Below are 47,451 nucleotides of genomic sequence, written 5' to 3'. Positions count from 1 at the left end.
GGGCGCCCCCGCGGCGGCCCCCGCGCCTGGCGCGGGGGGGGACCCGGCGGGCGGGCGGGCCCCGGGGCTCTGGGGGGGGCCCGGTGGAGCGCGGCCGGCCCCCCGGCCTCGATCCACCGGGCAGACCCTAAGCGCTTGCTCACCCTCGTTGTATGGTGGTCCGTGCTGACGGGGACCGAGAAGGAGTGTGGGATGAGCGCGGCGGAGGAGACGCCCGGGGGCGAGGACGTGCCCTGGGGCGAGGTCACGCCCGAGGCGGCGCGGCGGCTGCTGGTGGCCGCCGTCGAGGCGTTCGCCGAGCGCGGCTACCACGCCACCACCACCCGGGACATCGCCGGCCGCGCCGGGATGAGCCCGGCCGCGCTCTACATCCACTACAAGACCAAGGAAGAGCTGCTCCACCGGATCAGCCGGATCGGCCACGACAAGGCCCTGGAGATCCTCCGGGCCGCCGGCGGCGGCGGGGGCACGGCGGCCGAGCGGCTCGCCGACGCCGTCCGCTCCTTCGTGCGCTGGCACGCCGAGCGCCACACCACCGCCCGCGTCGTCCAGTACGAGCTGGACGCCCTCGGCCCCGAGCACCGCGCCGAGATCGTGGAGCTGCGCCGCGAGTCCGACGCGGCCGTGCGCCGGATCATCGACGAGGGCGTGGCGGCCGGGGAGTTCGACGTCCCCGACGTGCCCGGCACCACGGTCGCCGTGCTGTCCCTCTGCATCGACGTCTCGCGCTGGTTCAACACCCAGGGCCGCCGGACGCCCGACGAGGTCGGCGCGCTCTACGCCGACCTCGTCCTCAGGATGGTCGGCGCTCAGAAGTAGTAGCGGGAGACCGACTCGGCCACGCAGACCGGCTTCTCGGAGCCCTCGCGCTCCACGGTCACCGCCGCCGTCACCTGCACGCCGCCCGCGACCTCCTCGACCTTCGCCAGGACGGCCGTGGCGCGCAGCCGCGAGCCGACCGGCACGGGGGCCGGGAAGCGCACCTTCTCCGTGCCGTAGTTGATGCCCATCCTCACGCCCTCGACCGCCATGACCTGCGGGACGAACACCGGCAGCAGCGACAGCGTCAGATAGCCGTGCGCGATGGTGGTGCCGAACGGCCCGGCGGCGGCGCGCTCCGGGTCGACGTGGATCCACTGGTGGTCGCCGGTGGCCTCCGCGAAGAGGTCGATCCGCTTCTGGTCGACCTTCAGCCAGTCGCTGGGCCCCAGCTGCTCGCCGACTCCCGCGCGCAGCTCCTCGGCGGAGGTGAAGATCCTCGGCTCGGCCATGTCCCTGCTCCCTCTCGTCACGCCCTTCCCGGGCGCCCCGCACGCTCCGGTCGCGCTGTCCAAGCGCTTGCTCAGCATTGTGGTGCGGGCGGACCGCTGTCAACGCCCGGCCGGACGCCGGGACGGTTCCCGTAGGGTCGCGGGGTGCCGCAGATTCCAGAGAAGATCCACGAGCTCACCGTCGGCCAGCTCTCCGCCCGCAGCGGGGCCGCCGTCTCCGCCCTGCACTTCTACGAGGCCAAGGGGCTCATCAGCAGCCGCCGCACCGGCGGGAACCAGCGCCGCTACGGCCGCGACACCCTCCGCAGGGTCGCCTTCGTCCGGGCCGCGCAGCGGGTCGGGATCCCCCTGGCCACCATCCGCGAGGCGCTCGCCCGGCTCCCCGAGGAGCGCACGCCCACCAACGAGGACTGGGCCCGCCTCTCGGCGGCCTGGCGCACCGAGCTCGACGAGCGCATCCGGCAGCTCGGCCGCCTCCGCGACCACCTGACGGACTGCATCGGCTGCGGCTGCCTCTCCCTGGAGACCTGCGTCCTGTCCAACCCCGACGACGCCTTCGGCGAGCGGATGGCGGGCTCCCGCCTGCTCCCGGTGCGCCGCCCGGCCCCGGAGGACGACGGGGCGTAGGGGGCCGTACGACGGGTGCGTCCACCGCGCGAAGCCGCCCGGGTGCGGAAGCGCCCGCCCCGCGCGGGAACGGGTCGGCCCGGACGCGTGTACGGGGCGCCGCGGGGCCCTTCCGGCCCCGGCGCCCCGGACGGGTCACGCTGCCGACGCCAGCCGCCGGCTCCCGTCGGACCGGGCCCGGGCCAGGGCGCCCGAGGTCAGCACCGCGCGCGGGACGCCCACGCCGCAGTCGGCGCACACCGGCCCGTGCCACGGCTCGTACCGGTCGCCGGGGGCCGCCCACGCGATCCTGGGCCCCGCGCACACCGGGCACGCCTCGCCCGGGCCGCGCTCCAGGGCCGTGATCAGCCGCCGCAGCACCTCCGGCAGCGGGTCCGACGGATGCAGCCCGGGATCGCCGCACCGGACCACGCCGTTGCCGCCCCAGACCCGCCGGTGCCAGTCGTCGAGCGCGCCGAGCCGGCGCAGTCCCTCGTGCTTCTCGCGCCGCCGCCGGGCGGCGAACTCCTCCTCGTACGCGAGCCACACGGCCCGCGCCTCCTCCAGCTCGTCGAGCGCCGCCACGAGCCGTCCCGGGTCGAGCTCCCGGTCCTCCGGTCCGAACCTGTGCCTGCGGCACAGATGGTCCCAGGTCGCGCGGTGCCCGTACGGGGCGAACCGCTCCAGGCACTTGCGCAGGGAGTACCTGCGCAGCGCCGTGTCGCACCCCGGATCGCGCACCTGTCTCGCGAGACTCCGGAAACCGGCCATCTCCCGCCACCTCCGTCGCTGGTCCTTCCGCGGTATCAGAGGGACGAACGGGAAGCCGTCTGTGTTCCATCGAAATGCGGATGGCAGCCATCAGCGGGACGGAAGGGGCCCGTGGGACGGGGCGGAACCACCGCGTCCGGCGGGCTCGCGGAACGTTCCGTTCAGCGCCGGCGGCCCGTCCCCGACGCCGACACCACCACCCGGGCCAGCTCCGGACGGCAGAGGTCGTCGTGCGAGCGGACCACCTCCGCCGTGTCCACGTTCACGCACCCCGCCCCCGGCACCCCCGTGCGCAGGACCGCCGCCAGGCTCCGCGCCACCGTCCCCGGCACCGCCCGCGCCCCGTCGTGCCCGATCGCCCCCCGGCGCGGATCGTCCGCACCGATGGGGCCCGGATCGTCCGCGAGCCGCGACGCCATCGGGTACAGCACCCCGAGCGCCGCGTCGTGCCGCGAGTGGCAGACCACCAGCGGCCCCCTGATCCGCAGTTCGAGGCCCCGCAGCGCCCCGGCCCGTTCGGGCGCGTGCGGCAGCCGCGCCGCGAACGCGTAGTGCGAGAAGGAGCCCTGGAGGAGGGTCACGGAGGCGACCGGCCGCGTCCCGGCGGGCAGCCCCCGCAGCGCGTACGCCACGAGCCGGGCGCCCGCGCCGTGCCCGACGAGGTGGACGCGGAGCCCGGGGGCGGCGCGGGCCACCTCGCCGAGCAGCGGTCCGAGCCCGTGCTCCCCGACGTGCCCGGCCCGCCGCCCGAGGACGTGGTGCGCGGTCTGCCGCAGCGCCTCCCGGGCCCCCCGCCGGTACCGTTCCGGACCCTCCGGGAGATCCGGGTCCAGGGCGTCGGCGAACCGGCCGCACACCTCCACCGGGTCCGCGACCAGGAACGCCGGCACCGGCCCCCCGGCGTCCGCCACGTCCGCCAACTCCCGCAGCAGCGCGCCGAACTCCGCGAACTCCGCCTCCCGCGCCGGTCCCGAGGCGAGGAGGCCGGTGAGCCGCTCCAGGACCGGCTCCTTCTCCGGGAGGACGGTCGCGAGGGCCCGGTGGTCGCGGCCCGGCTCGCCCGTGAACACCGCCGAGGGCCAGACCACCCCCGCGTACCCCGCCTCGACCCCCGGGGCGAGCAGCCCGGGGAAGGGGGCGAAGAAGTCCGAGCAGAGCCGGGTCGCGCCGGACGGGGAACCGTTTCGCCCGTGCGCGAGGAGGAACAGGTCCGAGACCCCCTGCCGGGCCAGCGCGGCGAGCGCCGGCGCCTGCCCCGGCGGACCGTCGCCGTCCTGGTCGAAACAGATCTCCCGGTACGGCTCCACACTCATCCCGGCCACGGCACGACCGTCCCTCCGCTTCGAGGGGGCCGCGGCACCGAGTGCGCCCCGTGCGCGGGCGGCGGCTCCACGGGCAGCATGCCCGCGCACGGCCCCGTCCAGACCCGCGGCGGGGGGTCAGCGCAGCCGGGCCGCCGAGATCCGGGGGAAGTGGATCAGCAGGTCGTACGAGGCGGAGAGCCGGCCGGGCGCGACGTCGCCCTCCCAGGGGTACGCGGTGCCGATGTTCCGTTCCGGCCGGGGCGTCCCGAGCCAGGCGCGCGCCGCCGGGGTCGTCCGCCGCAGGTCCAGGTAGAACGGTTCGGGGGCGACCCGGTCCAGGGTGTGCGCGCCGCTGTCCGGACCGAGCGGGCCGACGGTGAAGACCCGCAGCGGCTCGCCCGGCGCCCCGGTGTCGTGCGCGTGGAAGGACCCCCGCCCGAAGGAGGCGCCCACGCTCACGTAGTCCCGGCCGAGCGCGTCCCGCAGGAAGGCGCCCTGGAGCCGCGGGTACTGCTCCGGGCGGGACGTCACGTACCCCACGTGCCCGTTGTGCGCGGAGAGCAGCATCCGGTGTCCGGTCCTGCGCTGCCACCACACGGTGTTCTCCGCCATGACCCGGTCGCGGTACAGCATCGCCGCCGCGACCCCCTCGGGCGTCGCGAAGTCGTGGGCGTACTCGGTGCCGACCTGGGCGATCGCGCGCGCGTGCTGCACGGCCCAGGCGTGTGCCTCCCGGGCCCCGGCGCCCCCGCCGGGCCGCTGCCGCTCCAGGAGGGCGAGGGCCCGGTCCACGTCGCCGGCCATCCGCCGCCGCTCGGCGAGCGGCCGGTCCAGGTACCCCTTCATCCACTCCTCGACCCCGCCGGCCGGCCGCGACTCCCGGTACAGCTCCCGGAAGCGGGGGAGGAGCGCCGGACGGGTGCGGGAGACGTACGCGGTGACGGCGTCGAAGAGGTTCGGGCCCGCGTATCCGAGGTCGTTGCCCACGAAGCGGACCTGACGGTCGGGGTGGAGGCGGTTGTGCTCCCGCATCCAGCGGAACAGGTCGAGGTACTCCCCGGTGTTCCAGAGGCGGTACGACTCCTGGAACTCGTCCCGCATGATCGCCTCGATGTCGCCCCGGCCGGTGCGCACCCACGCGTCGATCAGGAGCCCCGTGGACCAGCTGGCCTCCAGGGCGAAGGCGGTGAACCCCTTCTCCTCCACCAGGTGTTCGAAGATCCGGTGCTTGGCGGTGAAGAACTCCGCCGAGCTGTGGGTGGCCTCGCCGACGCCGACGACCGTGGCGGAGCCGACCATCCGGTCGAGCGGCCGCAGATCGGCCAGGGGGCGCGCGGAACGGGCGAGTTCGCGCGCCGGGTCGGTGACGGACGCCGGAGCGGTGGTGCCCGGGGGAGCCGCGCCCGCCGGGGCCGGGGCGAGGCCGCCGAGGCAGACGGCGAGCAGCAGCCCGGCGACGGAAAGGCGGCGCCGTAAGGAGGACTTCGGGAAGGTGACGGTACGCATGGGACCAGCGTGGTCGGCGGCGCGCCGCCGGGACATCCCGCCCGCCCCCTTCCCGGCCTCCCGCCCGCCCCCTCGGGACACGGGGGACACCCCCCTTCCCGGGGCGGCCCTCAGCGGTACAGCAGGTACTCCTTCCGCACCGCCCGGAAGGCCTTCAGGTCCGCCTGCCACGCCCCGACGACCTCGTCCGTGTCCGCGCCCGCGTCGATCAGGGTCCGCACCCGGGTCGAGCCGGTCAGCTTGTCGATCCAGTGGTCCGGCCGCCAGGCGAAGCCGGGCCACGAGCCGCGGGCGGTGACCAGGAGCCCGATCCCGGTCCGCACCGGGTCGAAGGACTCCCGGTCGTGGACGTGCAGCTGCACCCCGCCCACCGTCCTCCCCTGGAACTTGGAGAAGGTCGGCGCGAAGTAGGCCTCGCGGAAGCGGACCCCCGGCAGGCCGAGCGCGTTCGCCGCCTCCGCCCACCGGCGGTCGATCCCCTCGGCGCCGAGGAGTTCGAAGGGGCGGGTGGTGCCCCGGCCCTCGGAGAGGTTCGTGCCCTCGAAGAGGCAGGTGCCGGAGTAGACGAGCGCGGTCTCCGGCGTCGGCATGTTCGGGCTCGGCGGCACCCACGGCAGCCCCGTGGAGTCGAAGAAGTCCGTCCGCCGCCACCCCGTCATCCGCACGGTCTCCAGGGCGACGGGCGCCGCCAGGAACTCGCCGTTGAAGAGCAGCGCCAGCTCGGCCACCGTCATGCCGTGCGCCTGCGCGATCGGCTCGCGCCCGACGAAGGTGGCGAACGCCCGGTCCAGGACGGGCCCGAGCGCCGCGCGCCCGGTCACCGGGTTCGGCCGGTCCAGGACCACGAACCGCTTCCCGGCGCGGGCGGCGGCCTCCATGCAGTCGTACAGCGTCCAGATGTAGGTGTAGAAGCGCGCGCCGGCGTCCTGGACGTCGAAGACGACCGTGTCCACGCCCGAGGCGGTGAAGACGTCCGCGAGCGGCTGCCCGCTCTTCAGGTACGTGTCGTAGACGGGCAGTCCGGTCGCCGGGTCGTCGTACCGGCCCTCCGAGCCGCCCGCCTGGGCGGTGCCCCGGAAGCCGTGCTCGGGGCCGAAGACGGCGGTCAGGTCCACCCGCTCGTCGGCGTGCATCACGTCCACGAGGTGGCGGGCGTCCGGGGTCACGCCGGTCGGGTTGGTGACGACGCCGACCCGCTGCCCGGCGAGCGGTGCGTACCCGTCCGCCGCGAGCCGCTCGAAGCCGGTCCGCACCCGGCGCCGCCCGGTCTCCCGCCCCGGAGCCCCCGTCTCCCGGTCCGGCGTCCCGGCGGCGGCGGGGTGCGCGGTCGCCGCCACCGCCCCCAGGGCGCCTCCGGCGGCCAGCAGACTCCGTCGCGACAGACCCATGCGCGCACCTCCTCGATCGCGGCCCCGGCCGGGGCGCATGACATGGGCACGCACGCTAGCGCTCCCGACCGCCCGGGGGAACGAGGCGTGCGGAGGGGTCCTCCTTCCGCCGCCCCTTCCCTCTCCGCATACCGACCGGTTAGTCTGCCGGGGTCGTCGTCCCGGGGAGACCGGACGGACCGGAGAGTCGCGGAGAGGTGGGGCCAGACATGGGCGCGGACACGGGCACGGGCACGGGTGCCGGTACGAGTGCGGACGCGCGCGTCGGCGCGGGCGCCGGGGCGGACCTCCGGGGCGCCGGGGTCGTCGTCACCGGAGCGGGCGGCGGCATCGGCGCCGCCCTCGCCCGCCGCTTCGCCGCCGAGGGCGCCCGCGTCGTCGTCAACGACCTCGACGCCGACCGCACCGGGGCGGTCGCCGCCGAGATCGGCGGCGTCGCCGTCCCCGGCGACGCCTCCGCCGTCGTCGACGAGGCCCGCGCGGCCCTCGGCGGCACCGTCGACGTCTGGTGCGCCAACGCCGGCCTCTCCTCGCCCGGCGACGCCTTCGCCGACGAGGACGTCTGGGCCGCCGCCTGGGACGTCAACGTCATGGCCCACGTCCGCGCGGCCCGCGCCCTGCTCCCGGAGTGGCTGGAGCGCGGCAGCGGCCGTTTCGTCTCCACCGTCTCCGCCGCCGGACTCCTCACCATGATCGGCGCGGCGCCGTACAGCGTCTCCAAGCACGGCGCGTACGCCTTCGCCGAGTGGCTCTCCCTCACCTACCGGCACCGGGGCCTCTCCGTCCACGCCATCTGCCCGCAGGGCGTCCGCACGGACATGCTGACCGCCGCCGGGAGCGCGGGCGAGCTGGTCCTCGCCCCCACCGCCATCGAGCCCGAGGACGTCGCGGACGCCCTGATCGACGCCGTCGCGGCCGACCGCTTCCTCGTGCTGCCCCACCCCGAGGTCGCCGGCTACTACCGCAACCGGGCCACCGACCCCGAGCGCTGGCTCGGCACCATGAACCACGTCCAGCGGACCTGGGAGACGGGCGCCGGTCGGCCGTAGTACCCGGCGGATGGGAAGATCTGTCCGGCGGGAACTCGTTCCCCTGACCGAAAACGATCACGAAGAAGCACGAAGGAAGGCGGCGGAGCATGGCCAGGACGACGGACGGGAGCGGCACCCCCGTCCCCCAGAGGCTCCTCGCCGCCGCCACCCGGCTCTTCGCGGAGCGGGGCTACGACCGCACCTCCGTCCAGGAGATCGTCGAGGCCGCCGGGGTCACCAAGGGCGCCCTCTACCACTACTTCGGCTCCAAGGAGGACCTCCTCCAGGAGGTCTACTCCCGGGTCCTGCGCCTCCAGCAGGAGCGGCTCGACGCCTTCGCCGACGCCGACGCGCCCGTGGAGGAGCGGCTGCGCGACGCCGCCGCCGACGTCGTCGTCACCACCATCGAGAACCTCGACGACGCCTCGATCTTCTTCCGTTCCATGCACCACCTGAGCCCGGAGAAGAACAAGCGGGTGCGGGCCGAGCGCCGCCGCTACCACGAGCGGTTCCGGGCCCTGATCGAGGAGGGCCAGAAGGCCGGGGTGTTCTCCTCCGCGACCCCCGCCGACCTGGTGGTCGACTACCACTTCGGCTCCGTGCACCACCTGTCCACCTGGTACCGCCCGGACGGCCCCCTCAGCCCCCAGCAGGTCGCCGGCCACCTCGCCGACCTGCTGCTCCGGGCCCTGCGCCCCTGACCGCGCCCCCTCCCGGGGGCGCGGCCGGCCGGACGGGTCCTACAGGTACTTCTTCAGCTCCCGGCGCGCGAGCGACCGCTGGTGCACCTCGTCCGGCCCGTCCGCCAGCTTCAGCGTCCGCGCCGCCGCCCACAGCTCGGCCAGCGGGAAGTCCTGCGACACCCCGCCCGCGCCGTGCGCCTGCACCGCCTTGTCGATGATGTCGACGACCGCGCGCGGGGTCGCGATCTTGATGGCCTGGATCTCGGTGTGCGCGCCCCGGTTGCCGACGGTGTCCATCAGCCAGGCCGTCTTGAGGACCAGCAGCCGCAGCTGCTCGATGGTCACCCGGGCGTCCGCGATCCAGTTCTGCACGACGCCCTGCTGGGCGAGCGCCTTGCCGAAGGCGGTGCGGGAGACCGCGCGCCGGCACATCAGTTCCACGGCCCGCTCCGCCATGCCGATCAGCCGCATGCAGTGGTGGATGCGGCCGGGGCCGAGCCGGGCCTGCGCGATGGCGAAGCCGCCGCCCTCCTCGCCGACCAGGTTCGCGGCCGGGACGCGCACGCCGTCGAAGACCACCTCGGCGTGGCCGCCGTGGTAGTGGTCCTCGTACCCGTACACCCGCATCGCGCGCCGCACCTCGACGCCCGGGGTGTCGCGCGGCACGAGGACCATCGACTGCTGGCGGCGCGGGTCGGTGCCGTCGGGGTCGGTCTTGCCCATGACGATGAAGACCGCGCAGTCGGGGTTCATCGCCCCCGAGATGTACCACTTGCGCCCGTCGATCACGTACGAGTCGCCGTCCCGCCGGATCCGGGTCTCGATGTTGGTGGCGTCGGAGGAGGCGACGTCGGGTTCGGTCATCGCGAACGCCGAGCGGATCTCGCCCGAGAGGAGCGGCTCCAGCCACTGCTTCCTCTGCGCCTCGTCGCCGAACTCGGCGAGCAGCTCCATGTTCCCGGTGTCCGGGGCCGCGCAGTTGAGGGCGGTCGGGGCGAGCTGCGGGCTGCGGCCGGTGATCTCGGCGAGCGGCGCGTACTGGAGGTTCGTCAGCCCCGCCCCGTACTCCACGTCCGGAAGGAAAAGGTTCCACAGGCCCTGCCGCTTGGCCTCGGCCTTCAGCTCCTCGACCACCGCCGGGGTGTCCCACGGGGAGGCGAGCAGGGCCCGCTGCTCCTCGGCGACGGCCTCGGCGGGGTACACGTGCCCGTCCATGAAGGCGAGGAGCTTCGCGCGGAGCTCCTCGGTGCGCGCGTCGTAGGCGAAGTCCATGGGGTCAGCCCTCCTGAAGGGTGGTCAGGCCGTGCTCGATGAAGACGGGGACGAGTTCGCCGATGCGGTCGAAGCCGGCGCCGACCGTCTGGCCGAGGGTGTAGCGGTAGTGGATGCCCTCCAGGATCACGGCGAGCTTGAACCAGGCGAAGGCCGTGTACCAGGAGAGGGCGGAGGTGTCGCGGCCCGAGCGGGCCGCGTAGCGCTCGACCAGCTCGGCGGCGCTCGGGTGCCCGGCGGCCGTGGCGGTCGTGGAGATCGGTGAGCCCGGCAGGTCGAGCGGGGTGCTGTACATGACGAGGAGGCCGAGGTCGGTGAGCGGGTCGCCGAGCGTCGACATCTCCCAGTCGAGGACGGCCCGGATCCGGTCGTCGGGGCCGACGAGGACGTTGTCGAGCCGGTAGTCGCCGTGGATCACGGTGGGCGGCGGAGAGGCGGGCAGCGCCCGGCCGAGGGCGGCGTGCAGCTCGTCGATCCCGGCCAGCTCCCGGCCGCGCGAGGCGTCGAGCTGCTTGCCCCAGCGGCGCAGCTGCCGGTCGAGGAAGCCGTCCGGCCGCCCGAAGTCGCCGAGCCCGACCGCTTCGGGGTCCACGGCGTGCAGGTCGACGAGGGTGTCGACCAGACCGAGGACGGCGGCGCGGGTGCGTTCGGGACCCAGCGGGGCGAGCTGGCGGGCCGAGCGGTACGGCGTCCCCTCGACGAACTCCATGACGTAGAACGGCGCGCCGAGCACCGACTCGTCCTCGCAGAACAGCACCGTCCCGGGGACGGGCACCTCCGTCGCGCGCAGGGCACTGATCACGCGGTGCTCGCGCCGCATGTCGTGGGCGGTGGCCAGGACGTGGCCGAGCGGGGGCCGGCGGACGACCCACCGGCCGGCGTCGGTGCCGTCGGTCACCGCGTACGTCAGGTTCGAGCGCCCGCCCTCGATCAGCCGGGCTTCGAGGGGGCCGCCCACCAGGCCGGGCCGCTCGCGGTCGAGGAGACCGCGCAGCCGCTCGGGGTCGAGACCTGGCGGGGGCACCTCCCGCGTCGTGGACTGCGGGTCAGGGGCGGAGCTCATCGGGGGTACCTCCGGATCGGCTGCGGTCGGCCCTCATGATGACCGACCAGTCGGTATGTCGTCCAGAGGGGCGTCCGCCACACTCCGCGCGCGCTCGCCGGAGACGTTGGGAACGTGGGGAGACGCGGGGGACGCCGGAGACGCCCGAGATGCCGGAGGGCACGGAGGGCACGGAGGGCACGGAGGGCGCGGAGGGCGCGGAGGGCGCGGAGGGCGCGGAGGGCACAAGACACAGAGGACGCGTAAGGCATGGAGGGCACGGAGGGCGCGGAAGGTGCGTAAGGCGCCGAAGGCGCGGAGGGCGTGCGCCGAAGGGCGGCCGTCCCCCGGCGCGCGCCCTCCGGCGGCTCAGGCGTGGCAGGCCACCGGCATCCCGCCGTTCATCGCCGCCATGTCGCCGAGGACCACCGCCAGGTCGAGCGGGCTCCCCTCCGGCAGCCCCTCCAGCTCCGCGTACGCCCGGTGCACGTTGGCCACCAGGCGCTCGCTCTCCCGCCACGCGGCGAACTCGCCGAGCTCCGCCCGCCGCGCCGTCTCCAGCGGCGCGTCCCCCTTCGCGTACCCCTCGGCGGCCAGCTCCCGCACCCACAGCAGGTACCGCTCCGTCGCGTCGTACGCGGAGGGGTCGGTGACCCGCCCGTGTCCCGGCACCACCGTCGGCGCGTCGAGCGCGCGCAGCAGGGCGAGCGCGCGCAGCGAACCGGCGAGCGACCCCATCGGCAGGAACGGCGTCCCGCCCTGGAAGACCAGGTCGCCCGTGAAGACCACCCCCTGCTCGGGCAGGTGCACGATCGAGTCGCCCGTGGTGTGCGCGGTGCCCGGGTGGAGCACCCGCACCTCGGTCCCGCCGACGTGCAGCGTCAGGCGGTCGGTGTACGTGACGGACGGCGGCAGGATGTCGACCCGCCCGAAGTCGGTCCGCGGCCAGATCAGATGGAGCTGGTGTCCGGCCGCGAGCTGCTCGGTCCGGCAGTTCTCGTGGCCCACGATCCGCGCCTCGGGGACGAACACCCCGTTCCCGTAGGTGTGGTCCCCGTGGTGGTGGGTGGAGACGACGGTGCGCGGCAGCGGAAGGCCCTCGGCGAGGACCGCCTCGCGCAGCAGCAGGGCCCGCCGTTCGGTGGCGGCGGTGTCGACGAGCAGGGACTCGTCCGCGTCGCCGAGGAAGCCGGCGTTGTTCAGGCACCAGCCGCCGTCGGGCTGGATGAAGGCGTGCACGCGCGGAGCGAGGGTGACCACGTAGGGGTCGGTGGAAGGCAAGGGAATCCCCCGGGTGAGAGCCGGATCTGACGGGGGGAAAGAGTGTCAGTCGGTCCCGGTCCGGGGGAAGTCGGAAGCGGTGCGTCCGGGGACGCGGTGCCGGGCCGGTCAGCGGATCAGTGGTCGTCCCAGTGCCCGTCGTGCGCCGCGTGCCGGTGTCCGTCGTGCACGTAGTCGACGTGGTCGCCGTGCGTCACCGACTCGTGGCCGCAGGCGGGCCCGTGCTCGTGCGCGTGCGCCTCGTGGGAGACGTGACCGGCCGGCTCGCACTCGTCCCAGTGGCCCGAGTGCTCGCGGTGCAGGTGCCCGTCGTGCGCGTAGTCGACGTGGTCCCCGTGGTCCACCGCCCGGTGGCCGCAGTCCGGGCCGTGGGCGTGGGAGTGCGTGGGGTGTTCATGGTGGAGAACGGTCATCACATGGCCTCCGTGAGGGAACGGCTGACCTGTCCAGGCTAGTCCGACATGTTCCTCTCGTCCTGGTTCGGAGGGCGTGCCGCGTCCGTTTCCCCGCGCCTCCGCGCCGGGTCCGCCGGGCTCACCGGACGAGCGCGGCCCCGAAGGCGGCGAGACCGATCGTGCACGCGGCGGCGAGCAGCGCGCCCCGGTGCGTGAGCGGACGCGGACGGACCGTGTCCAGGGAGCGGATCCGGCGGTGGGCCACCACCAGGAACAGGACCCACACGAGGGCGGAGAGCGCGAGCCCGACCAGCCCCCGGGGCGTGGTCCCGTCCTGGACGGCCAGCTTGACGGCGAGCACCGCCACGACCGTGCAGGAGAGCGTGGTGCGCCGCCAGGCGAGCCGGGTCCGCTCCGGCTGGAGCCCGGGGTCCCGGGTCACCACCGCGTCCGGCCCCTCCACTACCCGGCCCAGCCGAAGAGGACGACCACCACCATCGCGAGCGCCACCACGGCCACCACGATGCCGAGGACCGCCGGGAACCGGGACGCCGGAAGGTCCTCGCCCCGCCGCATCGCCCGCTCGCAGCGCACCCAGTGGTTCACCGCGCGCAGGGCGCAGAGGACCCCGGCGGCGAGCAGCGCGAGCGCGAGCCCGACCCGCACCCCCCACCGCAGGTCCGGCAGGAACTGGTCGACGGCGAAGCCGCCGCCGATCAGGGCGAGCGCGGTCCTGACCCAGGCGAGGAAGGTCCGTTCGTTCGCGAGGGAGAAGCGGTAGTCCGGGGTGTCCCCCTCGTCCCGGATCCGCTGCGGCGCGAACCAGAGCCGCAGACTCTGCACGAAATCGCTCACACGTGCACCCTAGCGGCCTGATCATCGGACCGCCCGGCACGTCCCGGCCCCGGTGCCGGGCCCCGGGACGAGCCCCCGGGCCCCGCCCCGTCGAAGTGCCCGGGACCGGACTCCGGGGCGTGTGCGGAAAGCCCCGCCCGGCACGCCCGGCCCCGGCACGCCAGGCTCCGGCACGTCCGGCCCCGGCAGGCCCGGCCCCGGCGCGGGGCCCCGGGAGGGGACCGGAGGCCCGTCCGGCCCTCAGCCCCGGCCCGCCGCCCCGTGCGCCCGCAGCCGCTCGTGCGCGGCGAGGCCGTCCGGCACCCACTCCCACTCGCCGAGCCGCGCGGCCAGCTCGTCCTCCGTCAGGAAGGCGTGCCAGGCGACCTCCTCGGCCTGCGGGTCCACCGGCAGGTCGCAGCGGACCTCGTACACGGCCGACCACCACTTCCCGGCCACGCCCCCGGAGTCGTACAGGAAGCGCAGCACCGGCTCGGGGCGGGGGAGCCCCCGCACCCCCAGCTCCTCCTCGGCCTCGCGGAGGGCGGCCTCGTCGTAGGACTCGCCCGCGCCGACGACACCGCCGACGAACATGTCGTACATGGAGGGGAAGACCAGCTTCGTCGGCGTCCTGCGGTGGACGAAGACCCTGCCGTCGGCGTCCCGGACCCGGATGAAGACGCAGCGGTGGATCAGGCCCCGCGCGTACACCTCACCGCGCGGGGCCTGTCCGACCACCCGGTCCTGCTCGTCGACGACGTCGAGAATCTCTTCGGCGGAACTCATGGCGCCATCCAAGCAAAGCCGCCCGGCGGAACCACCTGGCGGGACCACTCGGCGGGACCACCCGGAGGGGCCGCCCCGCGAGACCCCGCGTCCGAACGGTTGACTGGATACACCGGTGTATCCAAGATGCGGTCCATGTCCTACGACGCTGATGTGATCGTGATCGGGGCCGGTCTCGCCGGGCTCGTCGCCACCGCCGAACTGGTCGACGCCGGCCGCACCGTGATCCTCCTCGACCAGGAGCCCGAGCAGTCCCTCGGAGGCCAGGCCCACTGGTCCTTCGGCGGCCTCTTCCTGGTCGACTCGCCCGAACAGCGCCGCATGCGCGTCAAGGACAGCCACGCCCTCGCCCTCCAGGACTGGTACGGCACCGCCGGCTTCGACCGGACCGAGGACCACTGGCCGAGGAAGTGGGCCGAGGCGTACGTCGACTTCGCGTCCGGCGAGAAGCGCGCCTGGCTCCACGCGCGCGGGGTGCGCTTCTTCCCCGTCGTCGGCTGGGCCGAGCGCGGCGGCTACGACGCCACCGGGCACGGCAACTCCGTCCCCCGCTTCCACATCACCTGGGGCACGGGCCCCGGCCTCGTCGCCCCCTTCGAGCGGAAGGTCCGCGAGGGCGCCGCCCGGGGCCTGGTCCGGTTCCGCTTCCGCCACCGCGTCACCGGCCTCGGCCGCACCGGCGGAGCCGTCGACACCGTCACCGGCGAGGTCCTGGAACCCTCCGCCGTCCCCCGGGGCACCGCCAGCGGCCGGGAGGCCACCGGCTCCTTCGCACTGCGCGCCCAGGCCGTGATCGTCACCTCCGGCGGCATCGGCGGCAACCACGACCTCGTCCGCGCCCAGTGGCCCTCCCGGCTCGGCACCCCGCCCGCCAAGCTGCTCTCCGGCGTCCCCGCGCACGTCGACGGCCTCATGCTCGGCGTCGCCGAGAAGGCCGGCGCCAGCCACATCAACCGCGACCGGATGTGGCACTACACCGAGGGCATCGAGAACTGGAACCCCATCTGGGCCCGCCACGGCATCCGCATCCTGCCCGGCCCGTCCAGCCTCTGGCTCGACGCCACCGGCAAGCGCCTGCCCGTGCCGCTCTTCCCCGGCTTCGACACCCTCGGCACCCTCGAACACATCATGCGGACCGGGCACGACCACACCTGGTTCGTCCTCGACAAGAAGATCATCGGCAAGGAGTTCGCCCTCTCGGGCTCCGAGCAGAACCCGGACCTGACCGGCAAGTCGGTCCGCGACGTCATCGGGCGCGCGCGGGCGGACGTGCCCGGCCCCGTCCGGGCCTTCATGGACAAGGGCGTCGACTTCGTCGTGGAGAAGGACCTCTCCGCCCTCGTCCGGGGCATGAACGCGCTCACCGACGCGCCGCTGATCGACGAGGCCGCGCTGCGCCGCGAGATCACCGCCCGCGACCGAGAGATCGCCAACCCGTTCACCAAGGACCTCCAGGTCACGGCGATCCGGGGAGCCCGCAAGTACCTGGGCGACAAGCTCATCCGCACGGCGCCCCCGCACCGCATCCTGGATCCCGGGGCGGGCCCGCTGATCGCCGTGCGCCTCAGCATCCTCACCCGCAAGTCCCTCGGCGGCCTGGAGACCGACCTCGACTCCCGCGTCCTGACGGAGGGCGGCGAACCCCTGGAGGGCGTGTACGCGGCGGGCGAGGCGGCCGGGTTCGGCGGCGGCGGCGTCCACGGCTACCGCTCCCTCGAAGGCACCTTCCTCGGCGGCTGCATCTTCTCGGGCCGCGCGGCGGGCCGGGCGGCGGCGAAGGCGGTGGGCTGAGACCGGGACCGGGACCGGGACCGGGACCGGGGCCCGGGAAAGCCGGGGCCGGGGCCGGCGGGAGGAGTACGACGGGGGCCGTGCCCCGGGAGACCGGAAAGGGGCCGGGGCACCCCACGGCGGGGCCGGCCCCGGAAACGACGGCCCGGCCTCAGGCCCCCCGGAGCACCTCCACCACCCGGAACCACTCCACCACCAGCATCGTCCCCCCGTCCACCACGAACTCCGGGTCCCCCAGCGCCTCCCGCATCTCCTCGCCGTGCCAGAAGTCCTCGTGGCCCGCGCGCCACTCCGCGACCGACCGGTGGCCCTCGCCCTCGCCGAGCGCGAGGCGGAGGTCCGCGTCGCGCAGGGGCAGCACCTGGACCTCCGTGATCTCCACGACCGCCACCTCGCGGCCGTCCGAGTCGACGACCGCCGAGCGTTCGCCGACCTCGGGCAGCTCCTCGCCCTCGGCCTCGTACTCCAGGAGGAGTCCCGTCGTGGCGGTCTTCTCGCCGGAGAGGACCGCCGCGACGAGCCGGTCCCGCAGGGGGCCGGGGAAGGCGAGCAGGAAGGGCTTGAGCGCGTGAGGGCCGGTCATGGCCGACAGTCTGTCAGCCACGACCGGCCCTCACCGGTGGATTCCGCCGCCGCTACAACACCAGCGACAGCAGCAGCACGAACACGATGCCCACGACCGAGATGATCGTCTCCATCACCGACCAGGTCTTGATCGTCTGGCCGACGTTCATGCCGAAGTACTCCTTCACCAGCCAGAACCCGGCGTCGTTGACGTGGCTGAAGAAGAGCGAACCGGCGCCGATCGCGAGGACGAGCAGCGCCGTCTCGCCCGTCGACATGCCCTCCGCCAGCGGAGCCACCAGCCCCGCCGCCGAGATCGTCGCCACCGTCGCCGAGCCCGTCGCGAGCCGGATCGCGACCGCGATCAGCCAGGCGAGCAGCAGGGCCGGGATGGACCAGCTCTCGGAGAAGTCCAGGATCATCTGCCCGACCCCGATGTCGATCAGGGTCTGCTTGAAGCCGCCGCCCGCGCCGACGATCATCAGGACGCCCGCGATCGGGGCGAGGGACTTCTCGACGGTCGAGGACAGGCGCTCCTTGGTGAAGCCGGCCGCCCGGCCCAGGGTGAAGAGCGCGACCATGACCGCGGCGAGCAGCGCGATCAGCGGCGAGCCGATGACGTCGGTGACCTTCTGGACGCCGTTCTCGGGGTCGTCCACGACGATGTCGACGAGCGCCTTCACCAGCATCAGGACGACCGGGAGCAGCACGGTCGCGACGGTGACGCCGAAGCCGGGACGCTTCTCCAGGTCCTCGGAGGGCCGGGTGGGGATCATGTTCTCGGGGGCCGGGATGTCCACCCAGCGGGCCGCGTACCGGGAGAAGACCGGACCGGCGATGATCACGGTCGGTATCGCGACGACGAGGCCGAGGGCGAGGGTGACGCCCAGGTTGGCGCCGACCGCGTCGATCGCGACGAGCGGGCCGGGGTGCGGCGGGATGAGCCCGTGCATCACGGAGAGGCCGGCGAGGGCCGGGATGCCGATCCGCATCAGGGAGTAGTTGCCGCGCTTGGCGACCAGCAGCACGACCGGGATCAGCAGCACGATGCCGACCTCGAAGAAGAGCGGCAGGCCGATCACGGAGGCGATGAGCACCATCGCCCACGGCATGGCCCGGCCGCTCGCCCTCGCCAGGATCGTGTCGACGATCTGGTCCGCGCCGCCGGAGTCCGCGAGCAGCTTGCCGAGGATGGCGCCGAGGGCGATCAGCACGCCCACGCCGGCGACGGTGGCGCCGAGGCCGGTGGTGAAGGACTTGATGGTGTCCGCGAGCGGCGCGCCCGCGAACGCGCCGAGCGCGAGGGACCCGATGGTCAGCGCCAGGAACGCGTGCAGCTTGAACTTGGTGATGAGCAGGACGATGACGGCGATGCCGGCGAGCACGGCGATCCCGAGCTGGGCGTTGCCTGCCGAGGTGATCGGTTCGGCGGCGTCCGCTGCCAGGATCTCGACGCTGAGACTGGTCACGGTGGTGTCCTTCGTACGGGCAGGAGAAAGGAGGGGAAGGGGGCGGAGGGGGTCAGTCGGTCCGGCCGCGCAGTGCGGCGACGGCGCGGGCGGTGATCTCCTCGGGGGTGCCGGACACGTCGACGGCGACGCCGGCCTCGTCGGCCCGGAGCGGCTCCAGGGTGGCGAACTGGGAATCGAGCAGCGCCGTCGGCATGAAGTGCCCCTTGCGCGCGGCCATCCGGCCCTCGATGAGCTCCCGGTCGCCGGTCAGATGGAGGAAGACGACGCCGGGCGCGGCGGCACGCAGCCGGTCCCGGTACGCCCGCTTCAGCGCGGAGCTGCTCACCACGCCGCCGAGCCCGGCCCGGCCGTGCGCCCACTCCCCGATGGCGTCGAGCCAGGGGCCCCGGTCCTCGTCGTCCAGCGGGACGCCGGCCGACATCTTGGCGACGTTCGCCGCCGGGTGGAAGTCGTCGCCCTCGGCGTAGGGGAGGCCGAGGGCCTCGGCGACCAGCGGACCGATGGTGGTCTTGCCGGTCCCCGCGACGCCCATCACGACGACGACGGGAGGGGCCTGGGGGGTGCTGCTCATGGAGTGCCTCGCTGTCTTCTTCGACATCGATTCCGTTGTCCGTCGCGCTCATGAAACCCATGGAGTACGACGTATTCAAGGGACTGTGACATAAAAGTAGTACTTTTAATTCCGGATCTTGCTCCGGAGGCCGCCCCGGCCCCCGCTCCTGCCGTGTCCACCCCCGCGTACCCGCATAGGCTGATCCCCATGACGACACAGGCCCAGGGGCTCCACTCCCACGTCCTGGCCACCCTGGGCCTCGCGATCACGGCGGGGGAGTACCCGCCCGGCACCGTGCTGCGCACCGACGAACTGGCCCGGCGCTTCGACGTCTCCCGGACCGTGGTCCGCGAGGTCGTCCGGGTCCTGGAGTCCATGCACCTCGTCGAGTCCCGCCGCCGGGTCGGCGTCACCGTGCTCCCCACCGCGAGCTGGAACGTGTACGACCCCCAGGTCATCCGCTGGCGCCTGGCCGGCGCCGACCGCCCCCGCCAGCTCCGCTCGCTCACCGTGCTCCGCTCCGCCGTCGAGCCCGTCGCCGCCGGCCTCGCCGCCGTGAACGCCACCCCCGAGCAGTGCCGGGAGCTCACCGAGGAGGCCCTCGGCATGGTCGCCACCTCGCGCGGCCGGCGCCTGGAGGAGTACCTCGTCCACGACATCGCCTTCCACCGGGTCGTCCTCAACGCCTCGGGCAACGAGATGTTCGCCCGCCTCGGCGACGTCGTCGCGGAGGTCCTCACCGGCCGCACCCACCACCACGTGATGTTCGAGGACCCGGACCCGGCCGCCGTCACCCTCCACGTCCAGGTCGCCGAGGCCGTGCGGGAGCGGGACGCGGCCCGCGCCGAGGAGCTGACCCGCCAGATCGCCGTCGGCGCCCTCCAGGAGCTGGACGTCCTCGCCCCCTGACGACCGGACGCAAGCTCTGAACTAGCTCAAATATGGGCGTTCAGTGACATGCGCCACAGTCAGTCACCGCCCCGTGCCGTGAGGATGTGCGCTGGTCGTACCGGGGAGACCCCCCACCGAGTGCGACCGGGTACCGCACCGCCCCCCTCACGAAGGCGAACAACTCCATGAGTGACCGCGTCACCGCGGCCGACCCGCCGTCCGCCGCACCGGCGGCATCCGGCGGGCCCACGGCCGCCACCCCCCACGTCGACGCCGGCGACGCCGGATACCGCAAGGACCTCAAGTCCCGGCACATCAACATGATCGCCATCGGCGGCGCCATCGGCACCGGGCTCTTCCTGGGCGCCGGCGGCCGCATGTCCCAGGCCGGGCCCTCCCTCTTCATCGCCTACGCCGTCTGCGGCGTCTTCGCCTTCTTCGTGGTGCGGGCCCTCGGCGAGCTGGTGCTCTACCGCCCCTCCTCCGGCGCCTTCGTCTCCTACGCGCGCGAGTTCATGGGCGAGAAGGGCGCCTACACGGCCGGCTGGCTCTACTTCCTCAACTGGTCGACCACCGCCGTCGCCGACATCACCGCGGCCGCCACCTACGCCCACTTCTGGTCGATGTTCAGCGACGTCCCGCAGTGGATCCTCGCCCTGATCGCCCTCGCGGTCGTCCTCGCCGCCAACCTCATCTCCGTGAGGTACTTCGGCGAGATGGAGTTCTGGTTCGCCATCGTCAAGGTCGCCGCCCTGGTCGCCTTCATGCTGGTCGGCATCTTCCTCGTCGTGACCTCCCACGACGTCGGCGGCCACACCCCGGGCCTCGGCACCATCACCGACAACGGCGGCGTCTTCCCCGCGGGCACGATGCCGATGCTGCTGCTCATCCAGGGCGTCGTCTTCGCCTACGCCTCCGTCGAACTGTGCGGCGTCGCCGCCGGCGAGACCGAGAATCCCGAGAAGATCATGCCGAAGGCGATCAACTCGATCATGTGGCGCGTGGGCCTCTTCTACGTCGGCTCCGTCGTCCTGCTCGCCCTCCTCCTGCCGTACACGGCCTACTCCGGCGACCAGAGCCCCTTCGTCACCGTCTTCGACAAGCTGGGGATCCCCGGCGCCGCCGGCGTGATGAACCTGGTCGTCCTCACCGCCGCCCTCTCCAGCCTCAACTCGGGCCTGTACTCCACCGGCCGCATCCTGCGCTCCATGTCGCTGGCCGGCTCCGCGCCCCGCTTCACCGGCGTCATGAACAAGGGCGGCGTCCCCTACGGCGGCATCCTGCTCACCGCGGGCTTCGGCGTCCTCGGCGTCGCCCTCAACTACGTCATGCCCGGCGAGGCCTTCGAGCTGGTCCTCAACTTCGCCTCGATCGGCATCATCGGCACCTGGGCCATGATCATGGTCTGCTCGCTGCTGTTCTGGCGCCGGGCCGAGCGGGGCGGGCTCGCCCGCCCCGCCTACCGGCTGCCCTGGGCCCCCTACACCCAGATCGTGACCCTGCTCTTCCTCGGCTCCGTCCTCGTCCTGATGTGGATGGACGAGGGCATCAGCCGCACCACCGTGAACTGCCTCCCGCTCGTCGCGGCGGCCCTCGTCGGCGGCTGGTTCCTGGTCCGCGGCCGGGTCCGCGCGACCGCCGGTTCCCCGCGCGACTGACGTACCGTCACAGGGCCCCCGCAAGCACGGCCTGCGGGGGTCTCGCGCTTTGTCGGGAGATAGTGGTACGCAGGAGCCTTGCAAGATCCGTTCGCAGAGAGGGAAGTTCGCGATGCCGCAGCACGTCCAGGGGGTCATCGCCCCCGGCAGGAACGAACCGGTACGGGTCGAGACGATCGTGATCCCCGATCCCGGCCCCGGCGAGGCCGTCGTGAAGATCCAGGCGTGCGGCGTCTGCCACACGGACCTCCACTACAAGCAGGGCGGCATCAACGACGAGTTCCCCTTCCTCCTCGGCCACGAGGCCGCCGGAATCGTCGAGTCGGTCGGCGAGGGCGTCACCGACGTCGCCCCCGGCGACTTCGTGATCCTCAACTGGCGCGCCGTGTGCGGCACCTGTCGCGCCTGCCTGCGCGGCCGCCCCTGGTACTGCTTCGACACCCACAACGCGCAGCAGAGGATGACCCTGCTCGACGGCACGGAGCTCTCCCCGGCCCTCGGCATCGGCGCCTTCGCCGAGAAGACCCTCGTCGCCTCCGGCCAGTGCACCAAGGTCGACCCCGCCGTCGCCCCCGAGGTCGCGGGCCTCCTCGGCTGCGGCGTCATGGCCGGCATCGGCGCCGCCCTCAACACCGGGAACGTCGGCCGCGGCGACACCGTCGCCGTCATCGGCTGCGGCGGCGTCGGCGACGCGGCGGTCGTCGGCTCCCGCCTCGCCGGAGCGGCGAAGATCATCGCCGTCGACATCGACGACCGGAAGCTGGAGACGGCGAAGGCGATGGGCGCCACCCATACCGTCAACTCCCGTTCCACCGAACCCGTCGAGGCGATCCGCGAACTCACCGGCGGCTTCGGCGCCGACGTCGTCATCGAGGCCGTCGGCCGCCCGGAGACGTACGAGCAGGCCTTCTACGCCCGCGACCTCGCCGGCACCGTCGTCCTCGTCGGCGTCCCCACCCCCGAGATGAAGCTCGAACTGCCCCTCCTCGACGTCTTCGGCCGCGGCGGCGCGCTCAAGTCCTCCTGGTACGGCGACTGCCTGCCCTCCCGCGACTTCCCGATGCTCGTCGACCTGCACCAGCAGGGCCGCATCGACCTCGCGGCCTTCGTCACCGAGACCATCGGCCTCGACGAGGTCGAGAAGGCCTTCGCCCGCATGCACGAGGGCGACGTCCTCCGCTCGGTGGTGGTGCTGTGATGGCCGCCCGGATCGACCACCTCGTCACCTCCGGCACCTTCAGCCTCGACGGCGGCACCTGGGACGTCGACAACAACGTCTGGATCGTCGGCGACGACACCGAGGCGATCGTCATCGACGCCGCCCACGACGCCGGGGCCATCCTCGCCGCGCTCGACGGACGCACCCTGCGCGCCATCGTCTGCACCCACGCCCACAACGACCACGTGGACGCGGCCCCGGCGCTCGCCGCCGCCACCGGCGCCCGCATCCTGCTCCACCCCGCCGACCTGCCGCTGTGGAAGCAGACCCACCCCGATCACAGCCCGGACGGCGACCTCGCCGACGGCCAGGTCCTCACCATCGCCGGCACCGACCTCACGGTCCTGCACACCCCGGGCCACGCCCCGGGAGCGGTCAGCCTGTACGCACCGGAGCTCGGCACGGTCTTCACCGGCGACACCCTCTTCCAGGGCGGCCCCGGCGCCACCGGCCGGTCCTTCTCGGACTTCCCCACGATCGTCGACTCGATCCGGGACAAGCTCCTGACCCTGCCGCCGGAGACGGTGGTGCGCACCGGCCACGGCGACACCACCACCGTCGGCGCCGAGGCCCCCCACCTCCAGGAGTGGATCAGCCGGGGCCACTGAGCCGCAGCCGGCTCTCGAACCGCACCGCACGGCCCGAGAACGGGTCGGAGAACTCCAGCGTCCGGGCCAGCAGGCCCAGCGGGCGCCCGAAGTCCTCCGGCCCGTCCTCACGGACCACCGGATAGACCGGATCGTGCAGGATCGGCAGCCCGAGCGCGTTCATGTGCACCCGCAGCTGGTGCGTCCGCCCGGTCACCGGCACCAGCCGGTACCGGCCGAGCCCGCCCGCGTGCGCGACCAGCTCGATCCGGCTCTCGGCGTTCGGCTCGCCCGGCACCTCCCGGGCGGCCATCACCCCGCGCTCCTTCTCGATCCGGCTCCGCACCGTCACCGGCAGCCGCACCGCCGGGTCGTACGGCGCCACCGCCTCGTACTCCTTGCGCACCGCCCGGTCCCGGAACAGCGTCTGGTACGCCCCCCGGTCCTCCTCCCGCACGACGAAGAGGACAAGCCCCGCCGTCAGCCGGTCGAGCCGGTGCGCGGGCTGGAGCCGGGGCAGCCCCAGGTCCCGCCGCAGCCGCGCCGTCGCGGTCTCCGTGACGTGCCGCCCCCGGGGCATCGTCGCCAGGAAGTGCGGCTTGTCGGCCACCACGATCCGCTCGTCCCGGTACACGACCCCGACCCCGAACGGCACCGGCGTCTCCGGCGGGAAGTCCCGGTGGAACCAGAGCCACCGCCCCGCGGCGTACGGCTCGTCCCCGGAGACCGGCCCGTCGACCCCGACGAACCGCGCCTCCCGCAGCATCTCCTCGACCCGCCCGACCCCGACGGCGGTCCCGTACCGGTCGAGCAGGTGGTCCCGCACGGTCGCCCAGGCGCCGTCCGGATCCTCCGGAAGCCGCACCCGTACGGGATCGATCCCGTCCCGCTGGGGCAGCGGCGACACCGGGGGCCTGGTCCTGCGTCTCACCGCTCCGCCTCGTGGCCGTCCGTACGCGCGCGTGCGCGCCCATGCGAAAGTCCCGGCCGAGAAGATCTCGACCGGGACTCCGTGTGGTGTCCGAGGGGGGACTTGAACCCCCACGCCCGATAAAGGGCACTAGCACCTCAAGCTAGCGCGTCTGCCATTCCGCCACCCGGACAAGGTGTCTGTCTTCCTGGCCGCTGGGCCCTTCCGACGAGGAAAACCATAGCAAACATTCGGGGTGGTCGATCACCACCCCGGGCGGCCCCCGGCATGTGACAGCCGCATGACGGTCGGCGGGCGGCCTTGGGGCACGAGGGGGCCACGCGGGAGGATGGGGGGTGACCACCAGCGATCACGTGGGGGCACGTAGTGGGAGGAAGCAGCGTGAGCGAGTCGAACACGGCCGGGAGCGTCCGCGGCGAGGACGAGGTAGTCGACCTCTGTCGCGACCTCATCCGCATCGACACCAGCAACTACGGAGACCACTCGGGGCCGGGAGAGCGGGCGGCGGCGGAGTACGTCGCCGAGAAGCTGGCCGAGGTCGGCCTCGAACCGAAGGTCTTCGAGTCGCACCGGGGCCGGGCCTCCACCGTCGCCCGGATCGAGGGTGAGGACCCGTCGCGGCCCGCCCTGCTGATCCACGGCCACACCGACGTCGTCCCGGCCAACGCCGAGGACTGGACCCACCACCCCTTCTCCGGCGAGATCGCCGACGGCTGCGTCTGGGGCCGCGGCGCCGTCGACATGAAGGACATGGACGCGATGACCCTCGCGGTCGTGCGGGACCGGATGCGCAGCGGCCGCAAGCCCCCGCGCGACGTCGTCGTCGCCTTCCTCGCCGACGAGGAGGCCGGCGGCACCCACGGCGCCCGGTACCTGGTCGACGAGCACCGGGACCTCTTCGAGGGGGTCACCGAGGCGATCGGCGAGGTCGGCGGCTTCTCCTTCACCGTCAACGAGAACCTGCGGCTCTACCTGGTGGAGACGGCCCAGAAGGGCATGCACTGGATGCGGCTGACCGTCGAGGGCACCGCGGGCCACGGCTCGATGACCAACAACGACAACGCCATCACGGAACTCTGCGAGGCCGTGGGCCGCCTCGGCCGCCACCAGTGGCCGGTGAGGGTCACCAAGACCGTCCGGTCCTTCCTGGACGAGCTCTCGGACGCCCTGGGCACCCCCCTCGACCCCGAGGACATGGACGCCACCCTCGCCAAGCTCGGCGGCATCGCCAAGATGATCGGGGCCACCCTGCGCAACTCGGCCGCCCCGACCATGCTCGGCGCCGGCTACAAGGTGAACGTGATCCCCGGCCAGGCCACGGCCCACGTCGACGGCCGCTTCCTGCCCGGGTACGAGCAGGAGTTCCTGGCCGACCTCGACCGGATCCTCGGCCCCCGCGTGAGGCGCGAGGACGTGCACGGCGACAAGGCCCTGGAGACCAGCTTCGACGGCGCCCTGGTGGACGCCATGCAGCTGGCCCTGCGCGCCGAGGACCCGATCGCCCGCGCCGTGCCGTACATGCTCTCCGGCGGCACCGACGCCAAGTCCTTCGACGACCTCGGCATCCGCTGCTTCGGCTTCGCCCCGCTCCAGCTCCCGCCGGAGCTCGACTTCGCCGGCATGTTCCACGGCGTGGACGAGCGGGTCCCGGTCGAGGGCCTCAAGTTCGGCGCCCGCGTCCTGGACCGCTTCCTGGACGCCTCCTGAGCGCCCCCGCCGCCGACGCGCGCCGAATTCGTCCGCGCGTTCGCTTTTGCCCGAAAAGAGTGAATGAACCCGGGGGCTCGTAGCCCCCACCCCTCCCCCTCGTTACAGGTGTGCGGTCCGCGGCTGGGGCCGCATTGCCAACTAGGAGGAATAATGATCAAGAAGGTCGTCGCTGCTGCGGCTGCCACTGGCGGTCTCGTTCTCGCGGGTGCGGGCATGGCCGTTGCCGACGCGGGTGCCCAGGGTGCGGCCATCGGTTCCCCCGGTGTCCTCTCGGGCAACGTCGTCCAGGTGCCGGTTCACGTTCCCGTGAACCTGTGCGGCAACACGGTCTCCGTGATCGGCCTGCTGAACCCCGCCTTCGGCAACACCTGCGTCAACGCCTGACGTCGTGCCCCGCCCCGTGAGGGCGTGAGCCGGTCCGGCCCCGGAGTGCGTGCCATGCACTCCGGGGCCGGTGGCCATTTCCGCCCCGGGCCCTCCGCCCGGTGGCACCCTTTGGAAGCCGAGCAGGCAGGGAACAAGCTATGCGACAGGTCACGCGCAAGGGCCTCATCACCGTTGCGGCCGCCGGCGGCGTCTTCGCCGCGGTCGGCGGCGGTTATGCGCACGCCGACTCCGGTGCGAACGGCGCGGCCGTGAACTCCCCGGGCGTCGCGTCCGGGAACTCCGTCCAGGTCCCGGTCCACGTGCCGGTGAACGCCTGCGGGAACACCGTCAGCGTCGTCGGACTCCTGAATCCGGCGATGGGCAACAAGTGCGCCAACGTCTCCCGACCGGGCGGGCCCGGGGGCGGATCGTCCGCCGGGGGCCACACGAGCGGCTCGCCCGGCGTGGGCTCCGGCAACAACGTCCAGGTGCCGGTCGACGTCCCGGTGAACGTGTGCGGCAACAGCGTCTCGGTCATCGGGCTCCTCGACCCGGCCGCGGGCAACGACTGCGGCAACGGCGTCGAGCCGACGCGGCCGGGGAATCCGGAGACCCCGGAGAACCCCGGAAACCCGGGTAACCCGGGCACCCCCGGAAACCCGGGCACCCCCGGCACCGACGGCGGGTCGAACACCCCCGGCACGCACACCGGAACGACACCGAGGGCCGTCGAGGAGCTCGCCGAGACCGGCTCCGGGCCGCTCGGCGTGATCGTCCCCGCCGGCGCCGGACTGCTGCTCGCCGGTTCGCTGATCTACCGCCGCGCCCGCCGCGCCGCCTGAGCCCGCCGCACGGCCCGGGGCCGTGTGACGAGCACCACGCACGGACGCGCGCCACGCACAGGGGCCCCGCACACCGCGGGGCCCCTTCTCGTCGTCCTCCGGTCTACCAGGTCGCCCTGACCTGGCGGATGATCCGCCGTTTCAGCCGCACTCTGCGGCTCCCGTCCCGGTGCAGGGTCAGACGGTCCAACTCCCAGTGTCCGTACTCGGCATGGTCGGTCAGCAGGCGCGTCGCCTCCTTGCGGGAGACGCCGCGCGGCACGTACACGTCGACAAATTCGTATTCCGGCATCGCATCTATTGTGCGGGCACGGCCCCGGTACGGATAGCGTCTGTCCCATGTCTGATGCTGCGCAGCCCACCGCTGCCGAGGTACGTGCCGCCGCCGAGGCGGTCAAAGCCGCACTGGACCGTCACCTCGCGGCGGTCGAACGCCGCACGGGGGACGACGACCCGGCCGTCTACGAGGCCTTCAACGCCCTGGCCTCGGCGGCCGAGACCTACGACGAACTCCTCTACGACCACTACGACGAGGTCACCCCCTTCGAGATCCCCGGCGCGGACGGCTCCCTGCCGCCCTACACCGGGCCCGACGAGCCCCACGCCCTCAGCCTCCTGATCCGCCGCGACTACGCCGTGGCGGAACCCCGGCGGCTGCTCGCCCAGGCCCGCCGCGTCGCCGAGGCCGGCGGCGAGGACGTCACCGGGGCGGCCGCCAAGGCCGGGGTCTCGCCCCTCGCCGCGCTCGGCGTGCTCTTCGGCGAGTACGAACCGGACGAGATCGCCTCCCGGCACAAGGACTTCGGCCTGGAGGAGGGCGACTCCACGCTCTGGGTCGTCGCGGCCGACGAACTCCCCGAACCGGGGGAGTGGCTCAACGCCCCCTTCGAGCACGCCGACCCCGAGCGGATCGTCTGCCGCTTCGACGTCAGTTCCGTCTTCGACGAGGACGCGGACGGCGACGACCGCGGCGGCCCCGGTCCGTCCGGGAGGGCCCGCGCCTGACCTCCGGGCCGCCGCGGGGAGGCGGCGGCGCGGAGCCGCACACACGGGAGGGCCGGGATGCCGTACGGGGCGTCCCGGCCCTCCCGTCGTTCCCGCGCCGCCCTACTCCCCGGCGGCGAGCAGCCCCTCCAGGAGCGGCCGCAGCCGGGTCGTGCGCTCCGGCGCCACCCCCTCGGCCACCGCCCGGGGCAGCGCCTGGTCCACGCCGTGCACGACCGACAGATGGCGCTCCGCCCGGCCGAAGGCCGTGTACACCCACGGCCGGCTCAGGCCCCCGGCCGCGTCCCCGGGCAGCACCGCGACCACCGCGGGCCACCGCGTCCCGGCCGCCTGGTGCGCGGTGAGCGCCCAGCCGTGCCGCAGCGCCGACTCCACCCGCTCCTTCGGTACGAGGACCTCGTCCTCCCCGCAGCGCAGCCGCAGGCCCTCGGCGTCGGCCGAGAGGACCGTGCCGGTGACCGTCCGCCCCGGCACCGGCGCGTACGCCACCCGGTCGCCCGGGTCGTAGCCGCCGAACCGGCCGGGGCCGGGGTTGAGCCGCTGCTTGAGGGCGGCGTTCAGCGCGCGCGTGCCGGCCGAGCCGCCGTGGCCGACCGTGACGACCTGCGTCCGCTCCGGCGGCACCCCGATCGCCCGGGGCACCGAGTCGGCCACCAGCTGGACGGTGCGGTGCACGGCCTCGCCCGCGTCCCGCACCGGGACGATGACGACCTCCTTGCCGGGGGCCTCGACCTGGTTCAGTTCGCCGGCGCCGATGCCCGACACCAGTTCGCCGAGCGGTCCCGGATCGGGGACGCGCGAGGCGATCCGGGGGCACACCCCGGCCGCGAGCGCGTCGGCGAAGACCCGGCCCGCGCCCGGGGCCCCGAGGACCTCCGGGTCGCCGCTCAGGACCAGACGGCAGCCGTCCGGCAGCGACTCCACGAGCGTCGCGGCCGTCTCCACGTCGAGCTGCGGCGCGTCGAGCACCACCAGGACGTCCAGGGCGAAGGCCCCGTCCTCGTCCCGGCCCGGTCCGGCCGCCCCGGACAGCAGGGCGGCGACCGTCACGGCCTCCGTCCCCGCGGCGCCGAGCGCCCGCCGCCCGCCGTCGGAGTGGACCGCGACCAGGGCGCGCAGTCCCCGCTCCCGGGCCGCCGCCGCGAGCGCCACCGGCTCGGCGCGGGCGGTCTCGCCGCCGGTGTGCAGGACGAGGCCGTGCGCGCCGGCGGCGCGTTCGAGCTCGGAGCCCTCCCAGGCGTCGGGCACGGCCGTCCTGACGAGGCGGGCGAGGCCCTCCGCGAGGCTCTCCTCCGCGAGCGCGTACCGGTCGAGACCGAGCAGTGCGGGCGGTTCCCCGCCGCCCTCCCCGCTCTCGTCCGCCGCCCCGTCCGCGTCCTCGCCGGGCTCCTCCGCCGGGGCTTCCTCCCGCTCCTCCCGGAAGAGGTGGACCGCTCCCTCGGAGACCGCCGTGTCGACCGCCTCCTCGGGGTCGGGCACGGAGTGCGCGGCGAGCCCGGCGCACACGGCCCCGGCCTCCAGGGCGGTGTGCCCTCGGAGCGCGGCCCGCTCCAGGAGCCACACGGTGAGGGCGACCGTCCGGCGCGGGTCGCCGGGGCCGCAGTCGGGTCCGAGGAGCGCCCGCGCGAAGCCGTCGGCCTGCTCGGGCCGCACCCCCGCCACCGCGAGGAGCTGCCAGGGGTCGTCGGACAGCGCCGCGGCCGCGCCCTCGCCGAGCGCGGCGGCCACCGGCCCGGCCAGCGTCTCCGGGGCGCCGCCCCTGGCCAGGACCTCGTGGACGGCGGCCGTGGTGGCGGGCGCCGGAGCCGTGGGGTGCTCGGGTGCGGGGGAGCGGGGGGCCGCCACCGGGGCCCGTTCGGGGGCGGGGGGCCGGGGCACCGGGTCGGCCGCCTCGTAGAAGGCACTGCCCCTGGCCGCACCGCCCTCCACGGCCCGGACCGCCGCGAGGAGGTCTGCGGCGGTCCCGCTCAGCTTGGTGCCGGCCGCGACCGGGCCCTCCTTCCCGGCCTTCCGCGCCTCGATCCTCGCCCGCAGCTCCCGCTGCGCGGCCAGCTCGGCCTGCGCCTCGCTCAGCTCGGGCGCGTCACCGGAGCCGCCGGTCTTCCCGGCGTCCGGGCCCGGCTCCCCGGAGGCCTCCCCGGCCTCCTCCGGCGCGTCGGCCTCCTCGGGCGCGTCCTCCGTCGCGCTCCCCGTCGCATCGGCCGTCTCCGGCGCGTCCCCCGTCTCCGGGGCGTCCTCCGTCGCATCGGCCGTCTCCGCCGCGCTCCCCACCACGTGGGTCGTCCCCGGCGCGCTCCCCGTCACGTCGGTCGTCCCCGGCACGTCGGTCCCCTCCGGCGCGTCGTCCGGGGCCGTCCCGGCCTCCCCGGCCGTCTCGGTCCCCTCCCGTACGTCCTCGGCGGGCTCCACGTCCTCGGGTGCCTCGGGCGCGGTCTCCCCGGAAGGCTCGGTCACAAGGTGCTCCAGTCGTGATCCGGATAGCGGTGCACGGGCGCCGACACGTCGTCCAGCGCCCGACAGATCTCGTCAGGAAGACTAAGCGCCTCCACCGACAACGCGGCCGCGAGCTGCCGCGACGTGCGCGCGCCGACGATCGGGGCGGTCACCCCGGGCCGGTCGCGGACCCAGGCGAGCGCCACGTGCAGCGGGGTCGTCGCGAGGCCGTCGGCCGCCGTCGTCACCGCGTCCACGATCCGGCCCGCCGCGTCGTCCAGGTACGGCTCCACGAACGGCGCCATCGTCTCCGACGCGCCCCGCGAGTCCGCCGGCGTCCCGCCCCGGTACTTCCCGGTCAGGACGCCGCGCCCCAGCGGCGAGGAGGGCAGCAGCCCTATCCCGAGGTCCAGGGCGGCGGGCAGCACCTCGCGCTCCACGCCCCGCTGGAGCAGCGAGTACTCCAGCTGCGCGCCCGCGAGCCGGGTCCGGTCCCCGCCGAGCTGCCAGGTGCCCGCCTTGGCGAGCTGCCAGCCGCAGAAGTTCGCCACGCCCGCGTACCGGGCCCGTCCGCTGCGCACGGCGATGTCGAGCGCCTGGAGGGACTCCTCCAGGGGCGTGTGGGGATCGAAGGCGTGGAGCTGCCACAGGTCCACGTGGTCCGTGCCGAGCCGGGCGAGGGAGGCGTCGAGCGCGGCGAGCAGGTGTCCGCGCGAGCCGTCCGTGCGCCGGTCGGGGTCGGGAACGCTGCCCGCCTTGGTCGACAGGACGAGGTCCTGCCGGGACACGAGCCGCTCCATGAGGCGCCCGAGCAGGTACTCCGCCTCGCCGCCGCCGTACACGTCGGCGGTGTCCACGAGCGTGCCGCCGGCGTCCCAGAACGCCTTCAGCTGCCCGGCGGCGTCCTGCTCGTCGGTGTCCCGGCCCCAGGTCAGGGTGCCGAGTCCGATCCGCGACACACGCAGGCCCGTACGTCCGAGATGCCTCTGCTCCATGGGCGCGAGATTACTGGCCGGGGCACCACGCGGAGAGGGGCTGTGGACAACCACGTCCTGTCGGAGGCGCCGACCGCGCGCTAGAGTCCGGCCCACAGAGACGTTACCGATGGGTAAGGGGTGCGTGGAATGCGGCTCGGCATCAACCTCGGCTACTGGGGCGCCGGTATGGACGGCGACAACCTCGCCGTCGCGCAGGAGGCGGACCGCCTCGGGTACGACGTCTGCTGGGCCGCCGAGGCCTACGGCTCCGACGCGCCCACCGTCCTCGCCTGGGTGGCGGCGAAGACCGAGCGGATCGACGTCGGCTCCGCGATCATGCAGATCCCGGCCCGGCAGCCCGCCATGACGGCGATGACCGCCGCCACCCTCGACTCGCTCAGCGGCGGCCGCTTCCGCCTCGGCCTCGGCGTCTCCGGCCCCCAGGTCTCCGAGGGCTGGTACGGCGTGAAGTTCGACAAGCCGCTCGCCCGGACCCGCGAGTACGTCGAGATCGTCCGCAAGGCCATGACCCGCGAGCGCCTGAGCCACGAGGGCGAGCACTGGACCCTCCCGCTCCCGGACGGCCCCGGCAAGTCCCTCAAGCTCACCGTGCACCCGCAGCGCGAGCACATCCCGCTCTACATCGCCGCGATCGGCCCCAAGAACCTGGAGCAGACCGGCGAGATCGCCGACGGCGCCCTGCTGATCTTCCCCTCCGCCGACCACCTGGAGGACACGGCCCTGCGGCACATCCGCGCGGGCCGCGAGAAGGCCGGCCTGACCATGGACGGCTTCGACGTCTGTCCCACCGTGCCGCTCGCCCTCGGCGACGACGTCGACGCGCTCGCCGACGTGTTCCGGCCGTACACCGCCCTCTACGTCGGCGGCATGGGCAGCCGCAAGCAGAACTTCTACAACCAGCTCGCGCGGCGCATGGGGTACGAGAAGGAGGCCGCCGAGGTCCAGGACAAGTACCTGGCCGGCGACAAGACGGGGGCCGCGGCCGCCGTGCCGCACTCGCTGATCGACCGGACCACCCTGCTCGGTTCCGTCGAGCGGATCGCGGACCGGATGGCCGCCTACGCCGCGGCCGGGGTCACCACCCTCACCGTCGCCCCGGCCGGCTTCACCCTGGACGAGCGGGTGGCGGCCCTGCGGGCGGGCGTCGAGGCCCTGGAGCGGGCGGGACTGGCGTGACGCGCCGGCGGCTCCGTACGGGATGTCCCGTACGGAGCCGCCGGTGGGGTCTGCGGCCGTGGTGGGGGCTCGGGGGTCTTCCCCGCCACGGCCGTCACGCAGCACAACGGCTCCGGCGGGCCCCTGGTTACGCCCTCGGGGCTCACTCTTTCGGCCGAACCGCTCCCGCCCCCGTGTTGCCCGCCGCCCCGGACCGGACTTGACTCGTTCTCCCCGGACGGGGTGCTCCCCGGACGTACCGGAGTGCGAACGTCCGCACGGAGGTGGCGGCGATGCTCACGGCCAAGGGCCTGTTCCAGGAAATCATCGACGACGACGAGTCCTTCCGGCTCTTCTGCTCGATCGCGGCGAGCGGCGAGGCCCAGGGCGGCTGGGAGAACGGCCGGATCGCGGCGCTCGTCGCCCCCGGGATGCGCGAACTCGCGCCCAAGATCGTCCGGCACGGCGCCGACGAGGACAAGCACGGCCGGATCTTCAACGCGTTGATGAGGAAGCGCGGCCTCGAACCCGTCCCGGTGCCCCCCGACACCGACTACACGATGCTCCTCGAACAGCGCGGCATCGGCCTCGCGCACGACAAGCTCCGCCGCGACGAGCCGCTGACCGAGCGGGACATCATCGTCTACCTCGCCCACAGCCGGGTCACCGAGCAGCGGGCCGCCGACCAGATGGACATGCTCGTCACGTACTTCGGGGACCACCCCGAACTGGGCAGGGCCATCCACATGATCGACAACGACGAGGCGAACCACCTCGCCTACTGCCACGAGGAGCTGCTCCGGCTCGCCCGCCAGGGCCACGGCCGGCTGATCCAGCGGACCCTGCGCGAGTCCGCCCTCGTCGAGATCCAGGTCTACCGCGACGTCAGCCTCGCCGTGATGCGCCACATGGGCCGCGTCCTGAACTGGCCGAAGCCCAAGGCCCTCGCCCTCGCCGCCGGCATCCACGCCATGTACGCGTACGAGCGCGTCGCCGGGTGGCACAAGATGATCGACCTCAGGATGCCCGAGCGGCTCGACGCCCTCGGAGGACCGGCGGCCCCCGCCCCCGCCTTCTGAGCCGGGTTCCGGCGCGGCGGCGCGGCGGAAACGTTCCCGCGTCCGCAGTCCGGCCCGGACGAAGGGTCCCGCGTCCGCCGCCCCGCCCGGACGAACGTTCCCCCGCCCGCCCGCCCGCCCGGACGAGCGGGACCTACATCCAGCCGCGTCGCTTGAACATCCGGTACAGGACCACCACGATGCCCGTCATCACCAGGATCACCGCCGGATACCCCATGCCCCAGCGCAGCTCCGGCATGTGCTCGAAGTTCATGCCGTAGATCCCCGCCACCATGGTGGGGACCGCGGCCATGGCCGCCCACGCCGAGATCTTCCGCATGTCGTCGTTCTGCCGCACCCCCATCTGCGCCAGATGGGCCGAGAGCACGTCGGACAGGAGCCGGTCCAGGCCCTCCACCTGCTCGTTGGAGCGCAGCAGGTGGTCGTTGACGTCCCGGAAGAACGGCTGCGAGTGCTCGTTCACGAACGGCACCGCCCCCGCCGTGAGCCGGGCCATCGGCCCGGCCAGCGGACCGCTGGCCCGCCGGAACTCCAGGACCTGCCGCTTCGCCGTGTAGATCCGCGCCGCCGTGTTGGAGGCCGCGTCCCCGGTCGGCGCGAAGACGTCCGCCTCCAGCTCCTCCAGGTCCACCTGGAGCTCGCCCGCGATCTCCAGGTAGTGGTCCACGATCGCGTCGCTCACCGCGTACAGGACCGCCGTCGGCCCGTGCTTCAGGACCTCGGGGTCGGCCTCCAGACGCCGGCGCACCTCCGCCAGCGGGGCCCCCTCGCCGTGCCGGACCGTGACCACGAACGAGTCGCCCACGAACACCATCAGCTCGCCCGAGGAGACCCGGTCGCTCTCCGGCTCGTACACGACCGGCTTCAGCACCATGAACAGCGAGTCGTCGTAGACCTCCAGCTTGGGCCGCTGGTGGGCCTTCAGGGCGTCCTCCACGGCCAGCGGGTGCAGCGCGAACTCCGAGGCGACGTGGTCGAACTCCTCCTCCGTGGGCTCGTGCAGGCCCACCCACAGGAACGCGTCGTCGCCCGTCGACCGCGCCTCCCCCAGGGCCTCCGAAAGGTCGGAGGGCCCGTCCGTGCGGCGCCCGTCCCGGTAGATGGCAGAGTCCACGATCACGGGGCGCATTCTCCCCCCGAACGCCCCCGCCATGCATGCGTACGGCTCGCGCGGGCCTCCGGCGCTCCGCACGCGCGCGGGCACGGGGCCACCGGACGCACCGCATCCTCCGCGTCCTCCGCGCGTGCGACGGGCGCCCAGCGCCTCCGCCGACATCCGCACCTCCGCACGCGTGCGTGCGACGGCCCCGGAGGGGACGGGCCCGCGCCGGGCACCGCCTAGGCTGGCCGCCATGGCCACGTTGATCCTCGTCCGGCACGGACGCTCCACCGCCAACACCTCCGGGCTCCTCGCCGGGCGCACGCCCGGGATCGCGCTCGACGAGCGCGGGGCCGCGCAGGCCGCCGCCCTCCCCGGACGCCTCGCGGACGTCCCGCTCGCCGCCGCCGTCTCCAGCCCCCTCCAGCGCTGCCGGGAGACCCTGCGGCCCCTCCTCGACGCCCGCCCGGACCTCCCGCTCCACGTCGAGGACCGGATCAACGAGTGCGACTACGGCGACTGGTCGGGCCGCAAGCTCGCCGAGCTCAACGACGAGCCCCTGATGGAGGTCGTCCAGGCGCACGCCTCCGCCGCCGCCTTCCCCGGCGGCGAGTCCATGCGCGCCATGCAGAACCGCGCCGTCGAGGCCGTGCGCGACTGGAACGCGCGGATCGAGGCCGAGCACGGCGAGGACGCCTGCTACCTCATGTGCTCCCACGGCGACATCGTCAAGTCGCTCGTGGCCGACGCCCTCGGCCTCCACCTCGACCTCTTCCAGCGCGTCCAGGTCGACCCCTGCTCGGTCACCGTCATCCGCTACACGCGGCTGCGCCCCTTCCTCCTCCGGCTCGGCGACACGGGGGACTTCGCCGGATTCGCCCCCCGCGAGCGCCCCGGGGACGGCGGGACGGCCGAGGTCGGTGGCGGTGCGGGCGCACCGTGATCCCTTCGCGCAGTAGGGTGGACGCGCCGCCGTAGCAAGACCGTCGAGACGCAAGGAGCCGGGAACGTGTCCCGTCAGGTGTTCCTCTACGACCCACCGGAGCGTTTCGTGGCCGGCACGGTCGGGCTGCCTGGCCGCCGTACGTTCTTCCTCCAGGCGTCCGCCGGCGGCCGGGTCACCAGCGTCGCCCTGGAGAAGATGCAGGTCGCCGCCCTCGCCGAGCGCATCGACGAACTCCTCGACGAGGTCGTCCGGCGCACCGGCGGCAACGCGCCCGTGCCCGCCGTCGCCCCCGCCGAGATCGCGGACACCGCCCCCCTCGACGTGCCCGTCGAGGAGGAGTTCCGGGTCGGCACCATGGCGCTCGCCTGGGACGGCGAGGAACAGCGCATGATCGTCGAGGCGCAGGCCCTCGTGGAGCTCGACGCGGACTCCGAGGAGGACCTCGCCGAGGCCGAGGAGCGGCTGCTCCAGGACGAGGAGAACGGCCCGCCGATGCTCCGGGTCCGCCTCACCGGCGCCCAGGCCCGGGCCTTCGCCAAGCGCGCCCTGGACGTCGTCAACGCCGGCCGCCCGCCGTGCCCGCTGTGCAGCCTGCCGCTCGACCCCGAGGGACACGTCTGCCCCCGCCAGAACGGATACCGCCGCGGAGCATGAGCAGCAGCCCCCAGACCCTGCCGGGCGCCGAACTGCTCGCCCGCGGTGAGCTGACCGTGCGCGGCCGGATCCGCGAGGCCTCCAACGCCGTCCTCTACTGCTCCGTCGCGTACGAGGGGCGGGAGGCCGCCTGCGTCTACAAGCCGGTCGCGGGGGAGCGGCCGCTGTGGGACTTCCCCGACGGCAACCTCGCCCGGCGCGAGGTCGCCGCGTACGAGGTCTCCGAGGCCACCGGCTGGGGTCTGGTCCCGCCGACGGTCCTGCGCGACGGCCCGTACGGGGAGGGCATGGTCCAGCTCTGGATCGAGGCCGACCCCGAGGCGCGGCTCCTGGCCCTCACCGAGGACGGGGAGCCGGGAGAGGGCTGGAAGGCCGTCGGGGAGGCCGAGGTCGGCGAGGGCCGCACCGCCCTCCTCGTGCACGCCGACACCCCCGCGCTGCGGCGGCTCGCCGTCCTGGACGCCGTCGTCAACAACGGCGACCGCAAGGGCGGGCACCTGCTGCCGGCCCCGGGCGGACACCTCTACGGCATCGACCACGGGGTCACCTTCCACGTCGAGGACAAGCTGCGCACCCTGCTGTGGGGATGGGCGGGCGAGGAACTGCCCGCCGAGGCGGTCGAGGTCCTCGACCGCCTCGACCGGTCCCTGGCGCCCGGAGCGCCGCTCGCCACCCGACTGGCCGAACTGCTCACCGGCGCCGAGGTGGCGGCGGTGCGCTCCCGCGTGGCGGCCCTGCGGGCGGGCGGACGCCACCCCGAGCCCTCGGGGCAGTGGCCCGCCATCCCCTGGCCGCCCGTCTGAGAACGGCCGTCCCGGGAGCCGCTCCAGGGCCCGTGGGACTCCGGCGCCCCAGGCGTTCGACCGAAAGGTTTCGGCCAAGCCGGGCGACGCCGCAGGCGCCTGCCAAGGGCACGCACGTGCGCATCCGCCCCGCAAGACCGCCTAATCGGTCAAGATCCCGGATCCGGTTCGTATCCGGAACACCTGTCCGGTTACGCTCGGGTCATGCATGCCTGGCCCGCTTCTGAGGTCCCCGCCCTTCCCGGCAAGGGCCGCGACCTCCGGATCCACGACACCGCGACCGGCGGACGAGTCACCCTCGCCCCCGGCCCCGTCGCCCGCATCTACGTCTGCGGCATCACCCCGTACGACGCGACCCACATGGGTCACGCGGCGACCTACAACGCGTTCGACCTCGTTCAGCGCGTGTGGCTCGACACCAAGCGGCAGGTTCACTACGTCCAGAACGTGACGGACGTGGACGACCCCCTCCTGGAGCGCGCGATCCGCGACGGCGTCGACTGGGTCGGCCTCGCCGAGCGCGAGACCGCCCTCTTCCGCGAGGACATGACGGCCCTGCGGATGCTCCCCCCGCAGCACTACATCGGTGCGGTCGAGGCCATACCGGGCATCGTCCCGCTCGTCGAGCGCCTGCGGGACTCCGGCGCCGCCTACGAGCTCGACGGCGACATCTACTTCTCCGTCGACGCCGACCCGCACTTCGGCCGGGTCTCGAACTACGACACCGAGCTGATGCGCCACCTCTCCGCCGAGCGCGGCGGCGACCCCGAGCGCCCCGGCAAGAAGAACCCGCTCGACCCCATGCTCTGGATGGCCGCCCGCGAGGGCGAGCCGAGCTGGGACGGCGGCAGCCTCGGCGCGGGCCGCCCCGGCTGGCACATCGAGTGCGTCGCCATCGCCCTCGACCACCTCGGCATGGGCTTCGACGTGCAGGGCGGCGGATCCGACCTGATCTTCCCGCACCACGAGATGGGCGCCTCGCACGCCCAGACCCTCACCGGCGAGTTCCCGATGGCCAAGGCGTACGTCCACGCCGGCATGGTCGGCCTCGACGGCGAGAAGATGTCCAAGTCCAGGGGCAACCTGGTCTTCGTCTCGAAGCTGCGCCGCGACGGCGTCGACCCGGCCGCGATCCGTCTCGCGCTGCTCTCCCACCACTACCGCGCCGACTGGGAGTGGACCGACCAGGTCCTCCAGGACGCCGTGGAGCGCCTCGGACGCTGGCGCGCCGCCGTCTCCCGCCCCGACGGGCCGTCCGCCGACGCCCTCGTCGAGGAGGTCCGCGAGGCCCTCGCCGACGACCTCGACGCGCCGGCCGCGCTCGTCGCGGTCGACCGCTGGGCCGCGCTCCAGGAGTCCGGAGGCGGCACCGACGACTCCGCCCCCGGCCTCGTCTCCCGCACGGTCGACGCGCTCCTGGGCGTCGCGCTGTAGGACGCCGGAGGACTCGCGCACGACACGAGGGAGGGGCGCCCGGAACCGGGCGCCCCTCCCTCACCGCTCGTCGCTCGTCACTTGCCGGAGTCGTCGCCCGGGCCCTCGCCGTTCTCCGGCTCTTCGCCGTCCGGGCCGCCGGAGTCCGGACGACCGTCGGACGGACCCTCGCCGCCGGACGGGCTCTCGCCGGACGGGTTCTCGCCGGGCGGGTTCTTGCCGGAAGGGTTCTCGCCCGTGGTGCCCCCGTCCGGAACGGACCCGCCTTCCGGCGCGTCCACCTCGGTTTCCGGCTCCGCACCCGCTTCCGGTACCGACTCCGCTTCCGGAACCGACTCAGTGCCCGGCACCGACTCCGGTCCCGGCTGCTCCGGCTTCGGCGGGCGGGTGCGACCGCTGCCCGGGTCGCGCAGGAACGGGGAGTCCCCGCCCTCCGTCGCCACCCCCGGACCGGGCCCCGTGCCCGGCTCGCGCCGCCGCAGGTACCGCTCGAACTCGCGGGCGATCGCCTCGCCCGACGCCTCCGGGAGCTCCGCGGTGTCCCGCGCCTCCTCCAGGGTCTGCACGTACTCGGCGACCTCGCTGTCCTCGGCCGCCAGCTGGTCCACGCCCACCTGCCAGGCCCGCGCGTCCTCGGGCAGCTCGCCCAGCGGGATGCGCAGCCCGATCAGGTCCTCCAGGCGGTTCAGCAGGGCCAGCGTCGCCTTCGGGTTCGGCGGCTGCGACACGTAGTGCGGCACCGCCGCCCACAGGCTCACGGCCGGCACGCCCGCGTGCGTGCACGCCTCCTGGAGGATGCCCACGATGCCCGTCGGGCCCTCGTACCGGGTCTCCTCCAGGTCCATCGTGCGCGCCAGGTCCGGGTCGGAGGTCACTCCGCTGACCGGGACCGGCCGGGTGTGCGGGGTGTCGCCGAGCAGCGCGCCCAGGATCACCACCATCTCCACGCCCAGCTCGTGCGCGAAGGCGAGCAGCTCGTTGCAGAAGGAGCGCCAGCGCATCGAGGGCTCGATCCCGCGCACGAGCACCAGGTCACGGGGCTTGTCGCCGCCCACCCGGACCACGGAGAGTCTGGTCGTCGGCCAGGTGATCTTCCGCACGCCGTTGTCCAGGAAGACCGTGGGCCGGTTCACCTGGAAGTCGTAGTAGTCCTCGGCGTCGAGCGCCGCGAACACCTCGCCCTTCCACTCCCGGTCCAGATGCGCGACCGCGGTGGAGGCGGCGTCCCCGGCGTCGTTCCAGCCCTCGAACGCGGCCACCATGACCGGGTCGATCAGCTCGGGCACCCCCTCGAGCTCGATCACCCAGCGCCTCCTTCTCGAAGTTCCTGTCGTACGGACCAACCTTACGGCTTTCCGGCGGTCCGTCCGCAGCCCCCGGACATCCCCGAAAACCCGTGCGGCCTTGATCGACTACCCAGGAACTCGCCCCCGCACACGGCGGGGTCACTCCTCCCAGAGGGTGCTGGGCGCCTCCCTCCGGACCACCGGCGCGATCTCCTCGGCGAAGCGCTGGAGCGTCTCGGCCTGCTCGGCCGTCGACTGCCCGAAGGCGTCGACCGTGACGGACTGGAGGTCGTGCCCGTAGTGCTCGTGGTAGCCGAGGATCTTGTCGATGATCTGCTGCGGCGAGCCGATCAGCTGGGGCCCGTCCGCCACGGCGTCCTCGATCGTGCGGAACGGGGTGTTGTAGCCGGCCTTCCCCTCCAGGTGCGGCCGGAAGCTCTGCCTGACCTTCGCCTCGTAGAGGTCCTTGTAGCGGGCGACCGCCTGCTCGGGGGTGTCGGCGATGAGCAGCCCGCCGGAACCGGCCGCCACGCGCGCGTGGGCCGGGTCGTGCCCGTACTCCTCGAACTTCTCGCGGTAGTGGGCGATGAGCCTCGCGTACGCCTCGCGGGGCTGGATCGCGTTGGCGGTGAAGAGCGGGTCGCCGTGCCTGGCCGCGAGCTCGGGGGAGTTGAGGCTGGTGGCCGAGCCGTGCCAGATCCGGGGCGGACCGGCGTACGGGCGCGGGACCGTGGTCACGTTCTTCAGGGCGGGCCGGAACTCGCCCTCCCAGTCGACGCCCTCCTCGGTCCAGAGCCGGCGGAGCAGCTCGTACTTCTCCTTCTGGAGGTCCCACTGCCGCTCCTCGTCCAGGCCGAAGAGGTCGAAGTGGCCGGCCTCCGCGCCCTTGCCGACGACGAGTTCGAGCCGGCCCCGGGAGAGCTGGTCGAGGGTGGCGTAGTCCTCGGCGACCCGGACCGGGTCCAGGATCGCGACCACGGTCACGCCGGTGAGGAGCCGGATCCGGGTGGTGCGGGCGGCGAGCGCGGCGAGCAGAACGGTCGGGGCCGAGGAGAGGAACGGGCCCGCGTGCCGCTCGCCGACCGCGTACGCGTCGAAGCCCAGCCGCTCGGCGGTCTCGCCGAGCGTGACGACCTGCTCCAACCGGTCGGCGGCGGACGGCAGTTCGCCGGTGAGCGGGTGAGGGGAGTGGGGGACGATCGTGAGCACCTGAAACTTCATGCTTCAACTCTGCGCGCGGAGTGTTGCGGGCGTGTGGACGGAGTGTGGCACGCCGAAGGGGCGGTCCCCCCGAGGAGGAACCGCCCCTGGAAACAGGCGGGTTACTTGCCCAGCATCGACTCGACCCCGGCGCGGACCTCGTCCGTCGCCAGGCCGCGGATGGTCAGCGTCGTGCGGCGGCGCAGCACGTCGTCGGCCGTCTCGGCCCACTCGTGGTCGCGGGCGTAGGCGACCTGCGCCCAGATCTCCGGCGCGTCCGGGTGAATACGGCGGGCGAGCTCCGGGTTCTCGTTCGCCATGCGGGCGATCTCGAAGGAGAGCGAGCCGTAGTGGGTCGCCAGGTGCTTGGCGGTGTCGGCGGCCATGCGCGGACCGGGCGCCGGGCCGTCGACGAGCAGCCGGTGGGCGACCGCGTTCGGGTTGGCTATGCCGGGCAGCGGCAGCCGCTTCGGCAGTGCCGACACCGGCTCGTAATCCTCGCCCAGCGGGTGGCCGGGCAGCTGCTCCAGCTTCTTCATGACCGTGCGGCCGATGTGGCGGAAGGTCGTCCACTTGCCGCCGGCCACCGACAGCATCCCGCCGCGGCCCTCGGTCACGACCGTCTCGCGCTTGGCCTTGGAGGTGTCGCCGGGGCCGCCGGGGAGCACCCGCAGCCCGGCGAAGGCGTAGGTGATGAGGTCGCGCGACAGCTGCTGGTCGCGGATGGAGAAGGCGGCCTCGTCCAGGATCTGGGCGGTGTCCTTCTCGGTGACCTCGACCTGGCCGGGGTCGCCCTCGTACTCCTCGTCGGTGGTGCCGAGCAGCAGCATGTCCTCCCAGGGGAGGGCGAAGGTGATGCGGTACTTGTCGATCGGGGTGGCGAGCGCGGCCTTCCACGGCGAGGTCCGCTTCAGGACCAGGTGCGCGCCCTTGGAGAGGCGGATGGAGGGGGCCGCGTTCGGGTCCTCCATCTTCCGCAGGTGGTCGACCCACGGGCCGGTCGCGTTCAGGACCAGACGGGCGTTCACGCCGAACTCGTCGCCGCTGGTGCGGTCCTTGAGCTCGGCGCCGGTGACCCGGCCGCGGGTGAAGCGCAGACCGGTGACCTCGGCGTGGTTGAGGACGGTGGCACCGGCGTCGACCGCGGCGCGGACCGTCATCAGCGCCATCCGGGCGTCGTTCATCTGGTCGTCGCCGTAGACGGCCACGGCCTTCAGGTCCTCGGTCCGCAGCTCCGGCACGTCCTGCGCGGCCTTGGCCGGGGAGAGCAGGTGGCCGACGCCGTCGCCGAACGCCGAGAGCGCGGAGTACGCGAAGACGCCGGCGCCCAGCTTGGCCGCGCCGTGCGGGCCGCCCTTGTAGACGGGCAGGTAGAAGGTGAGCGGATTGGCGAGGTGCGGGGCCACCTGGCGGGAGACCGCGCGCCGCTCGAAGTGGTTCTCCGCCACCAGCTTCACCGCACCGGTCTGCAGGTAGCGCAGACCGCCGTGGAGCAGCTTCGAGGAGGCGGAGGAGGTGGCGCCGGCGAAGTCGCCGGCGTCCACCAAGGCCACCCGCAGGCCCGACTGCGCGGCGTGCCAGGCGGTGGAGATGCCCAGGATGCCGCCGCCGATCACCAGGAGGTCGTACGTCGCCTTGGAGAGCTGTTCCCGGGTCTCGGCGCGGCTCGGCAGGGAACCGGCAGCCGGGCGCGTCCCCAGGGCGGGGACGCTCTGCAGGGTGGTCATGTCGCTTACTCCTCTTACTGCTCGCTCTTACTGCTCGTCGGATTCGTCTTCGAGCCAGCCCATGGAGCGCTCGACGGCCTTCAGCCAGCTCTTGTACTCGCGGTCGCGCTTGTCGGCGTCCATGCGGGGGGTCCATTCGGCGGCGCGGCGCCAGTTGGCGCGCAGCGCGTCGGTGTCGGGCCAGAAGCCGACGGCCAGGCCGGCGGCGTAGGCGGCGCCGAGGCAGGTGGTCTCGGCGACCATGGGGCGCACGACGGGCGCGTCCAGGAAGTCCGAGAGGGTCTGCATCAGCAGGTTGTTGGAGGTCATGCCGCCGTCGACCTTGAGCGCGGTCAGCTCGACGCCGGAGTCCTTCGTCATGGCGTCGGTGATCTCGCGGGTCTGCCAGGCGGTGGCCTCCAGGACGGCGCGGGCGATGTGCGCCTTGGTGACGTACCGGGTGAGACCGGCGATGACACCGCGCGCGTCGGAGCGCCAGTACGGGGCGAACAGGCCGGAGAAGGCCGGGACGAAGTAGGCGCCGCCGTTGTCCTCGACCGAGGACGCGAGGGTCTCGATCTCGGCGGCGGACTTGATCAGGCCCATCTGGTCGCGCATCCACTGCACCAGGGAGCCGGTGACGGCGATCGAGCCCTCCAGGGCGTAGACCGGCTTCTCGTCGCCGATCCGGTAGCCGACCGTGGTCAGCAGGCCGCTGTAGGAGTTGATGATCTTCTCGCCGGTGTTCATCAGCATGAAGGTGCCGGTGCCGTACGTGGACTTGGCCTCGCCCTCGGCGAAACACGTCTGGCCGAACAGGGCGGCCTGCTGGTCGCCGAGCGCGGAGGCGACCGGGACGCCGTCGAGGACGCCGCCCTTGACCGTGCCGTACACCTCGGCGGAGGAGCGGATCTCCGGCAGCACGGCCGCCGGGACCTCCATGGACTGGAGGATGCGCTCGTCCCAGGCCATCTCGTGGAGGTTCATCAGCATGGTGCGGGAGGCGTTGGTGACGTCGGTGACGTGCACGCCGCCGTCGACGCCGCCGGTCAGGTTCCAGATGACCCAGGAGTCCATGGTGCCGAAGAGGATGTCGCCGCGCTCGGCGCGCTCGCGCAGCCCCTCGACGTTGTCGAGCAGCCAGCGGACCTTCGGACCGGAGAAGTACGAGGCGAGGGGGAGGCCGGTCTCGCGGCGGAAGCGGTCCTGGCCGACGTTGCGGCCGAGCTCCCGGCAGAGGGCGTCGGTGCGGGTGTCCTGCCAGACGAGGGCGTTGTGGACCGGCTCGCCGGTGTTCCTGTCCCACAGCAGCGTGGTCTCGCGCTGGTTGGTGATGCCGATGGCCTTGACGTCGGCGGCGGTGATCTCCGCCTTCTCCAGGGCGCCGGCGACGACCTCCTGGACGTTGGTCCAGATCTCGGCGGCGTCGTGCTCCACCCAGCCCGGCTTCGGGAAGATCTGCTCGTGCTCCTTCTGGTCGACGGAGACGATCCGGCCGTCCTTGTCGAAGACGATGCAGCGGGAGGAGGTGGTGCCCTGGTCGATCGCGGCGATGAAGGGGCCGGAGGTGTGGGAGTCGGTCACGGTGTGCTCCAAGGGAGGTCTGGAAGAAGGACGGCTCAGGCGAACGCGAGGGTGTAGATACCCGCGGCGAGGGCGCCACCGATCAGCGGACCGGCGACCGGGATCCAGGCGTAGCTCCAGTCGGAGCCGCCCTTGTTCGGCAGCGGCAGCAGGGAGTGCACGATGCGCGGGCCGAGGTCGCGGGCCGGGTTGATGGCGTAGCCGGTCGGGCCGCCGAGCGAGAGGCCGATGGAGACCACGACGAAGGCGGTGATCAGGGCGCCTATGACGCCGAGGCCCTTGCCGCTGTCGTTGAGGCCCTGGGTGAGCACGGCGAGCACGAGCACGACGGTGCCGATGACCTCGGTGGCCAGGTTCTGCCAGGTGTTGCGGATCTCGGGGCCCGTGGAGAAGACGCCGAGCACCGGGCCGGGGCCCTCGATCGGCTTCTCGCCGATGGTCTCCGGGTCCGTGAGGTGGGCCTGGAACTGGCCGTAGTAGGCCACCCAGACCAGCGCCGCGCCGATCATCGCGCCGATCATCTGACCGGCGAAGTAGACGGGCACGTCGCCCCAGGCCCCGTCCTTGATCGCGATTCCGACCGTGACGGCGGGGTTCAGGTGGGCGCCGGAGAGGGAAGCCGTCATGTAGACGGCCGTCATGACGGCGAAGCCCCACCCGAAGGTGATCGCGAGCCAGCCCGCGCCGCGGGCTTTGGAGCTCTTGAGCGTGACGGCGGCGCACACGCCGCCGCCGAGCAGGATGAGTACGGCGGTACCGATGGTCTCGCCGAGGAAGATGTCGGAGCTGGACACCCGCGACTCCTTTGTCCTTCGTCCAGGGGAAGGCGAACCACGGGTCCCTCCGATGGTCCGCACCCTCGTGTTGAGGGCGTTTCCGGCCCTTGGCACTGCCACACCCTAACGCGTATTGCCGTTAGGTGTTCGACAATGCCGACCGGTGAACGGAAGTTTTGCCCCCGGGTTAACAGCGCGTCAAGGGTCCGGGAAGTGAAAAACCCGCCGATAACGCGATCGTTACCGGCGGGTTGGGGGGTGTCGACAGAGGGCGGAGGGGTACGGGGCGGGGCGCCCCGGAGACCTCAGAAGCGGCCGGCCCCCAGGTCCCGGGAGACCGCGCGGGCGCAGTCCCGCACCGCCGCCACCAGCTCCGGCCGCAGCTCGCCGTCCGGGCAGAGCCGCTCCACGGCGCCCGTCACCGCCACCGCCCCCACCGGCATCCGCCGCCGGTCGTGGATCGGCGCCGCCACCGACGCCACGCCCTCCCAGGTCTCCTCCACGTCCGCCGCCCAGCCCCGGGCCCGCACCGTGTCGAGCAGCGTCTCGAAGTCCCCGAGCTCCGTCGTCGTCCGGGGCGTGAGCGCCTCCCGCTCGACCTCCAGCACCTCGCTGTGCGCCACCGGGTCGTACGCCGAGAGGACCTTGCCCAGGGCCGTGGAGTGCAGCGGCTGCATGGCCCCCACCTCCAGGACCTGGCGGCTGTCGTCCGGCCGGAAGACGTGGTGCACGATCAGCACGCCCCGCTGGTGCAGCACCCCCAGGTGCACGCTCTCGCCGCTGGACCGGGCCAGATCGTCCGTCCAGACCAGGGCCCGCGCCCGCAGCTCGTGCACGTCCAGGTAGCTGTTGCCGAGCCGCAGCAGTTCCGCGCCCAGCTGATAGCGGCCCGAGGCCGCCTCCTGTTCCACGAAGCCCTCCGCCTGGAGGGTCCGCAGGATCCCGTGGGCCGTTCCCTTGGCGAGCCCGAGCGAGGACGCGATGTCCGAAAGGCCGAGCCGGCGCTCGCCGCCCGCGAGCAGTCGCAGCATGGCCGCCGCTCTTTCAAGCGACTGGATGTTCTTCGCCATCGCCCGGCCCCTATCCCTCTCACACTGTTCGACAATGCTGAACACTATCGGTCGATGCCGACCTTGCGTCACATCCCACAGTGTCGGTCAAGGAGGGGCAGGACCGGGAGTCCCCGGACAAAGGATGCCGTCCGTCTCGTGGGACACCGTGTCCACCCCGGCCCCCGCGCGGTTACGCTGACTCCGTGCACCCTCCACCGAGGGCGCAAAGCCGACAGCCGTCGCATCCCAGGGAGATCGCCCATGGCCCCGTTGCCGTCCCCTTCCGCCGCCTCCGCCTCCGGAGACGACCGGAACCGAGCCGCCGCCCTCCGCGAGGCCCTCGCGACCCGCGTGGTGGTCGCCGACGGAGCCATGGGAACCATGCTCCAGGCCCAGGACCCCACGCTCGAGGACTTCCAGAACCTCGAAGGCTGCAACGAGATCCTGAACGTCACCCGGCCCGACATCGTCCGTTCGGTGCACGAGGAGTACTTCTCCGTCGGCGTCGACTGCGTCGAGACCAACACCTTCGGCGCCAACCACGCGGCCCTGGGCGAGTACGACATCCCCGAGCGCGTCCACGAGCTCTCCGAGGCCGGTGCCCGGATCGCCCGCGAGGTCGCCGACGAGTTCACCGCCTCCACCGGCCGCCAGCGCTGGGTCCTCGGCTCGATCGGCCCCGGCACCAAGCTGCCGACCCTGGGCCACGCCCCGTACACCCTCCTGCGCGACGCCTACCAGCAGAACGCCGAGGGCCTGCTCGCCGGCGGTGCCGACGCGCTGCTCGTGGAGACCACCCAGGACCTCCTCCAGACCAAGGCCTCCGTGATCGGCGCCCGCCGCGCCCTGGACGCCCTGGGCGCCGACGTGCCGCTGATCGTGTCCGTCACCGTCGAGACCACCGGCACCATGCTCCTCGGCTCGGAGATCGGCGCCGCCCTGACGGCCCTGGAGCCGCTCGGCATCGACATGATCGGCCTGAACTGCGCCACCGGCCCCGCCGAGATGAGCGAGCACCTGCGCTACCTCGCCCGCCACTCCCGCATCCCGCTCTCCTGCATGCCCAACGCGGGCCTGCCGGTCCTGACCTCCGACGGCGCCCACTACCCCCTGTCGCCGGCCGAGCTGGCCGACGCCCAGGAGACCTTCGTCCGGGACTACGGCCTCTCCCTCATCGGCGGCTGCTGCGGTACGACCCCGGAGCACCTGCGCCAGGTCGTCGAGCGGGTCCGGGACCTCACCCCCGGCGCCCGCGAACCCCGTCCCGAGCCCGGTGCCGCCTCGCTCTACCAGACGGTGCCGTTCCGGCAGGACACGTCGTACATGGCGATTGGTGAGCGGACGAACGCGAACGGTTCCAAGAAGTTCCGTGAGGCGATGCTGGAGGCCCGGTGGGACGACTGTGTGGAGATGGCGCGGGACCAGATCCGTGAGGGCGCGCACATGCTGGATCTGTGCGTGGACTACGTCGGCCGGGACGGCGTGGC

General features: G+C 73.5%; 46 protein-coding genes and 1 tRNA gene. 20 read left to right on the top strand and 27 right to left on the bottom strand.

Annotated elements, in window-relative coordinates; translation table 11 throughout:
• Positions 1–192 precede the first annotated feature (192 nt).
• Complete coding sequence (locus ACIQKA_RS25515) at positions 193–819, top strand: TetR/AcrR family transcriptional regulator (protein ID WP_383155111.1); 627 nt, start codon at positions 193–195, stop codon at positions 817–819.
• On the opposite strand, the gene ACIQKA_RS25510 is transcribed toward ACIQKA_RS25515, so the two are convergent.
• Positions 810–1,271 carry a MaoC/PaaZ C-terminal domain-containing protein gene (locus tag ACIQKA_RS25510; RefSeq protein ID WP_391096054.1) on the bottom strand — a complete coding sequence of 154 codons (462 nt, stop codon included), beginning with the start codon at positions 1,269–1,271 and terminating at the stop codon, positions 810–812. The two genes, ACIQKA_RS25515 and ACIQKA_RS25510, sit on opposite strands and share 10 nt — an antisense overlap.
• A gap of 144 nt (positions 1,272–1,415) precedes the next feature.
• Here ACIQKA_RS25510 and soxR point away from each other — a divergent pair, with 144 nt between their 5' ends.
• Positions 1,416–1,898 carry a redox-sensitive transcriptional activator SoxR gene (gene soxR, locus ACIQKA_RS25505; protein ID WP_383155109.1) on the top strand — a complete coding sequence of 161 codons (483 nt, stop codon included), beginning with the start codon at positions 1,416–1,418 and terminating at the stop codon, positions 1,896–1,898.
• 135 nt (positions 1,899–2,033) lie between these two features.
• On the opposite strand, the gene ACIQKA_RS25500 is transcribed toward soxR, so the two are convergent.
• From ACIQKA_RS25500 to ACIQKA_RS25485, 4 genes are all read right to left on the bottom strand, one after another.
• Entirely contained in the window at positions 2,034–2,648 is a 615-nt protein-coding gene (locus ACIQKA_RS25500) for a hypothetical protein (RefSeq protein WP_383155107.1), read from the bottom strand.
• Positions 2,649–2,809: 161 nt separating this feature from the next.
• Positions 2,810–3,961, bottom strand: coding sequence for a serine-threonine protein kinase (locus ACIQKA_RS25495; protein ID WP_402542482.1), 1,152 nt, complete (start codon positions 3,959–3,961; stop codon positions 2,810–2,812).
• 126 nt (positions 3,962–4,087) lie between these two features.
• Positions 4,088–5,458: an erythromycin esterase family protein gene (locus ACIQKA_RS25490; protein WP_391096059.1), complete on the bottom strand. Its 1,371-nt coding sequence runs from the start codon at positions 5,456–5,458 to the stop codon at positions 4,088–4,090.
• A gap of 110 nt (positions 5,459–5,568) precedes the next feature.
• A complete protein-coding gene (locus ACIQKA_RS25485; RefSeq protein WP_391096060.1) occupies positions 5,569–6,846 on the bottom strand; it encodes an exo-beta-N-acetylmuramidase NamZ domain-containing protein in 1,278 nt (425 codons plus the stop codon).
• A gap of 209 nt (positions 6,847–7,055) precedes the next feature.
• On the opposite strand from ACIQKA_RS25485, the gene ACIQKA_RS25480 reads away from it, so the two are divergent.
• Both ACIQKA_RS25480 and ACIQKA_RS25475 read left to right on the top strand, forming a co-directional pair.
• The gene (locus ACIQKA_RS25480; RefSeq protein ID WP_383437194.1) at positions 7,056–7,895 is read left to right on the top strand and encodes an SDR family oxidoreductase; all 840 of its coding nucleotides are present in this window, start codon (positions 7,056–7,058) and stop codon (positions 7,893–7,895) included.
• 89 nt (positions 7,896–7,984) lie between these two features.
• Complete coding sequence (locus tag ACIQKA_RS25475) at positions 7,985–8,578, top strand: TetR/AcrR family transcriptional regulator (RefSeq protein ID WP_376235049.1); 594 nt, start codon at positions 7,985–7,987, stop codon at positions 8,576–8,578.
• Between the two features lie 39 nt (positions 8,579–8,617).
• On the opposite strand, the gene ACIQKA_RS25470 is transcribed toward ACIQKA_RS25475, so the two are convergent.
• The 7 genes from ACIQKA_RS25470 to ACIQKA_RS25440 all read right to left on the bottom strand — a co-directional run bounded on the left by ACIQKA_RS25470 (position 8,618) and on the right by ACIQKA_RS25440 (position 14,170).
• On the bottom strand, positions 8,618–9,832 hold the full coding sequence (locus tag ACIQKA_RS25470) for an acyl-CoA dehydrogenase family protein (RefSeq protein WP_383155094.1): 1,215 nt from the start codon (positions 9,830–9,832) through the stop codon (positions 8,618–8,620).
• Positions 9,833–9,836: 4 nt separating this feature from the next.
• A complete protein-coding gene (locus tag ACIQKA_RS25465) occupies positions 9,837–10,895 on the bottom strand; it encodes a phosphotransferase (protein ID WP_391096061.1) in 1,059 nt (352 codons plus the stop codon).
• 348 nt (positions 10,896–11,243) lie between these two features.
• Positions 11,244–12,155 carry an MBL fold metallo-hydrolase gene (locus tag ACIQKA_RS25460; RefSeq protein ID WP_391096063.1) on the bottom strand — a complete coding sequence of 304 codons (912 nt, stop codon included), beginning with the start codon at positions 12,153–12,155 and terminating at the stop codon, positions 11,244–11,246.
• Positions 12,156–12,271: 116 nt separating this feature from the next.
• Positions 12,272–12,568 carry a hypothetical protein gene (locus tag ACIQKA_RS25455; RefSeq protein WP_383155086.1) on the bottom strand — a complete coding sequence of 99 codons (297 nt, stop codon included), beginning with the start codon at positions 12,566–12,568 and terminating at the stop codon, positions 12,272–12,274.
• A gap of 121 nt (positions 12,569–12,689) precedes the next feature.
• Complete coding sequence (locus ACIQKA_RS25450) at positions 12,690–12,995, bottom strand: DUF202 domain-containing protein (protein ID WP_383155084.1); 306 nt, start codon at positions 12,993–12,995, stop codon at positions 12,690–12,692.
• 17 nt (positions 12,996–13,012) lie between these two features.
• On the bottom strand, positions 13,013–13,405 hold the full coding sequence (locus ACIQKA_RS25445; protein ID WP_383155081.1) for a YidH family protein: 393 nt from the start codon (positions 13,403–13,405) through the stop codon (positions 13,013–13,015).
• Between the two features lie 240 nt (positions 13,406–13,645).
• A complete protein-coding gene (locus tag ACIQKA_RS25440; protein WP_402542479.1) occupies positions 13,646–14,170 on the bottom strand; it encodes an NUDIX hydrolase in 525 nt (174 codons plus the stop codon).
• A 135-nt stretch (positions 14,171–14,305) separates the two neighbouring features.
• Between ACIQKA_RS25440 and ACIQKA_RS25435 the strand changes: the two genes are divergently transcribed.
• Positions 14,306–15,961 (top strand): FAD-binding dehydrogenase, encoded by a 1,656-nt coding sequence (locus tag ACIQKA_RS25435; protein ID WP_402542477.1) that lies wholly within the window; start codon positions 14,306–14,308, stop codon positions 15,959–15,961.
• 151 nt (positions 15,962–16,112) lie between these two features.
• Here ACIQKA_RS25435 and ACIQKA_RS25430 read toward each other — a convergent pair whose 3' ends face one another.
• From ACIQKA_RS25430 to ACIQKA_RS25420, 3 genes are read right to left on the bottom strand one after another with little or no spacing between them, the layout of a single operon-like run.
• A complete protein-coding gene (locus tag ACIQKA_RS25430; RefSeq protein WP_383155073.1) occupies positions 16,113–16,544 on the bottom strand; it encodes an ASCH domain-containing protein in 432 nt (143 codons plus the stop codon).
• 52 nt (positions 16,545–16,596) lie between these two features.
• Entirely contained in the window at positions 16,597–17,994 is a 1,398-nt protein-coding gene (locus tag ACIQKA_RS25425; RefSeq protein ID WP_402542476.1) for a gluconate:H+ symporter, read from the bottom strand.
• Between the two features lie 52 nt (positions 17,995–18,046).
• A complete protein-coding gene (locus ACIQKA_RS25420; RefSeq protein ID WP_383155067.1) occupies positions 18,047–18,568 on the bottom strand; it encodes a gluconokinase in 522 nt (173 codons plus the stop codon).
• 189 nt (positions 18,569–18,757) lie between these two features.
• Here ACIQKA_RS25420 and ACIQKA_RS25415 point away from each other — a divergent pair, with 189 nt between their 5' ends.
• From ACIQKA_RS25415 to ACIQKA_RS25400, 4 genes are all read left to right on the top strand, one after another.
• The gene (locus ACIQKA_RS25415) at positions 18,758–19,459 is read left to right on the top strand and encodes a FadR/GntR family transcriptional regulator (protein ID WP_383155064.1); all 702 of its coding nucleotides are present in this window, start codon (positions 18,758–18,760) and stop codon (positions 19,457–19,459) included.
• A gap of 167 nt (positions 19,460–19,626) precedes the next feature.
• The gene (locus tag ACIQKA_RS25410) at positions 19,627–21,099 is read left to right on the top strand and encodes an amino acid permease (protein WP_390112249.1); all 1,473 of its coding nucleotides are present in this window, start codon (positions 19,627–19,629) and stop codon (positions 21,097–21,099) included.
• A gap of 112 nt (positions 21,100–21,211) precedes the next feature.
• Positions 21,212–22,297, top strand: a complete 1,086-nt coding sequence (locus ACIQKA_RS25405; protein ID WP_402542473.1) for an S-(hydroxymethyl)mycothiol dehydrogenase — start codon at positions 21,212–21,214, stop codon at positions 22,295–22,297.
• On the top strand, positions 22,297–22,926 hold the full coding sequence (locus ACIQKA_RS25400) for an MBL fold metallo-hydrolase (RefSeq protein ID WP_383155057.1): 630 nt from the start codon (positions 22,297–22,299) through the stop codon (positions 22,924–22,926). The genes ACIQKA_RS25405 and ACIQKA_RS25400 overlap by 1 nt, the downstream gene beginning before the upstream one ends.
• Here the strand turns inward: ACIQKA_RS25400 and ACIQKA_RS25395 are convergent.
• Together ACIQKA_RS25395 and ACIQKA_RS25390 are read right to left on the bottom strand one after the other, a co-directional pair.
• Positions 22,910–23,836, bottom strand: coding sequence for a pseudouridine synthase (locus tag ACIQKA_RS25395; RefSeq protein WP_402542471.1), 927 nt, complete (start codon positions 23,834–23,836; stop codon positions 22,910–22,912). The genes ACIQKA_RS25400 and ACIQKA_RS25395 overlap by 17 nt on opposite strands.
• A gap of 84 nt (positions 23,837–23,920) precedes the next feature.
• Positions 23,921–24,008: transfer RNA gene (locus tag ACIQKA_RS25390), tRNA-Leu, on the bottom strand.
• A 209-nt stretch (positions 24,009–24,217) separates the two neighbouring features.
• On the opposite strand from ACIQKA_RS25390, the gene ACIQKA_RS25385 reads away from it, so the two are divergent.
• The 3 genes from ACIQKA_RS25385 (at position 24,218) to ACIQKA_RS25375 (ending at position 26,754) form a co-directional block, all read left to right on the top strand.
• On the top strand, positions 24,218–25,543 hold the full coding sequence (locus ACIQKA_RS25385) for a M20/M25/M40 family metallo-hydrolase (RefSeq protein ID WP_383155051.1): 1,326 nt from the start codon (positions 24,218–24,220) through the stop codon (positions 25,541–25,543).
• Between the two features lie 153 nt (positions 25,544–25,696).
• Complete coding sequence (gene chpH / locus ACIQKA_RS25380; protein WP_030218232.1) at positions 25,697–25,930, top strand: chaplin ChpH; 234 nt, start codon at positions 25,697–25,699, stop codon at positions 25,928–25,930.
• Between the two features lie 140 nt (positions 25,931–26,070).
• Entirely contained in the window at positions 26,071–26,754 is a 684-nt protein-coding gene (locus tag ACIQKA_RS25375) for a chaplin family protein (RefSeq protein WP_391096073.1), read from the top strand.
• A 103-nt stretch (positions 26,755–26,857) separates the two neighbouring features.
• Here the strand turns inward: ACIQKA_RS25375 and ACIQKA_RS25370 are convergent, their stop codons facing one another.
• Positions 26,858–27,046, bottom strand: coding sequence for a DUF5703 family protein (locus tag ACIQKA_RS25370; protein WP_073915128.1), 189 nt, complete (start codon positions 27,044–27,046; stop codon positions 26,858–26,860).
• Between the two features lie 47 nt (positions 27,047–27,093).
• Between ACIQKA_RS25370 and ACIQKA_RS25365 the strand changes: the two genes are divergently transcribed.
• Positions 27,094–27,759 (top strand): hypothetical protein, encoded by a 666-nt coding sequence (locus ACIQKA_RS25365; RefSeq protein WP_383155046.1) that lies wholly within the window; start codon positions 27,094–27,096, stop codon positions 27,757–27,759.
• Between the two features lie 102 nt (positions 27,760–27,861).
• Here the strand turns inward: ACIQKA_RS25365 and ACIQKA_RS25360 are convergent, their stop codons facing one another.
• Together ACIQKA_RS25360 and ACIQKA_RS25355 are read right to left on the bottom strand one after the other, a co-directional pair.
• A complete protein-coding gene (locus ACIQKA_RS25360) occupies positions 27,862–30,213 on the bottom strand; it encodes a helix-hairpin-helix domain-containing protein (RefSeq protein ID WP_402542469.1) in 2,352 nt (783 codons plus the stop codon).
• Positions 30,210–31,187: an aldo/keto reductase gene (locus tag ACIQKA_RS25355; protein WP_390112267.1), complete on the bottom strand. Its 978-nt coding sequence runs from the start codon at positions 31,185–31,187 to the stop codon at positions 30,210–30,212. The genes ACIQKA_RS25360 and ACIQKA_RS25355 overlap by 4 nt, the downstream gene beginning before the upstream one ends.
• Positions 31,188–31,316: 129 nt before the next feature.
• Between ACIQKA_RS25355 and ACIQKA_RS25350 the strand changes: the two genes are divergently transcribed.
• Both ACIQKA_RS25350 and ACIQKA_RS25345 read left to right on the top strand, forming a co-directional pair.
• Positions 31,317–32,366, top strand: a complete 1,050-nt coding sequence (locus ACIQKA_RS25350) for an LLM class F420-dependent oxidoreductase (protein WP_383155038.1) — start codon at positions 31,317–31,319, stop codon at positions 32,364–32,366.
• Between the two features lie 272 nt (positions 32,367–32,638).
• Positions 32,639–33,424 (top strand): ferritin-like domain-containing protein, encoded by a 786-nt coding sequence (locus tag ACIQKA_RS25345; RefSeq protein WP_383155035.1) that lies wholly within the window; start codon positions 32,639–32,641, stop codon positions 33,422–33,424.
• 133 nt (positions 33,425–33,557) lie between these two features.
• Here ACIQKA_RS25345 and corA read toward each other — a convergent pair whose 3' ends face one another.
• Positions 33,558–34,553 carry a magnesium/cobalt transporter CorA gene (corA, locus tag ACIQKA_RS25340; protein WP_383155032.1) on the bottom strand — a complete coding sequence of 332 codons (996 nt, stop codon included), beginning with the start codon at positions 34,551–34,553 and terminating at the stop codon, positions 33,558–33,560.
• Between the two features lie 223 nt (positions 34,554–34,776).
• On the opposite strand from corA, the gene ACIQKA_RS25335 reads away from it, so the two are divergent.
• From ACIQKA_RS25335 to mshC, 4 genes are all read left to right on the top strand, one after another.
• The gene (locus tag ACIQKA_RS25335) at positions 34,777–35,466 is read left to right on the top strand and encodes a histidine phosphatase family protein (protein ID WP_383155029.1); all 690 of its coding nucleotides are present in this window, start codon (positions 34,777–34,779) and stop codon (positions 35,464–35,466) included.
• Positions 35,467–35,532: 66 nt separating this feature from the next.
• Positions 35,533–36,123 (top strand): DUF3090 domain-containing protein, encoded by a 591-nt coding sequence (locus ACIQKA_RS25330; RefSeq protein WP_383438251.1) that lies wholly within the window; start codon positions 35,533–35,535, stop codon positions 36,121–36,123.
• Positions 36,120–36,926 carry an SCO1664 family protein gene (locus ACIQKA_RS25325; RefSeq protein WP_402542466.1) on the top strand — a complete coding sequence of 269 codons (807 nt, stop codon included), beginning with the start codon at positions 36,120–36,122 and terminating at the stop codon, positions 36,924–36,926. The genes ACIQKA_RS25330 and ACIQKA_RS25325 overlap by 4 nt, the downstream gene beginning before the upstream one ends.
• Positions 36,927–37,130: 204 nt before the next feature.
• Positions 37,131–38,360, top strand: coding sequence for a cysteine--1-D-myo-inosityl 2-amino-2-deoxy-alpha-D-glucopyranoside ligase (mshC, locus tag ACIQKA_RS25320; RefSeq protein WP_383155022.1), 1,230 nt, complete (start codon positions 37,131–37,133; stop codon positions 38,358–38,360).
• A gap of 77 nt (positions 38,361–38,437) precedes the next feature.
• Here mshC and ACIQKA_RS25315 read toward each other — a convergent pair whose 3' ends face one another.
• From ACIQKA_RS25315 to ACIQKA_RS25290, 6 genes are all read right to left on the bottom strand, one after another.
• Positions 38,438–39,664, bottom strand: coding sequence for a PAC2 family protein (locus tag ACIQKA_RS25315; RefSeq protein ID WP_402542464.1), 1,227 nt, complete (start codon positions 39,662–39,664; stop codon positions 38,438–38,440).
• Between the two features lie 141 nt (positions 39,665–39,805).
• Positions 39,806–40,867: an LLM class flavin-dependent oxidoreductase gene (locus ACIQKA_RS25310; protein WP_383155018.1), complete on the bottom strand. Its 1,062-nt coding sequence runs from the start codon at positions 40,865–40,867 to the stop codon at positions 39,806–39,808.
• A gap of 101 nt (positions 40,868–40,968) precedes the next feature.
• Positions 40,969–42,573, bottom strand: a complete 1,605-nt coding sequence (locus tag ACIQKA_RS25305; protein ID WP_383438259.1) for an FAD-dependent oxidoreductase — start codon at positions 42,571–42,573, stop codon at positions 40,969–40,971.
• Positions 42,574–42,600: 27 nt separating this feature from the next.
• Positions 42,601–44,136 (bottom strand): glycerol kinase GlpK, encoded by a 1,536-nt coding sequence (gene glpK / locus ACIQKA_RS25300; RefSeq protein ID WP_383155013.1) that lies wholly within the window; start codon positions 44,134–44,136, stop codon positions 42,601–42,603.
• A gap of 35 nt (positions 44,137–44,171) precedes the next feature.
• Complete coding sequence (locus ACIQKA_RS25295) at positions 44,172–44,930, bottom strand: MIP/aquaporin family protein (protein WP_383155010.1); 759 nt, start codon at positions 44,928–44,930, stop codon at positions 44,172–44,174.
• A 287-nt stretch (positions 44,931–45,217) separates the two neighbouring features.
• Positions 45,218–45,982, bottom strand: coding sequence for an IclR family transcriptional regulator (locus ACIQKA_RS25290; protein WP_366377797.1), 765 nt, complete (start codon positions 45,980–45,982; stop codon positions 45,218–45,220).
• A 243-nt stretch (positions 45,983–46,225) separates the two neighbouring features.
• On the opposite strand from ACIQKA_RS25290, the gene ACIQKA_RS25285 reads away from it, so the two are divergent.
• A partial coding sequence (locus tag ACIQKA_RS25285) for a homocysteine S-methyltransferase family protein (protein WP_402542462.1) occupies positions 46,226–47,451 on the top strand: 1,226 nt, incomplete at its 3' end.

Origin of the sequence: Streptomyces sp. NPDC092045 (assembly GCF_044756005.1) — a bacterium.
GTDB lineage: Bacteria > Actinomycetota > Actinomycetes > Streptomycetales > Streptomycetaceae > Streptomyces.
Note: the sequence above shows the minus strand (reverse complement) of the source record. Positions and strands in the feature narration are given on the sequence as shown.

Bases quoted from the DNA above. Each gene is read 5' to 3' on its own strand.
- ACIQKA_RS25515 (WP_383155111.1), top strand. From the start codon at position 193: ATGAGCGCGGCGGAGGAGACGCCCGGGGGCGAGGACGTGCCCTGGGGC.
- ACIQKA_RS25510 (WP_391096054.1), bottom strand. From the start codon at position 1,271: ATGGCCGAGCCGAGGATCTTCACCTCCGCCGAGGAGCTGCGCGCGGGA.
- ACIQKA_RS25500 (WP_383155107.1), bottom strand. From the start codon at position 2,648: ATGGCCGGTTTCCGGAGTCTCGCGAGACAGGTGCGCGATCCGGGGTGC.
- ACIQKA_RS25495 (WP_402542482.1), bottom strand. From the start codon at position 3,961: ATGAGTGTGGAGCCGTACCGGGAGATCTGTTTCGACCAGGACGGCGAC.
- ACIQKA_RS25490 (WP_391096059.1), bottom strand. From the start codon at position 5,458: ATGCGTACCGTCACCTTCCCGAAGTCCTCCTTACGGCGCCGCCTTTCC.
- ACIQKA_RS25485 (WP_391096060.1), bottom strand. From the start codon at position 6,846: ATGGGTCTGTCGCGACGGAGTCTGCTGGCCGCCGGAGGCGCCCTGGGG.
- ACIQKA_RS25480 (WP_383437194.1), top strand. From the start codon at position 7,056: ATGGGCGCGGACACGGGCACGGGCACGGGTGCCGGTACGAGTGCGGAC.
- ACIQKA_RS25475 (WP_376235049.1), top strand. From the start codon at position 7,985: ATGGCCAGGACGACGGACGGGAGCGGCACCCCCGTCCCCCAGAGGCTC.
- ACIQKA_RS25470 (WP_383155094.1), bottom strand. From the start codon at position 9,832: ATGGACTTCGCCTACGACGCGCGCACCGAGGAGCTCCGCGCGAAGCTC.
- ACIQKA_RS25465 (WP_391096061.1), bottom strand. From the start codon at position 10,895: ATGAGCTCCGCCCCTGACCCGCAGTCCACGACGCGGGAGGTGCCCCCG.
- ACIQKA_RS25455 (WP_383155086.1), bottom strand. From the start codon at position 12,568: ATGACCGTTCTCCACCATGAACACCCCACGCACTCCCACGCCCACGGC.
- ACIQKA_RS25440 (WP_402542479.1), bottom strand. From the start codon at position 14,170: ATGAGTTCCGCCGAAGAGATTCTCGACGTCGTCGACGAGCAGGACCGG.
- ACIQKA_RS25435 (WP_402542477.1), top strand. From the start codon at position 14,306: ATGTCCTACGACGCTGATGTGATCGTGATCGGGGCCGGTCTCGCCGGG.
- ACIQKA_RS25430 (WP_383155073.1), bottom strand. From the start codon at position 16,544: ATGACCGGCCCTCACGCGCTCAAGCCCTTCCTGCTCGCCTTCCCCGGC.
- ACIQKA_RS25420 (WP_383155067.1), bottom strand. From the start codon at position 18,568: ATGAGCAGCACCCCCCAGGCCCCTCCCGTCGTCGTCGTGATGGGCGTC.
- ACIQKA_RS25415 (WP_383155064.1), top strand. From the start codon at position 18,758: ATGACGACACAGGCCCAGGGGCTCCACTCCCACGTCCTGGCCACCCTG.
- ACIQKA_RS25410 (WP_390112249.1), top strand. From the start codon at position 19,627: ATGAGTGACCGCGTCACCGCGGCCGACCCGCCGTCCGCCGCACCGGCG.
- ACIQKA_RS25405 (WP_402542473.1), top strand. From the start codon at position 21,212: ATGCCGCAGCACGTCCAGGGGGTCATCGCCCCCGGCAGGAACGAACCG.
- ACIQKA_RS25400 (WP_383155057.1), top strand. From the start codon at position 22,297: ATGGCCGCCCGGATCGACCACCTCGTCACCTCCGGCACCTTCAGCCTC.
- chpH (WP_030218232.1), top strand. From the start codon at position 25,697: ATGATCAAGAAGGTCGTCGCTGCTGCGGCTGCCACTGGCGGTCTCGTT.
- ACIQKA_RS25375 (WP_391096073.1), top strand. From the start codon at position 26,071: ATGCGACAGGTCACGCGCAAGGGCCTCATCACCGTTGCGGCCGCCGGC.
- ACIQKA_RS25370 (WP_073915128.1), bottom strand. From the start codon at position 27,046: ATGCCGGAATACGAATTTGTCGACGTGTACGTGCCGCGCGGCGTCTCC.
- ACIQKA_RS25365 (WP_383155046.1), top strand. From the start codon at position 27,094: ATGTCTGATGCTGCGCAGCCCACCGCTGCCGAGGTACGTGCCGCCGCC.
- ACIQKA_RS25355 (WP_390112267.1), bottom strand. From the start codon at position 31,187: ATGGAGCAGAGGCATCTCGGACGTACGGGCCTGCGTGTGTCGCGGATC.
- ACIQKA_RS25350 (WP_383155038.1), top strand. From the start codon at position 31,317: ATGCGGCTCGGCATCAACCTCGGCTACTGGGGCGCCGGTATGGACGGC.
- ACIQKA_RS25345 (WP_383155035.1), top strand. From the start codon at position 32,639: ATGCTCACGGCCAAGGGCCTGTTCCAGGAAATCATCGACGACGACGAG.
- corA (WP_383155032.1), bottom strand. From the start codon at position 34,553: ATGCGCCCCGTGATCGTGGACTCTGCCATCTACCGGGACGGGCGCCGC.
- ACIQKA_RS25335 (WP_383155029.1), top strand. From the start codon at position 34,777: ATGGCCACGTTGATCCTCGTCCGGCACGGACGCTCCACCGCCAACACC.
- ACIQKA_RS25325 (WP_402542466.1), top strand. From the start codon at position 36,120: ATGAGCAGCAGCCCCCAGACCCTGCCGGGCGCCGAACTGCTCGCCCGC.
- mshC (WP_383155022.1), top strand. From the start codon at position 37,131: ATGCATGCCTGGCCCGCTTCTGAGGTCCCCGCCCTTCCCGGCAAGGGC.
- ACIQKA_RS25310 (WP_383155018.1), bottom strand. From the start codon at position 40,867: ATGAAGTTTCAGGTGCTCACGATCGTCCCCCACTCCCCTCACCCGCTC.
- ACIQKA_RS25305 (WP_383438259.1), bottom strand. From the start codon at position 42,573: ATGACCACCCTGCAGAGCGTCCCCGCCCTGGGGACGCGCCCGGCTGCC.
- ACIQKA_RS25290 (WP_366377797.1), bottom strand. From the start codon at position 45,982: ATGGCGAAGAACATCCAGTCGCTTGAAAGAGCGGCGGCCATGCTGCGA.